This window comes from Myroides sp. LJL115 (genome assembly GCF_054871665.1).
The window spans coordinates 1-44,174 of record NZ_JBTXLS010000023.1; the positions used below are offsets into that span (position 1 = coordinate 1).

Annotated in this window: 35 protein-coding genes and 2 pseudogenes; 20 read left to right on the forward strand and 17 right to left on the reverse strand. The window is 32.5% G+C overall.

The annotated features are described in order from the left end of the window. The first annotated feature begins 427 nt into the window (after nucleotides 1-427). The 9 genes from ACYSNX_RS07195 (at nucleotide 428) to ACYSNX_RS07235 (ending at nucleotide 14,535) form a co-directional block, all read left to right on the forward strand. Nucleotides 428-1,126, forward strand: coding sequence for a hypothetical protein (locus tag ACYSNX_RS07195; protein WP_461754006.1), 699 nt, complete (start codon nucleotides 428-430; stop codon nucleotides 1,124-1,126). A gap of 253 nt (nucleotides 1,127-1,379) precedes the next feature. Further along, a complete protein-coding gene (gene mdlC / locus ACYSNX_RS07200) occupies nucleotides 1,380-2,990 on the forward strand; it encodes a benzoylformate decarboxylase (RefSeq protein WP_461754007.1) in 1,611 nt (536 codons plus the stop codon). A gap of 152 nt (nucleotides 2,991-3,142) precedes the next feature. Further along, complete coding sequence (locus tag ACYSNX_RS07205) at nucleotides 3,143-3,712, forward strand: hypothetical protein (protein ID WP_461754008.1); 570 nt, start codon at nucleotides 3,143-3,145, stop codon at nucleotides 3,710-3,712. A 1,375-nt stretch (nucleotides 3,713-5,087) separates the two neighbouring features. After that, complete coding sequence (locus ACYSNX_RS07210; protein WP_461754009.1) at nucleotides 5,088-8,312, forward strand: SusC/RagA family TonB-linked outer membrane protein; 3,225 nt, start codon at nucleotides 5,088-5,090, stop codon at nucleotides 8,310-8,312. 22 nt (nucleotides 8,313-8,334) lie between these two features. Next, nucleotides 8,335-9,864: a RagB/SusD family nutrient uptake outer membrane protein gene (locus ACYSNX_RS07215; RefSeq protein ID WP_461754010.1), complete on the forward strand. Its 1,530-nt coding sequence runs from the start codon at nucleotides 8,335-8,337 to the stop codon at nucleotides 9,862-9,864. 239 nt (nucleotides 9,865-10,103) lie between these two features. Continuing rightward, complete coding sequence (gene pafA / locus ACYSNX_RS07220) at nucleotides 10,104-11,750, forward strand: alkaline phosphatase PafA (protein ID WP_461754011.1); 1,647 nt, start codon at nucleotides 10,104-10,106, stop codon at nucleotides 11,748-11,750. A gap of 1,038 nt (nucleotides 11,751-12,788) precedes the next feature. Then, nucleotides 12,789-13,967 carry an ATP-dependent nuclease gene (locus ACYSNX_RS07225; protein ID WP_461754012.1) on the forward strand — a complete coding sequence of 393 codons (1,179 nt, stop codon included), beginning with the start codon at nucleotides 12,789-12,791 and terminating at the stop codon, nucleotides 13,965-13,967. A gap of 4 nt (nucleotides 13,968-13,971) precedes the next feature. Then, on the forward strand, nucleotides 13,972-14,109 hold the full coding sequence (locus ACYSNX_RS07230; RefSeq protein WP_461754013.1) for a hypothetical protein: 138 nt from the start codon (nucleotides 13,972-13,974) through the stop codon (nucleotides 14,107-14,109). Nucleotides 14,110-14,148: 39 nt separating this feature from the next. Next, the gene (locus tag ACYSNX_RS07235) at nucleotides 14,149-14,535 is read left to right on the forward strand and encodes a hypothetical protein (RefSeq protein ID WP_461754014.1); all 387 of its coding nucleotides are present in this window, start codon (nucleotides 14,149-14,151) and stop codon (nucleotides 14,533-14,535) included. Between the two features lie 284 nt (nucleotides 14,536-14,819). On the opposite strand, the gene ACYSNX_RS07240 is transcribed toward ACYSNX_RS07235, so the two are convergent. Further along, nucleotides 14,820-14,957 carry a sigma factor-like helix-turn-helix DNA-binding protein gene (locus ACYSNX_RS07240; protein ID WP_461754015.1) on the reverse strand — a complete coding sequence of 46 codons (138 nt, stop codon included), beginning with the start codon at nucleotides 14,955-14,957 and terminating at the stop codon, nucleotides 14,820-14,822. Nucleotides 14,958-15,147: 190 nt separating this feature from the next. Here ACYSNX_RS07240 and darG point away from each other — a divergent pair, with 190 nt between their 5' ends. The 9 genes from darG to ACYSNX_RS07285 all read left to right on the forward strand — a co-directional run bounded on the left by darG (nucleotide 15,148) and on the right by ACYSNX_RS07285 (nucleotide 27,419). Beyond that, the gene (gene darG / locus ACYSNX_RS07245) at nucleotides 15,148-16,170 is read left to right on the forward strand and encodes a type II toxin-antitoxin system antitoxin DNA ADP-ribosyl glycohydrolase DarG (protein WP_461754016.1); all 1,023 of its coding nucleotides are present in this window, start codon (nucleotides 15,148-15,150) and stop codon (nucleotides 16,168-16,170) included. 286 nt (nucleotides 16,171-16,456) lie between these two features. Further along, nucleotides 16,457-17,608 carry an IS4 family transposase gene (locus tag ACYSNX_RS07250; RefSeq protein ID WP_461754017.1) on the forward strand — a complete coding sequence of 384 codons (1,152 nt, stop codon included), beginning with the start codon at nucleotides 16,457-16,459 and terminating at the stop codon, nucleotides 17,606-17,608. A 231-nt stretch (nucleotides 17,609-17,839) separates the two neighbouring features. Next, nucleotides 17,840-18,844, forward strand: a complete 1,005-nt coding sequence (gene cobT, locus ACYSNX_RS07255) for a nicotinate-nucleotide--dimethylbenzimidazole phosphoribosyltransferase (RefSeq protein ID WP_461754018.1) — start codon at nucleotides 17,840-17,842, stop codon at nucleotides 18,842-18,844. Between the two features lie 3 nt (nucleotides 18,845-18,847). Beyond that, entirely contained in the window at nucleotides 18,848-19,624 is a 777-nt protein-coding gene (locus ACYSNX_RS07260; protein ID WP_461754019.1) for an adenosylcobinamide-GDP ribazoletransferase, read from the forward strand. After that, on the forward strand, nucleotides 19,609-20,190 hold the full coding sequence (gene cobC / locus ACYSNX_RS07265; protein ID WP_461754020.1) for an alpha-ribazole phosphatase: 582 nt from the start codon (nucleotides 19,609-19,611) through the stop codon (nucleotides 20,188-20,190). The genes ACYSNX_RS07260 and cobC overlap by 16 nt, the downstream gene beginning before the upstream one ends. Before the next feature lie 121 nt (nucleotides 20,191-20,311). Beyond that, complete coding sequence (locus ACYSNX_RS07270) at nucleotides 20,312-21,712, forward strand: serine hydrolase (protein WP_461754021.1); 1,401 nt, start codon at nucleotides 20,312-20,314, stop codon at nucleotides 21,710-21,712. A gap of 860 nt (nucleotides 21,713-22,572) precedes the next feature. Continuing rightward, the gene (locus tag ACYSNX_RS07275; RefSeq protein WP_461754022.1) at nucleotides 22,573-23,058 is read left to right on the forward strand and encodes a nucleotidyltransferase substrate binding protein; all 486 of its coding nucleotides are present in this window, start codon (nucleotides 22,573-22,575) and stop codon (nucleotides 23,056-23,058) included. Continuing rightward, the gene (locus ACYSNX_RS07280) at nucleotides 23,030-23,362 is read left to right on the forward strand and encodes a nucleotidyltransferase domain-containing protein (RefSeq protein ID WP_461754023.1); all 333 of its coding nucleotides are present in this window, start codon (nucleotides 23,030-23,032) and stop codon (nucleotides 23,360-23,362) included. Before ACYSNX_RS07275 ends, ACYSNX_RS07280 begins: the two co-directional genes overlap by 29 nt. A gap of 364 nt (nucleotides 23,363-23,726) precedes the next feature. Next, nucleotides 23,727-27,419: an AAA domain-containing protein gene (locus tag ACYSNX_RS07285; protein WP_461754024.1), complete on the forward strand. Its 3,693-nt coding sequence runs from the start codon at nucleotides 23,727-23,729 to the stop codon at nucleotides 27,417-27,419. 226 nt (nucleotides 27,420-27,645) lie between these two features. Here ACYSNX_RS07285 and ACYSNX_RS07290 read toward each other — a convergent pair whose 3' ends face one another. From ACYSNX_RS07290 to ACYSNX_RS07325, 8 genes are all read right to left on the reverse strand, one after another. Next, nucleotides 27,646-28,365 (reverse strand): hypothetical protein, encoded by a 720-nt coding sequence (locus ACYSNX_RS07290; protein ID WP_461754025.1) that lies wholly within the window; start codon nucleotides 28,363-28,365, stop codon nucleotides 27,646-27,648. Continuing rightward, nucleotides 28,358-29,473 carry an AAA family ATPase gene (locus ACYSNX_RS07295; RefSeq protein ID WP_461754026.1) on the reverse strand — a complete coding sequence of 372 codons (1,116 nt, stop codon included), beginning with the start codon at nucleotides 29,471-29,473 and terminating at the stop codon, nucleotides 28,358-28,360. The genes ACYSNX_RS07290 and ACYSNX_RS07295 overlap by 8 nt, the downstream gene beginning before the upstream one ends. 1,430 nt (nucleotides 29,474-30,903) lie before the next feature. Further along, complete coding sequence (locus ACYSNX_RS07300) at nucleotides 30,904-32,115, reverse strand: hypothetical protein (RefSeq protein ID WP_461754027.1); 1,212 nt, start codon at nucleotides 32,113-32,115, stop codon at nucleotides 30,904-30,906. A 167-nt stretch (nucleotides 32,116-32,282) separates the two neighbouring features. Then, nucleotides 32,283-32,678 carry a hypothetical protein gene (locus tag ACYSNX_RS07305; protein WP_461754028.1) on the reverse strand — a complete coding sequence of 132 codons (396 nt, stop codon included), beginning with the start codon at nucleotides 32,676-32,678 and terminating at the stop codon, nucleotides 32,283-32,285. Nucleotides 32,679-32,791: 113 nt separating this feature from the next. Further along, on the reverse strand, nucleotides 32,792-33,964 hold the full coding sequence (locus tag ACYSNX_RS07310) for a hypothetical protein (protein ID WP_461754029.1): 1,173 nt from the start codon (nucleotides 33,962-33,964) through the stop codon (nucleotides 32,792-32,794). A 47-nt stretch (nucleotides 33,965-34,011) separates the two neighbouring features. Further along, nucleotides 34,012-34,719, reverse strand: coding sequence for a hypothetical protein (locus tag ACYSNX_RS07315; protein ID WP_461754030.1), 708 nt, complete (start codon nucleotides 34,717-34,719; stop codon nucleotides 34,012-34,014). Nucleotides 34,720-34,789: 70 nt separating this feature from the next. After that, nucleotides 34,790-35,761, reverse strand: a complete 972-nt coding sequence (locus ACYSNX_RS07320; protein ID WP_461754031.1) for a WYL domain-containing protein — start codon at nucleotides 35,759-35,761, stop codon at nucleotides 34,790-34,792. Nucleotides 35,762-36,047: 286 nt separating this feature from the next. After that, nucleotides 36,048-37,661 carry a mechanosensitive ion channel family protein gene (locus ACYSNX_RS07325; protein WP_461754032.1) on the reverse strand — a complete coding sequence of 538 codons (1,614 nt, stop codon included), beginning with the start codon at nucleotides 37,659-37,661 and terminating at the stop codon, nucleotides 36,048-36,050. Between the two features lie 740 nt (nucleotides 37,662-38,401). Between ACYSNX_RS07325 and ACYSNX_RS07330 the strand changes: the two genes are divergently transcribed. Both ACYSNX_RS07330 and ACYSNX_RS07335 read left to right on the forward strand, forming a co-directional pair. Beyond that, complete coding sequence (locus ACYSNX_RS07330) at nucleotides 38,402-38,884, forward strand: type IV toxin-antitoxin system AbiEi family antitoxin domain-containing protein (protein WP_461754039.1); 483 nt, start codon at nucleotides 38,402-38,404, stop codon at nucleotides 38,882-38,884. Between the two features lie 103 nt (nucleotides 38,885-38,987). Then, nucleotides 38,988-39,179: pseudogene (locus ACYSNX_RS07335) on the forward strand (nucleotidyl transferase AbiEii/AbiGii toxin family protein); the annotation flags it as partial. 27 nt (nucleotides 39,180-39,206) lie between these two features. Here ACYSNX_RS07335 and ACYSNX_RS07340 read toward each other — a convergent pair. The 8 genes and pseudogenes from ACYSNX_RS07340 to ACYSNX_RS07375 form a co-directional block, all read right to left on the reverse strand. Beyond that, nucleotides 39,207-39,413: a DUF4276 family protein gene (locus tag ACYSNX_RS07340; protein ID WP_461754040.1), complete on the reverse strand. Its 207-nt coding sequence runs from the start codon at nucleotides 39,411-39,413 to the stop codon at nucleotides 39,207-39,209. Continuing rightward, nucleotides 39,394-39,873, reverse strand: a complete 480-nt coding sequence (locus ACYSNX_RS07345) for a DUF4276 family protein (protein ID WP_461754033.1) — start codon at nucleotides 39,871-39,873, stop codon at nucleotides 39,394-39,396. Before ACYSNX_RS07345 ends, ACYSNX_RS07340 begins: the two co-directional genes overlap by 20 nt. A 5-nt stretch (nucleotides 39,874-39,878) precedes the next feature. Beyond that, on the reverse strand, nucleotides 39,879-40,994 hold the full coding sequence (locus ACYSNX_RS07350; protein ID WP_461754034.1) for an AAA family ATPase: 1,116 nt from the start codon (nucleotides 40,992-40,994) through the stop codon (nucleotides 39,879-39,881). Between the two features lie 328 nt (nucleotides 40,995-41,322). Next, complete coding sequence (locus ACYSNX_RS07355; RefSeq protein ID WP_461754035.1) at nucleotides 41,323-41,532, reverse strand: hypervirulence associated TUDOR domain-containing protein; 210 nt, start codon at nucleotides 41,530-41,532, stop codon at nucleotides 41,323-41,325. Between the two features lie 20 nt (nucleotides 41,533-41,552). Then, nucleotides 41,553-42,089 carry a DUF488 domain-containing protein gene (locus tag ACYSNX_RS07360; RefSeq protein WP_461754036.1) on the reverse strand — a complete coding sequence of 179 codons (537 nt, stop codon included), beginning with the start codon at nucleotides 42,087-42,089 and terminating at the stop codon, nucleotides 41,553-41,555. A 29-nt stretch (nucleotides 42,090-42,118) separates the two neighbouring features. Further along, complete coding sequence (locus ACYSNX_RS07365; protein ID WP_461754037.1) at nucleotides 42,119-42,820, reverse strand: uracil-DNA glycosylase family protein; 702 nt, start codon at nucleotides 42,818-42,820, stop codon at nucleotides 42,119-42,121. 373 nt (nucleotides 42,821-43,193) lie between these two features. Beyond that, the gene (locus tag ACYSNX_RS07370; protein ID WP_461754038.1) at nucleotides 43,194-43,895 is read right to left on the reverse strand and encodes a phosphatase PAP2 family protein; all 702 of its coding nucleotides are present in this window, start codon (nucleotides 43,893-43,895) and stop codon (nucleotides 43,194-43,196) included. A gap of 112 nt (nucleotides 43,896-44,007) precedes the next feature. Further along, nucleotides 44,008-44,174 (reverse strand): annotated as a pseudogene (locus ACYSNX_RS07375) (IS256 family transposase); the annotation flags it as partial.

Consider the following 44,174-nt stretch of genomic DNA (forward strand, 5'->3'; position numbering starts at 1 on the left):
AACCCATATAAATGGCTAAAATATGTCCTTGAGAATATTAAATCCATCAACCACAAGAATATTGCAAACCTTTATCCACATAACTACAAGAATCTAAACTTAGATACCGTAGAATAATTATTTTATCCTACAAGATGTACTTGGTCGGGTGGATACTTAGCAACTGCATTTACTAATTATACATGTCACTTTAGAAATTATGCTCAATAGTTTTTAATGATATTAATTATGTTTGGTCCTAGATCTAAAGTATAGTATTCATAATCTAGATTTTTTTCATTAAATAGTTGTCGTCTAAAGTTATCTTTTTTTAAATCTAGAATAATTTATAGAGCCTCTAAAAATTTTAAAAGAAAAAATGTCTAAGGTTAAACAATTTAAATAATAATATATTATAATGGGAAATTTAATTTCATGGGACAATGTCATGGAAAGGGCATTAAGTATGCCTATGGTAAAAGTTGATAGAAATTCATATTTGAGGCGAGAATTTTCAAAGTATGGAAATTCAGATAGTTTAAGAACGAAAAGACCGATAGATTTATATAGCCTTAAAGATATTGACAAGGTTGCTCAAAGTGCGATAAAATCACATTTATTAAAAGTTACTGCCACATCTGCCGCCGCTGGAATTCCTGGTGGACTTGCAATGGTTGGTACAGTTCCTGCTGACTTGGCTCAGTATTACTGGCATGTATTAGTTTTGGCTCAAAAGCTAGGATATATTTATGGTTGGGGCGATTTATTAGATGAGGAAAACCAGATAGATGAGGAAACTAGAAATATATTAACAGTTTTTGTTGGTGTGATGTTAGGGGCAGAGGCTGCAAACGCAGCAATTCGTTCTATAGCAAAGAGTGCAGCTGTACAAGTTGGAAAGCGAGTTTCCCAACAAGCTTTGACAAAAACTATGTGGTATCCAATAGCCAAAAATATCGGCAAATGGATTGGAGTTAATTTAACCAAAAAAGTAGCGGCACAGACTGCCTCAAAAGTAGTCCCTATTTTCGGTGCCATTATTTCAGGAGGAATTACTTATGGTAGTTTTAGACCGATGGCTAGTAAATTACAAAATGTGCTTCGAAAAGAAATGGAATTACATAACAAAACTGCTATGAACTACTAATCATTTAATTTAATTATGCATTTGTAGCTTATTTTATATGAAGAAATAAGGGGACAGTATTCTTGTTATACGTAAGAAAGATGATTATTATAATTGTAATAGTTTCAATATTACGATATGAGATTTTGTTATGGTATTTCATTAAATTTAAAAGTCAGAAGTACTAAAATAGTAATTCTGACTTTTTTCTCTTTACCAAGATGAAAATTGTTTTTTTAATCTTAACTTAGTGATGCTAAAATCAATATAAATTATGAAAACAGTAAAGGATAAAACATTTGAATTGCTAAGAAATCTTGGTATCGATACAATTTTTGGAAATCCAGGCTCTACAGAGGAAACTTTTTTAGAGAACTTTCCAAGTGATTTTACTTATGTACAAGTGTTGCAAGAAGCCTCTGCAGTTGCTGCAGCTGATGCTTACGCTCAAGCCACAAAAACCGTAGGTTTTGTAAATGTACATACAGCCGCAGGACTTAGTAATGCCATGAGTGGTATATTATCGGCTAGTATGAATAAAACACCTTTGATTATTACAGCAGGAAATCAAACCCGCGAAATGCTGCTTCTAGAGCCTTGGCTTACTAATGTGTCGCCAGAAGAATTACCAAGACCTTTTGTTAAATGGAGTTATGAACCTAAAAGTGCAGAGGATGTGCCAGATACGTTAATGAGAGCCTATGCAATGGCTTTACAAGAACCAGCCGGTCCGGTGTTTGTATCAATTCCCTTAGATGATTGGGGTAAACCTTGTACAAAAGAAGTTCCAGTACGATCAGTCTCTAGTAAAGTAGGACCAGATCCAGAGCGTTTAGCTATTTTTGCAGATAAATTAAGTAAAGCGAAAAACCCTGTTTTAATCTTTGGAGCAGATATCGTTAAATTCGATGGATGGAAAAAAGCAGTGGCTTTTGCCGAGCTAATGCAAGTTCCAGTGTTTAGTACACCTGGTTCAGAAAAGATTGGATTTCCACAAGATCATGATCTTTACGCCGGGGGGCTTCCCTTTGCTATTGCTCCTTTAAGTGATATGTTAAAGGGCTATGATGTAGCTTTGGTTGTTGGAGCTCCGGTATTTAGATACTATCCCTATGTACCTGGAGATTATATACCACAGGGTTTAGAGCTGTTACATATTACTAATGATCCAAATGAAGCTGGTAGAGCTCCAGTGGGAGATAGTTTAATAAGTAATCCATGTATAGCCTTAGAATACTTAAGTAAGCTTGTCAAAGTAGAACCTAATAAGCCAAAATTAAAAGTAAATCAAAAGCCGTCTTTTACTGCATTAGACTTAGACAAACAAGAAAATATTACTGCCTTGGAGGTTTTTCGCTCTATTAGAGAAATAGCTCCTAAAGATGCAATCTTAGTACAAGAATCTCCATCTAGTGTAGCCGATCTTTTAAAGGCATGGCCAATTACCATAGAGGATGGTTTATATACCATGGCAAGTGGATCTCTTGGCTGGGGGCTTCCAGCTGCTGTTGGAGTGGGTTTAGCTCAGAAAAAATTAAATAGTTCACGCCCCGTGGTAGCTATGATAGGGGATGGTGCTTTCCAGTATTCTATACAAGGATTATGGACTGCTAAACAACATAATCTTCCCATTGTATATATAGTTCCAATAAATGGAGAATATGGTATATTAAAGGCTTTTGCTGATTGTCAGAATACTCCAAATGTTCCAGGATTAGATCTTCCAGGTTTGGATTTTTGCGCATTAGCAAAGGGATATGGTTTACAGGGTAAAAAAGCTAAGAACCTAAAGGAGCTACAAGAGTTCTATGAAGAAGCGCTAAAGGCGGGAACACCAACAGTTCTTTCTATTGAGATTACAAGGGAGGTACCACCGCTTTATTAATAGTATTTTTTTTATAATAGGAGTTTTAATGAGGTAATACATTTAGATATCATTACTTCAACTCAGAATATTTACTACTTTACAAATAATAATTATGACAATTTGCGTTTTGCGGATTTTCAGTTATATTTGCACAGTTTTAAAAATAAATTATGAAAAAGTTATTATTAGTAGCCGTAATGGCTGCTTTTTTTACAAGTTTTGATTCTTATTCACAAGAAATTAAGGAGCCTAATTTTATTGGGGAATGTGTATTAATTCAACCTGACAATTCTACAGTTGTGTTAGAGAAGCACTTAACTCAAAGTAGAACAGTTAATTCAACTGGATTAGTACTAACAGGAATTGGGAAAAGAAGAACACAGCTTCAGATTCCTGGATGTTGTTCTCCAATTAATGTAGACAATAATAGTGATATACAATTTATCATCAAAAGTGATGATAATAGAACAGATCCTTTTTCGATTGTTAAGATATTTAAATTTGAAAAAAAGAAGAATTTCCGTAGAACTGAAGTTAGTTCATTCAGTAGCTTAGGTTCAGCTAAATCTAATAACTTTGAAAATGTTCCTTTTACTGGAGAGCAGTACGGAGAAACTTCTTATTTAATTAAGATTAATGCTAATGATATTGAGCCAGGAGAATATGGAATTATCATTTCAAATCCAAATGCAATCGATGGTAGACAAGTAGTAGTTTCAGCTTTTTCAGTTAACAAATAGTTGAATATTACTTTTGCAGTAGTGCTATCTCATGTTAAGTTAGCTTTGATCTATATCAGTTAAGGCATATAAGCAAAAGATAGTTTTGTCCTGAAGTAGTTTTGTATCTTATTATTAAACTATTTCAGGACATATTTATTTTCTACCGCAACCACTTGTTACACAAGTGTCCTAGTCCATGGAGGACCCTTCTTACTTTTGATGGATAAACCTCCCAATGAACTCTTCTTTAAAATTCCAAATAAGCATTTGTCTTTTTTGCTATTGGAATTATTAACATCTACTTCTACGTGATATTTTTTCTAGTATTTTTGATCTATAGTAGTAGGATACTACTAAGGCTTTCATATGGTTGGTGAATGAGTATTATTGATTTTATCATTGTTTTTTTGAGTAAAAGGCTTTTATGGATATCTGCATATATTTGCTTTTTTTATTACTTATATTTACCTCCTATAAAAGTCTTTTTTGTTAGTTAGATATCCACGGGATAAACAGTTTTCTATCTAAAATATTATCCATAAGTTCCCCTGTGTTTTTAATAAAGCTTATTGCTATATCAAACTTGTAGCTATCTAAAAGAATTTTGGGCGGAAATAAACGTTATAGTTAGCCCGGAGTATAGTGAACAATTTGAGCCGCACAAATCAAGTCGAGATGGGCACGTTTTGAACCCAAATCACTGACGCAAGTTAAATCGCAATATCTACATAGCACACAGTAAAGACAATTGTTGTGATGCGAGTTTCTTAAATTCTGTTATAAGTATGTATTTCCTATGAGAGAGTTTTTATGTGTATTTCTGATCTTTTCCCATTCTTAATTTAAGAAAGGTGCTCGGGCGATTGCAATATTCTACTAAGATTTTCTTTTTGAATGTTTTTTTTTTGTTTAAAGGGATTATTGAGCCATTTAAGCAGCCCTAAATAGCTATCTAATTTCTACCTATTATGTCTTATTTATTCAAAGTATTGCCACCTTGAGAAAATGATTTTTTAACGACTTAATTATGGTGATTCTTGCTTTAAAAAGCTTGATTTTTCTGTATTGTTTTAATATTAAACGGCGCTCGCCTTGGTTGTTTTCTTTGAGTTGAAACCTTAGTATAGATGCAAATAGCACTATTTTAAAGATTCACTGAGTTTAATTTAACAATTTTTTTGTCATTTTTTGCCGATTGCAATTTTAGGCTATTCAATTCTGTTAAAATAGTTAATTTAATTTGTAAAATGTAAAAAAATGAAAGTGTAGATAGGGGTTTTGTGGGGTTTTTTCGCTGAAAAAGGCGTTTTGAGTGCGAATATTATTAACAAAAAATTTTCGTAAATTTTTTTTTATACTTTTGGGACCCTCAAAAAACCTTAAAACCATATTTATGAAATTAAAATTTTACTTGACAATTATTCTGTGCACTTTAACAGGTGTCCTCTTTGCTCAACAAAAGACCATTACTGGTACTATTGTTGACGAAGATGGTTTCCCTTTGATTGGTGCCAGTGTTTTATTACAAGGAACTAATTTTGGAACTAGTGCCGATGACAATGGAGTTTTTACAATTGATGCTGCCCCTGGAAATGTACTTGTGGTTAGCTATGTATTTTACACTACACAACATATAACAATAGATGAAAGATCTCACTATAACATTGTTTTAAGTAGTGAAGATGAACTATTGGATGATGTAGTTGTAGTGGCTTACGGTACTGCAACAAAAGAATCTATTACTGGAGCTGTTGCAAGTATTGGATCTAAACAAATTGAAAGCCGTCCTGTTTCTAACGCAGTTGGTGCATTAGAAGGTGCAGCTGCGGGAATCCAAATTAACAATACTTCAGGACAACCAGGTGCAGAACCAGAGGTTAGAATTCGTGGATTTACTACAGTAAATGGGAAAAACGACCCATTATATGTTGTGGATGGTTCTCCTTACCCTGGAAATATCTCCGATTTAAACCCTGCCGATATTGAGAGTATGACTGTATTAAAGGATGCTTCTGCTTCTACTTTATATGGAAATAGAGCTTCTAACGGGGTGATTATGATTACTACTAAGAACGCTTCTAAAGGAAGTGGTTTCTTAAACGTATCTGTTAAACAAGGGATATATAACAGAGGAACTAAAGAATACGACAGACTTGGAGCAGATGACTTTATGAAAGTAATGTACCAAGGATACCGAAATAATATGCTTACTACTAAAGGTTTAGATAACTGGACTTTAGATCAAGCAAACCAATACGCAAATGATAACTTAATTTCTAGTGTATTAGGAGTGAATATTTATAATGCGCCAGATAATCAATTATTTGATGCTTATGGAAACTTATTACCTGGAGTTACAATTAAAGAAGGGTATACAGATTTAGATTGGTATGATCCAATTCTTAGAACTGGATATCGTCAAGACTATGTGATCAATGGTAGAGTGGCTAATGAAAAAGGGGGAGCTTACTTTTCTACTGGATTCTTAGATGACCAAGGATATGTAAAAAGAACAGATTTTAGACGTTTTACTGGACGTGTAAACGCAGATTACCAAGCTAAAGATTATCTTAAAGTTGGTGGTAGTGTAGCTGGATCACACCAAGAGTCTAGTATGGTAAATGGAACATCAGAAAATAGTGGGAGTTATACTAACCCATTTATGTTCGCTAGAAACATTGCCCCTATTTATTCTATCTATCAGCATGATGCTAGTGGAGCCTACTTACTTGATGAGTTTGGTAATCGCCAATTTGACTCTGGACAAGGAGGACGTAAACAATACAATGACCGTCACCTTATTCAAGAGAATCAGTTAAATCAAAATAAGATTATTCGTACTACTTTAAACGGACATTTCTTTGCAGATGTAACTTTCTTAAAAGACTTCACTTTTACATTAAAAGGGGATTTAAACTTGAGTAACCAAGAGAATGCAAGATATGAAAGTGCTGTAATTGGAGATGGACGTGGAAACGGTGGGCGTTCGAGAAGAGAAAATTACCGTTATAAATCTTATACTGCTCAACAATTATTAAACTGGAACAAAACCTTTGGTGGAAGTAAGTTTGATGTGTTAGTAGGACATGAGAACTACTCGGAGGAGTATACGTACTTATACGGAATGAAAGGAAGACAAAATATGGAGGATATCATGGATTGGATTAACTTTAACGAGACGATCAACCTATATGATTACTCTAAGACATACCGTACAGAAGGATTCTTATCTAGAGTAAAATACGATTATAATAACACTTATTTTGCTGAGGCTTCTTTCCGTCGTGATGGAAGTAGTAAATTCCATAAAGATCACCGTTGGGGGAACTTCTGGTCAGTAGGTGGAGGATGGGTAATCTCTAGTGAAGAGTTTTTCAAATTTGATCCAATGGACTACTTAAAAGTTCGTGCTTCTTATGGAGAAGTTGGAAACGACTCTGGAGCAGACTGGTTTGCTTACCAAACGCTTTATGCAATGAGCAAAAACGGTGGGCAAGGAGCTTTTTATAAAGACCAAAACGGAAACGAAACCTTACAATGGGAAACTTCTTCTTCTTTTGACTTTGGTATAGAAGCAAGAGCATTTAAAAGAGTTAACCTTGTACTTGAGTATTTCCATAAAAGATCAAATAACTTATTATTTGACATGAACTTACCACTTTCAAATGGTGCTACATCAAATAAAGATGGAGTTTCTGTATTAACAATGAACTTAGGTAGTATTACTAACCAAGGTGTTGAGTTAACAGTTGATGTTGATTTAATTGATACTCATGATTGGAAATGGAGCGTTGGAGCAAATGCTACATGGATGAAAAACAGAGTAGATCGCCTTCCTGAAGAAAATAGAAAAAATGGTATTGAAAAAGATACTAAGTTAATTACAGAGGGTAAGAGTATCTATGAGTTCTACCTATACCAATACGTAGGAGTAGAAGGATCAACAGGACGCGCTTTATATAAATTCGATTCGGATAAATATTACGTAAAAGATAGTGAAGCTCAAGAGGGCAAAACTAAAGTAACAGATCAAAGTATCATCTCTGAAATCGATGGAGAGTATTATGCTCTAAACGGTACATATGGTAAGAAAGAGTTCTCAGGAACTGCTATTCCAAAAATGTACGGAAGTTTTTCTAGCGCATTAAGCTACAAGAACTTTACTTTAAATGCGCTATTTACTTATGCACTTGGAGGTAAAACATATGATAGCTCATATAGATCACTTATGACTGCTTCAAGTACTCCTGGAGCATTACACAAAGATATCTTAGGCTCTTACGATATGGATAACCCAATAGATCAAGCTATTATTTATGGTGGAATTCCATCTGTAAACTTCTACGATTCAGATTTTAATAACTTAAGTAATTCCACTCGTTGGTTAAAAGATGGAAGCTATTTTGTAGTGAAGAACATTGCACTGAATTATACTATGCCAAAAGAATTGACAAGTAGAATGGGAGTTAACTCTTTAGTATTTAACGTAGGAGTAGAAAACTTAGCAACGTTTACTAAATTAAAAGGAATGAACCCTCAGCAATCTTTTAATGGAACTAACTCTAATGCTTTTGCAGCACCAAGAACTATTACAATTGGTCTTTCATTAGGCTTATAATGATTAAAAACTACGATAAAAAATGAAATATATTAAATTTATAGCTTTAGCAGGAATATTATCTCTTGGTTCATGTAGTTCGGATTATTTAGACACTAGTCCAACCAATAAAGTAGATCCTGAGCTTGTATATGCCACTACTAAAAACGCAAAAATGGCCGTTAATGGTATTGCGCGTTTGATGACTAATCAATATGAGTCACAAGGATTCAATGGAGAAGGATCTATAAAGCTTTTCTACGGAGAGCTTTCGGGAACTGCTTTGACAACTGCTGTTGGTTCTTCGAATCAAACACAGATCTTAATGCGTAATAATGCAAATAATACAGCTAAACTAAATTATTATCCTTGGCATTATTACTATGGTTTAATTGCCAATGCTAACCTTTTAATAGCACATATTGATGCCGCTAAAGGACCAGAAAAGGAAAAACAAGCTTTAAAAGCACAGGCTTATACTTATCGCGCTTATTCTTATTATATGCTAGCCCAGATTTATGGGAACCGCTGGATAGATTCTTCTAATGGAAGTACTCCAGCAGTGGTATTAAAGACAAGTGCAGAGATTGAGAAATTACCTGTGTCTTCCTTAAAAGACGCATTTGACTTAATTTATAAAGATCTTAACGAGGCTATTTCATTATTTGAGCAGGCGGACTTTAAACGTACAGCAGAGGAGTTCTATATCTTAGATAAAAGTGTGGCTCATGCGGTTTTTGCCAAAGCTGCTTTAGTTAAACAAGATTATGAGACTGCTAATAAACACGCTGCTTTAGCTAGGGTTAAAGTAGGTGGAGGAGAATATGAACTGATGGATGAAGAAGCTTTCAAAAGCGGATTCAGTAACCCAACATCGGAGTGGATTTGGGGAAGCTACGGAGCTTTTGATGAGACACTTTATTTCTACTCTTACTTTGCATACATGGGGTACAACTCTAGTGCAGGAGCAGTGAAGAATTATCCTAAGATTATCAATAACAAACTTTATGCTAAATTCCCTTCAACAGATGTTAGAAAACAATTGTTCTTAGATCCTAAAGACGATGAGTTTAATATTGCTACAGGAGAGGCTAAAAAAGGTTCAGCTTTAGAGAAAAGAGCTAGAGCAACTATTGATGGCTTGGACAAGTCTGCTAAAATATTTGCATTAATGCAATATAAAATCAAAGCAAACGATATGCCTGGGGTTGGTAACTTAGTACATATTCGTTCTGCAGAGATGTACCTAGCAGAAGCAGAAGCTAAGTATTTCTTAGGGGATGAAAAAGGAGCTATTGCTCTTTTAGAAACTCTAAATCAAAAAAGAGATCCAAACTATGTTTGTAAAGTAACAGGGGATGCACTTTGGCAAGAAATCAAAGACTACCGCGCTTTAGAACTATGGGGAGAAGGGTCTAACTGGTTCGATTTAAAACGTTGGGGAGTTTCTGCTCTTCGCGAAGATTATACACAAGGAGGGAACTTCCCTGTGGACTTCTCTCAAGAAGTACTACCTGATGCCGCTAATCAGTGGACATACGTAGTACCAAACAAAGAAACAGCAAATCAATAATCTCATGTTTGCTAGGATTATGTTATTTTAAGTTAGATAGCCTGAATTCATTCAGGCTATTTTTTTCATTTTATTTTGCGTAGTCAAAAACAGGACAATAAAAAAAGCTATACTTTTTAAAAGTATAACTTATTTACTAAGTGTTAAATAGATGTGTTTTTAGGATTAGCCTAAATGTATATTTAATACAGATAATTATTAAAGCAAGAAACATACGAACAATTAATAATAGAAACAAAATGAAATTTAGTACAAGTTTTTTCACAGCAGTTTGCTGTTTGTTTTCTTTGGCTAGTTTAGCTAATTTTTCTACTAAAGAAAAGCCGAAGTTAGTAGTTGGTGTAGTAGTGGATCAAATGCGTTGGGATTACCTTTATCGCTATTATGATCGCTATACAGAAGATGGATTTAAGCGCTTATTAAAGGAAGGGTTTACAAGTGAAAACACCAATATTGATTATGTTCCTAGTGTAACAGCTATTGGACATAGTACATTATATACTGGAAGTGTGCCTGCTATTCATGGAATTGCAGGAAACAACTTTATTATTCAGGCCACTGGCCAAAGAATGTATTGTACAGAGGATACAAGTGTACAGGGAGTTGGAGCCTCAGGTAGTGTGGGACAGCAATCTCCTAAGAACCTTTTAGTTTCTACTGTGACGGATCAATTAAGATTGGCTACTAATTTCCAAAGTAAGGTTATTGGTATTTCTATCAAAGACAGAGGTGGTATTCTACCTGGAGGTCATTTTGCAAATGCAGCTTATTGGCTTGATGGGGATAGTGGACATTGGATAACTAGTACCTATTATATGGATAATTTACCAAAGTGGGTAGATGGTTTCAATAAACAGAAAAACATTGATAAGTACTATAAGAAGGGATGGAATACTCTATATGACTTAGATACTTATGTTTTAAGTAATCCTGACGATAGCCCATATGAAGGAAAGTTTAAAGGGGAAGACAAACCTGTGTTCCCAAGGGATTTAGTGAAGTTAAAAAAACAAGGCGGTTATGATTTAATCAAGGCAACTCCTTTTGGAAATAGTCTTACTTTAGATTTTGCTAGAGCGGCGATAGAGGCAGAAAACCTTGGACATAATCCATTAAATGTAACCGATTTTCTTGCAGTTAGTTTATCGTCTACCGATTATGTAGGACACCAATTTGGTATTGAGTCTGTAGAAATTGAAGATACTTATTTACGCTTAGACCAAGATTTAGCTGCATTTTTAAACTACTTAGATAACACTATAGGTAAGGGAGAATATACTTTATTTTTAAGTGCAGACCACGGAGCTGCTCATAACCCTGGATTCTATAGAGATCAAAAAGGAAATTCTGGGTATTTTAGTTCTTCTGCTACTCGTAATATGCTAAATGAGAAATTGCAAAATATTTATAAAGAGGAGAAAATTATCTTAAGCATCACTAATTACCAAGTGCACTTAGATAATAAACTAATACAAGAGAAAAATCTGCCAGAGGCAGAGATTCGCGAGTTTATTGTTGCAGAGCTTAAAAAAGTTGACGGAGTTGCTTTTGTAACAGATATGGATAAGACTTCCGTGTCTAGTATCCCTTCTAAGATTAAAGAAAAGATAATCAACGGATACAACTTAAAGAGAAGTGGTGTTGTTCAGTTTATTTTAGAACCGCAATGGTATAGTGCTAGAGAAAATGCTACAGGAACTACACATGGTACTTGGGGGTCTTATGATACGCATATACCTGCAGTGTTTATGGGGTGGGGAGTTAAGCCAGGTAAAACAGTTCGCCCAACTAATATGACGGATATTGCTCCGACAATTGCTGAGATTTTAAAAATTGAAATGCCTAATGGAAGTATTGGTTCGCCGATATATGAGGCAATAAAGTAAACTTAATTATTTACCGTTATAGTTAATTTTAAAGAGCTGTTTTCTTCTAGATAAGAAAGCGGCTCTTTTTTGTCTATATTCACCGGCTAGTTTTTAGGTTAATTGCTTTTGATCAAGTGCTTAGTCTCCCTTTAAGATGGCTCTTTATAAATAACAGTATGTATTACCTTGCATTAAAAGGATAGGATTTCTACCTATTGTGAAAAGCATTATTAATAAATAAACGTCAAGACAATCTTGCAATTTTGGTAGCTGTTTTATTGGGTTATGCTTTTTAAAAATTAAGTAAGGAAGTTTACCGCTACTTCACTTTATTGAGTGGTTAGGATTGTTGAAACTATCGTAGTGAAATCTTTTTAATACATATAAAGATGTGTGATGTACTTGAAAGGAGTATAGTTATTTATAGTTAATTTTGTTTTGACAACAATAGAAGGTTTAGTTATATTTGAGCAACTCAAAAAATATGATATTAGGTGTAATAACACCCTACACAATGTTGGGGATTCTAGTATTATTTGTTTTACAATTTCTTCTACCAAGTAGACAATAGCTGTTTTATAAAAAACTCCTGCTTTTTAGCTTATAAGATGCAGGAATTTTCTTTTTATTCTTACTTTTTAGTGTGGTATTATCCTATCTCTATATGATCTAGCAAGTTTTCTAATTTACTACGATGTTTAGGATTCCAACTAAAAATATAACCATTAATACATAATCGTATTTTCTATTTGTTTGCCGCTTTGTAAAAAGAAGGACATATAACTTCAGTATTGTGGCAGTAAATTAAAACTAGATATCACAAAAGTTTAAGCTTAATATACTAATGATACCATTTATTTTATCTATCTTGTAAAGCTACTAAATGCTTAAAAAAGGTAGAGTCGTAAATTCTTAGGAATATTATTATTTTTATTCTACTCTTTTTGGAGAATACTTTCTTAGATGAAAAAATACTCAGAGGGAATTAATTTTCTAAGTCATAAACTTTTTAAATTTTAATGTACATTTGGTGATAATATAGAAAAAACGGAAAGTATGAACAAAAAGATATTTTTAAAAAGAGCAAAGTTAAATGGTTTTAAAACTATTAAAAATGTGGATGTTCAGTTTAATGATGGCTTAAATATTATTATTGGGAAAAATGCTATTGGAAAAACAAATCTTTTACATTTTTTGCACGATCTTTTGCGTTTTAAGTATGATATTTCCCCAAGATTTACTGCAGTACTAGACTTTAGTGGTAGTGATTCTTTTAGGATTAGTACTGAGAGTTCACTAGCGTTAAAAACGTTTAAGAATGAAGATGTAAAACCGGGATTTTTTGTTAAGAAATTTCATGGTGAGTTGTTTCATAAGAAAGATAAAGTTTTATCTTTTGATCCAAACAATATAAATGAGTTAAAAGACTGTCTTTTTAAAAGAGAAATTCAGATTAAATCTGTCTATCTAAAGCATGGAATTCCTGAAAACTATTTTCTTGTGGATAAGCCACTGAATTTTTCTTTTGGTACGGAAGGTGGAAATTCTGTATCTACTGAGTTATTTAATATTTACGAAAATGAAAGTACGCCTCGATTTGTAAAATACTTAGTAACGAACCTTTTAATAAATACTCTTGATTTAAAATGGAGAAGTAATGAAGATGTAAATGATTCTTTTTATAAAGAAAAATTTACAAATCTCTTTAGTAGTTTAAGTGATTTTAGCGACGTTTTACTCGATTTTTCACCCATTAAGCAAGTAAGGCTTAATAACAATTTTAATATAAGTAAAATAAAGGATGAATATAGTGTAAGTAATGTTTATCTTGAGTTTTTAGTAGATGATAATTGGTTTACATTTGAGAATCTTTCGGATGGTACAAAAAGAGTATTCTACATAATGTCTGAGCTTTATGACTTAAGAAAAGAATCAACGAATTCTATTTTTTTACTTGAGGAGCCTGAACTGGGTATACATCCGCATCAATTTTTTAATTTATTGAATTATATAAAAGAATGTTCAAAAAGGGCACAAATAATTTTAACAACTCATTCTCCACAAGCATTAAATATATTATCCGAGTCTGAGCTTGATAGAATTATTCTAGGATCAAACCGCAGCAATACTTCTATATTCAATCATATGAATGATGTTCAAAAAGAAAAGGCTAAGGCATACATGTCCGAAGACTATTTAAGTGATTATTGGTTATATTCTGATTTAGATTCTTAAAAGTATGATTATAGGTTTAGTAGGAGAAGCTCCAACAGATACTCTTGCAATTGAGAATATTCTGAGTAAAGAATTTTCACAATTTAATTTTAAATATGTAACTTTAATAGGTCATATTAATGGTTCTCAGTTAGATAGTTAAAAAACTAAACGTTTTTTAAGACGTGAATATGAATCATCTATGCCTGATGTAGTTATATTTATAAGAGATTTGGACGGGATTATTTCAGATAAAGATCAGATAAGCACCAGGAAAAATTATTTCAGTGACAACAATTCTGTTGTTGATAAAAAAGGTATTTATCTATTAAATATTTATGAGTTGGAAGCTTTACTTCTTGCTGATATTAATACTTTAAATTCTTTTTTTAATACAAGCCTTGCTAAAGTACCTGATGTAATGGCTATTGATGAGCCTAAGGAGTATTTAAGGTCTAGATGTCCAAAATATACCATAACTCAGAATGCTGAATTATGTGCTCTATTAGATTTTAATACTCTTGAGGAAAATTGCCTGTATTTTAAACGATTTATTGTTAAATTTAAAAAGAAAACGGGGATAAAATAGCATGTTTTTATTTGTCATATATCATGAAATGTATATTCAACTAATAAATGCAACAGACTCGAAATTGTCTAGTTTCTCAGCTAATATTTCGTTTGGGGTTTTATAGCCAAATCTTTTTCTGGGATATAAAAAGGTAAATTCAGGGTGATTACTTGCCTTCTTAACCGTTTCGAAGTATAACATTAACTCCTTATGATGCTGTGAGTCAATAGTACTACAGCTAGAAAATATTTCAGATAGTTGAGCAACATCAAACGATAATAACTGCTCTAATGAATGCTCATTTACAATAAAAGATGCATATTAGTATTAACCGTATTTCGTGAAATATCAAGCGTGCTGGCTATTTTTCGATTTCTATAGCCATTTAAATGTAAAGTGATAATTTGCTTTAAGTCCATTAGGTCAAGTTTATTAGCCATGTCGTATCGTTTAAAAACAACAAGATACTTGTATTAAACTTTTTTAGGTGTCACATTTTGAACTGAAATGACAATTAATATTTACCTTAACTAGCCCAAGTTAAACCGAAATTGGTACCATTTGCACCGAAACAGAAATAGATTAATTCCAGATAAATATTTTTAGTAACTTGCGAGTATGATTAAATATGTGATAGGAAATATTTTTGATAGTGAAGCACAAGCACTAGTTAATACTGTTAATACCGATGGTGTAATGGGTAAAGGCATTGCTTTGCAATTTAAGAAAGCTTTTCCTAATAATTATAAATACTATAAGGCAGCTTGTAAAGAAGGAAATATTGCCATAGGAAAATTATTAATATTTGAAGAAGTTAATCTTTATTCGGGTAAAAAAGTAATTATTAATTTTCCTACAAAGAAAAGTTGGAGGAAACCATCAGAATATATCTATATTGAAGAAGGACTTGATGATTTAATTTGTCTTATAGAAAAAAACGCTATTAAAAGTATCGCTATTCCACCATTGGGTGCAGGTAATGGTGGATTGGAGTGGTCAATTGTCAAAGAAATTATTGAAAGGAAATTAGCAAATTTGAATATTGATATATATGTCTATGAACCAAGTGTTGTTATAAAGGAGCATTTGAAATGCGAGCGTGTTAAACTAACAGATGCCAGGGCGCTATTGCTTTATGTTTTATATGACTTGGTGCGAAATGGAGAATATATATCTGAGTTTTCCAGTGAAAAAGTTTGCTATTTCTTACAAAGGCTAGGAGGTGAACAATATTTTAAATTAAAATTCGAACCTAATTTTTATGGGCCTTACTCTGGTAAAGTAAGATATGTTTTAAATGTTCTTAATGGAAGTTATATATCTGGCTATAGTGATATGAATAAAAAACCTTTTGAACCTCTTTCTATTATCGCTGAAGGATATGAGGATGTTATAAAGCATATTGAAAATAATCAGGAGCTTAAAGATCTAGCTATAAAGACGACAAATTTTTTAACTGGGTTTTATTCAGACTTTTCTTTAGAATTATTATCGAGCTTAGACTATCTATCCATTAAGTTGAATTCACACGATATCGCTACCTTAAACCAAGGTCTTGAAAATTGGAGTGATAGAAAGAGAAGTTTGTTTTCAAATCCCAAATTTGTTAATATATCTGTACAGCATCTAAAAAAAATTCACTCTTTCAGCTAATATTGAAATATAGTGTGTTTCTTTATCACTAATGTTTTGATAAGAAGGTTCATAATTTTTATTTAGTAATGATATTTAGAAAATAGAGGATATTTTAATTAATTATAAGTTGACAATTTCAATTCATTTGAAATTTTCTTTTTTTATAAAAAATACACTACTGTCCGGTAAAAGTTTGACATATAAAAAAAGGGTTCAGCAAGCTGAACCCTAATGTTTTATCGTATTTTTGTATCACCACAATATAAAATCCGATGAGCAAAATAAGCATTTCTCTACAAAATCTGTGTTTTCACAGCTAATTTATTTAATAGACCCAAAGATTATCCGAGATTCTGTTATGGAATCTAAATCGGATCGCTATATCAAGAAGTTTACCTCTAAAGACCACTTAATAAGCATGTTATTTTGTTGCTTTGCTAAGTGTAACTCACTAAGAGAGGTATCTGGAGCTATGTTAGGGCTATCCGGAAAGACCCAGAACTTCTACTTAAACCATATTCCTAAAAGAAGTACTTTATCGGATGCCAACAAAAATAGGAGTGTTGAATTCTTTGCTCAGATTTACAATAAACTCTTAATGAGGTATGGTGATGAGTTATCGGACAGCCGAATTAAAGAAGTCCTAGGTAAACAGGTCAAATTAGTAGATAGTACCACAATTAGTCTGTTTAAAAATATATTATCCTGTGTGGGTAGAAAGCCTAAAGATGGTAAAAGTAAAGGTGGAATTAAAGTTCACTCTATTATTAATGCAGATGAAAGAGTTCCAAGCTTAGTTTGGTTTACAGAAGCTAAAACGCATGATCATAGGTTTTTAGATAAGCTAAAGCTAGGTGAACATTACATCTATGTCTTTGATAAAGGGTATAATGATTACAAAGCTTTTAAAAAGTTTACAGAGTCTCAAACTAGTTTTGTTACTCGAATAAAGGACAATGCCCGTTATGAAACAATAGCTAAAAGTAATCTAGAACCGACTATCCATAGTGGTGTTTTAGAAGATTCTATTATACAAATTGGAAAGGATAATTCCTTAATCTTAAGAAAGGTAAGGTTCTATGACAGAGAAAATAAAAGGGAATTTGAATTCATTACTAACTTGTTTGATCTACGAGCAGATTTTATAGCAGCCTTGTATAAAACTAGATGGCAAATTGAACTTGTTTTCAAGCAATTGAAACAAAACTTTCCTTTGAAGTATTTCCTGGGAGATAATGAGAATGCAATTAAAATACAGATATACTGCACTTTAATTGTAAATTTATTGTTTATGGTTATTAAAAAGAATTTAAAGAGAAACTGGGCTTTCTCCAATTTAGTGAGCTTCTGTAAAATCCATTTGTTCAATCACATTCATCTGATGAACTTCCTGGAGAACCCAGAAAAAGATTGGATTATTGACAAGCAAGTAGAACATCAACTATGCCTTTTTTGACGCTTAGTTTTGAAAAACAGTAAAACAAAATTACAACAAGCTAATAATTAACTTGTTGTAATTTCGTATACTTGTTTTTTAAGTTTTATCGGACAATAGTGTAAAAAATAAATAACACTTTTAAAATATATCTATTGATTTAGTTATTAAGTAGTTAACCTAAAGGGTAAAAGACTATTGGGTTTTAGCTTTTCAAGGTCGTATTTTGTTTTTATATTTAAGCAAAAAAACATGACCTTCGAACAACAATTACAAAACAAAATAGATTTAAAGACTAAACCATTAGGGTCTCTAGGGGTGTTAGAAACAATAGCTTTTCAGATTGCCAAAGTTCAAAACACACTTTGTCCAACATTGAATAATCCATCGATGTTTGTCTTTGCAGGGGATCACGGCTTGGCTTTAGAGGGAGTAAGCGCATTTCCACAAGAGGTAACCCACCAAATGGTATTAAACTTTTTAAACCAAGGTGCAGCTATTAATGTGTTTTGTAAGCAAAATAACATAGCATTAAAGGTTGTAGACGCTGGAGTTAATTTCGATTTTGAGCAGGCTCCTTTGCTAATTAAAGCAAAAGCTGGCTATGGTACCTTGAGCGCTTTACATCAAAAAGCCCTAACTAGACAACAATTGGAATATTGCCTTGTAATGGGGGCTAAAGTTATACAAGAGGCTCATGGGAGTGGGTGTAATATTGTAGGATTTGGAGAGATGGGAATAGGTAATACTTCTAGCGCTTCTTTAATTATGTCTTTACTTAGTAAAAAACCAATCTCTGCTTGTGTTGGTAGAGGAACTGGACTAGATGATGCTCAATTGGCTCATAAATTAGAGGTGTTGGAGAAAACGGCTGCTTTTCATAAAGACTGTAGTAATCCTTTAGATGTACTTCAAAGTGTAGGTGGATTTGAGATAGCTCAAATTTGTGGAGCCATGCTAGAGGCCCATAGTAAGTCTATGATCATTTTAGTAGATGGCTTTATTGCTACCTCAGCCTATGCTATAGCTCAAGCTTTACAGCCTAGCATAAAAGACAATGCTATATTTACCCATGTATCTAAGGAAAGCGCACATAAAGATTTTGTGGATTACTTAGGTCATCGCGCCTTAATGGATTTAGAGCTTCGCTTAGGAGAAGGTACAGGATGCGCTTTGGCTTATCCACTGGTACAAGCAAGCGTTAATTTCTTAAACCAAATGGCAAGTTTTGAATCTGCAGGAGTTTCTAATAAATAAGCAATGATCAAAAAACAACTTCTATATTTTTTAACGGCTCTGATGTTTTTTACTCGGATTCCCATATCTAAGAACTTACCCTATAGCCCAGAGATATTAAATCAAAGCCAAAAATACTATTCCCTTGTGGGAATAGTAGTGGGCTGTTTCAACGCTCTTGTATTTTTAGCCTTACAGCTAATTCTGCCTTTAGATGTAAGTTTACTTATTATGATGGGGTGTAGTGTTCTTTTGACAGGAGCATTTCACGAGGATGGTTTTACGGACGTTTGTGATAGCTTTGGGGGAGGTTATGGAAAAGAAAAAATTCTTTCTATAATGAAAGACAGTAGGATAGGGGCCTATGGAGTAATTGGAATAGTACTACTACTTGCTATTAAGTTTACCTCTATGGTTCATTTAGCTTCTATAGATGTTGTTTATTTTGCTCTAATTCTTATTGCTGCTCATAGCGCTAGTAGATTTTTCTCAGGCCTTATGATCTATACCCATACTTATGTAAGGGATATAGACCAAAGTAAATCAAAACCAATGGCTAGTAAGGCCTTACCCAAGGGTAATCTGCTAATTAGCTTAGCTATTGTTTTACTTCCTTTTGTGTTTTTCTTTAATCCCATTTTTTTATTAGCCTTACCCTTTGGGTATGGGGCCTATGCTTATTTGGGATGGTATTTTAATAAACATATAGGCGGGTATACGGGTGATTGCTTAGGTACAGTGCAACAGCTAAGTGAAGTAATGATTTATATAGGTTTTTTAGTGATATGGAAGTTTATGTAATTCGGCATACCCCAGTAGAAGTTGCTAAAGGGGTTTGTTATGGGCAAAGTGATCTTTCTCTTAGAAAGGACTTTAAACAAAAAGCTTTAGAATATAGAAAGCAATTACCAAAAGAATTTTGTCAGGTCTATTCTAGTGGACTATTAAGATGTGATACCCTAGCTAGAGAATTCTCAAGTTCTATTGTAGTAAAGGACTCTTTAAAAGAGATGAATTTTGGAAAGTGGGAAAACAAAGCTTGGACGCAGATAGATGCTAAGGAGATTGATCCCTGGTATAAGGATTTTGTTACTACTAAGGTACCCGAGGGAGAAAGCTTTTTGGAGCTCTACCAAAGGGTAAGTCTTTTTTTAGAAGACTTAAGAAAGCAGTCCCATAAGAGGGTTCTAATTGTGACCCATAGTGGGGTAATGCGCAGTATGTGGTGTTACCTTTTGGGTATTGCTTTAGAAAATGCCTTTAAAATCCCCATTGAATACGGAGATATTCTTCGATTTGATTTAGGATTATCTGCATCTATGGATAAACTATATCTAAAAGGAGCCAATAAGGAATCTATTTTATAAAATATTTTTAAAAAAAGATATAAATTATATTGTCTTTCCTTGTTAATAGTCTGTTTTTTTAGCAAATATACTTATATTGTAAAGGCTAACTAACACCTTATAAATAAGTAAACTACAGCTTATGAGAAAACAACTATTAGTATTTTTGATGCTCTTTAGCTATTGCATTGTGATGGGTCAAAATAAAGAAGACTTTGAAAGAGTAATGCAGAACTTTAAAGAGAATTACAATCAAGGTAATTCAGAGGGTATCTTCAAAGATTTGAATGTTACTATGCAAAATGCTCTACCCTTAGAGCAGGTAAAACAATTAGTAGGAGGCTTAAAACTCCAAGTAGGAGAAATATCCACCTATACGCTAGAGGAATTATCCCCTAAGGGATATGCAGATTTTAAAACAAATTTTACTAACACTCCTTTGATAGTAAGGATTGCTTTAGATAAAGAAAGTTTGATCAGTGGACTTTTTTTCCTTCCCTACACGCCAAAAGTAGAAAATGCAACCACAGTAAATGCTTTAAAGGATATGCCAGAGGATATAGCGACTCTATTGTTTGACAAGACTAAGAATATGGCCCAGGGTACTCAAGTATCTATTGCACTAGTAAAGGGAGAAAACATTGTATACTATGGCTTAGTCAAGCAAGGCGATTCTATTGTTTCTGTAGATAATAGGAATAGTGTCTTTGAAATAGGCTCTATTACAAAAGTTTTTACAAGTACCGTCTTTTCTAGCTTAATACAGCAAGGGAAAATAGATAAAAATGCAAACGCGAATGATTACTTCGCGTTTACTTTTTTAAGAGATACTCCCATTTCCTTACTTTCTTTAACCAACCACACCTCGGGTCTACCTAGACTGTCTTCTAATATGGATCTTAACAGTATAGAAAACCCTTATCAAAAATATACTAGAGAGGATTTAGATACTTATTTAAAAGAGTCATTAGTTTTTGAGAGTGAGCCCTTAACGGTAAGTTCTTATTCCAATTTAGGTGTAGCTCTTTTAGGCTACTCTTTGGAGAAAAGTCAAAACAAGGCTTTTTTAGATCTTTTAAAAGAAAATGTATTAGATAAATATGCTTTAGAGCATACTTATGTTAGCCCAAGTAAGGTAGATTCTACTTCTTTAGTTATGGGACAAGATAAGGACGGTAACAAGGTAATTAACTGGGATTTTGATGTGTATTTTCCTGCCGGTGGATTATTATCTACTTCTGTTGATTTAAGCCATTTTTTGCAATGTCAATTCAATGAGAAAGATAGTGTACTTCGCTTAACCCATCAGCCAACTTTTACCTCTTTAGGTGGCAGTTTTGGTATGGGTTGGTTTTTAATGGATGGACCAAATAAGCAAAAGTGGATATGGCATGGAGGCGCAACTAATGGATATACCTCATCTATGATAGTAGATACCAAAAGTAAGGTGGGTGTTGTTGTATTATCCAACGTTTCTGCCTTTAGTCCTTTTTCACAAAACATCAATACTCTCGGTATTGATTTAATGAAATATGTCTATTAAAGCTTTTATGTTTTACAAGCTTTAGATGTAGAAAAGAGCAGCTATTGAGTTGAAAGTTTAAATGGATCAAAATATAGGTAGGAGTACTTTACCAAAATCTAACCTAAGCTTTTACTACCTTTTTTGAGCTACTCTTAGTTAGAGACCGAAAAAATTGAAGCCAATCAGCAAATGTTAGCAGATTATCCTTTTGCAAGTCTACCTGCTTTTGTTTTTATTTCTCCTAAGGGGAAGATAATTTCTAGAGGCTCGCACGATACTTTTTTCAAAGCTAGGGAAATATTAGAATCTGAGTCAGCTAAGCTCTAAGACTATTGACAACCATATAATTAGTATATATGCTGCCTTCTTACTAATGGCCATTTACAAAGGATTTTGAAGGAAGTGTTTTTAAAAATCAATAATAATATTTAGCAATAACTCTGAATTTACTGGTAGCTCAAGAGGTTTAAAAAGTAGAGAAAATACTTGATTTTTGCATAGAATAATATGTGTATCTAATCTACTTTTTTTACCATGTATTTTAATAAAGAATCTTGGTTTAATGGGGAAAAAATTAGCAGAGTACTGAAAAGCTTCTCTTAGGAATGTTTTAGCTATAGAAGTGAGTATAAAAGCAAGGAAGTTGTTGTTTACCCTATCTAAAAGCCTTTAGATTTTTTTATAAAATAGCGATATTGTTGGAATTGAGCTATCTAAGTTGAGATTATAAAGTGCCAGTACTTTGATTTTTTATGTATATTTATCTTCAGTAGAGCCCCCCTATAGAATAAAGCTCTTTAAATTAAGTAATGCTGGGTAAGTAAGCTAAAAGACATTAGCTATACTTAGCTTAGTTTGAATAAAATAAGTGATTTAAAATGGAACAAGATATTAGATGGCACCAAAGATTAAGCAACTATCGCAAAGCACTAGATCGATTTAATAACAATATTTCCTATATTAAGGAATCCGTTAAGGATTTAGATATAGAAGACCAAAATACACTCCAGGAGATAGTGATAGAAATTGATGATATTTTAAAACAAGGCTTAATTCAAAGTTTTGAGTTTACACATGAATTAGCTTGGAAAACGATGAAGGATTATGCGGAGTACCAAGGAAATACCGAGATAAGTGGAAGTAGAGATGCAATACGTTATTTTGCAAGTGTACATTTAATAGAGCAAGCTGAAATATGGATGGATATGATTGTCAGTCGTAATAAAACATCGCATACATATAATGAAGATACAGCAAATGAAATTTTTATAAATATAATTTTATTTTATGCACCATTGTTTGAAATATTTTACTCAAAATTAATAACTATTAGAGATGGCCAAAGTGGAGAACTATTTGAATGATTTGGATACTGGTATTAAAACGCAGGATTGGGAATTAATTATAAAAATTTTTGATACTAGCCCATCAGTAGAGAAGGTTGTTTTATATGGTTCTCGTGCTAAAGGTAACTATAAAGAATACTCTGATATTGATTTAACTCTCATAGGAAAACTAAACTTAATGGAGCTTCAAAGTATAGAAAATCAACTATATGAATTAAATTTACCTTTTATATTTGACTTGTCTCAATATCATGTTATTAAAAATGTCGACTTATTGGATCATATTCATCGTGTAGGGGTTGTAATTTTCGATAGAAACTAATTGTATATTTAATTAGCACTTAATTTATCTCATACGATTACGGCTAACTTTGCTTGTTTCTAAGAAGACCATGAAGGGGAAAGTTTATTGTGTTTTTCCAAAAGTACTTCCTTTATTTTTTAATTCTACTTATCCTTTTACATAACAAACACAAGAGGTGGAAAATGGATAAGTTAGTGGTTGTGTTTTTTACAGCTTGTTTATTGTTTCTCCTTTTCTTGTAAAACTATGATTTTGACTGTGAACAATTATACGTAAATCGTATAGGTTCTATTGGCTTTGGTGTTTTTTATCGTAATTTTGTACAAAAGAGGTATGCTCTTTGCTATTTTAAAGGTTGTTATTTAAGGCAGTTATATACAAAATGAAGGATTATTTAAAGCTCACTAAGTATTGGAGAAATTCCTTAGTGGATCAAAAGTATGGACAAGGTAAATTTACGTTGCAAGAAGTCGCAGATAAACTTATCACCTATAGTGGGCAATGGTCTTATTTTGTGGATAGTAAAGCAGTATTAGCCCGCCTTATAGAACCCTTTAAAGAAGAGTTGCAAGACTACTGTCTTATGACAAAAGCCTTTGAAAAGGCAAATACTCACTTGCAGAAAACATCGGATTTATTTCCAGAGGTATTTTACGGTATCTCCCTTAAGGTAGGACTATCTAGCTTTGGGTTTATCTATCCTTTAAATAACCCTACCATTGCAAGAGATTTATTAGCTCCATTAGATAAAGAGGACTTTTGTATTGGGAAGGTAGAAGACTATGATTACTATGTAGTAGAACACAAAGCCCCTGAATTTACTTATAGCAAAGACAATCCTTGGGAGAAAGCCTATAAGGAGCATATTGAAAAGCCTTTTATTGATGGCCTTTTTAAGGAGCTTGTTCTAAAGGGAATAGTACCAAGTAAAAAGGCGGAACAAACCAAGGATAAAACCGCATTAATCTTACATTTATACAAATTTAAGAGCCAGGAGTTTTTACCTGTATATAGAGCTTATTGCCATATTTGGGATCAAAATATACCCTTAATAATACAAGATAACACGGAGTTTTTAGAGGCATTTGAAGAGTATGAGTCCAAATGGAGAGAATATGACTCTTACCTAGACGCTCTTTTTAGCTATGTGGTGAAGGATACAAGCATTTTACAGGCTTACCACAAAGTAGATGTAAACAGTTTCTATCCAACTGCTTTAGATGCTAGTGTGTATGTGGTTCCTGTATATGAGGATATCAGTAGTAAGAAGATCTTAAAATCCGATTTGTTACTTTATAAAAATTATGCTAGCCTTTTAAAAAAGCAGCAAAAGCCACTTATTGATACAAGGGAGTTTTTTGATAAAAGAGTTGGACATAATAATAATATCTTCCCTTTAGCTAAGGCCCAAGCCTTAGCTGTTAGTACTTTACATAGCATTTCTAAAGGGGAAGTATTACCAGTGAACGGACCTCCGGGAACGGGAAAGACCACCATGGTTTTATCGGTTGTTGCTTCCTTATGGGTGGAGCATGCCTTAAAGCAAATGGAGCCTCCTATTATAGTGGCTAGTTCTACAAATAATCAGGCGGTAACCAATATTTTAGATGCCTTTAGTAAGGATTTTAGTACTTTAGATACCGATTTACACCAAAGATGGCTAGTAGATGTGGATAGCTTTGGTAGTTATTTTCCTTCCAAGAAAAATAAAGATGCAGCCCAGCAAAAGGGATATATGGGGCCTTCTAGCTTTAAAGATATGGAAACCCCAACTTACTTTGAAAAAGCCAAAGAAGAGTTCTTAAATAAGGCAAGTGTATTTTTAAAAAAGGATGACCTTAGTTTACAGTCTGCTAAGGAAGAAATTTTTAAAAAGCTAAAAAATAAACACGACCAGCTTATTGCCTTACCTAAGAGTTATGAGAAGTTCTGTAAGACAAAGCAAAGATTAAGCGATGTACTAGGAGTTACTAGTGCAGATATACTAGATCAGAATAATTCAATTTTAGATGGCTTAGTAAATAAACTAGCTAAAATAAACCAGATAGATGATTTATGGCAAGAATATTTAGCCCAAGAAAGCGTGGTGGATATTACCCTTTCCTTTGTTGGGGCTATGACAAAGAAAAGAAACGCCAAAGCTAGAGTTTACGCCAAGAAGCATCAGTTTGATGATTTATTTGATATAAAGGATTTAGATGTGATGACAATGGATGAGTCCATTGAAGATTTGCGTAATCAAACTCTATTTGAAATCCAACAATTGGAGGCCTTTAAAGCCCTTTGCTTAAGCTTTGAGCAAGAGCTTAAAGAGGTAAGCGACCTTTTAGATGTAGATAGTAGTTTTGAGAAGATAGATCAACAGGCGGATTGCAGTATTCGCTTTGATATGTTTTGGATTGCTAGTCACTACTGGGAAGCAAGATGGCTATTAGAAATGGAGGAATTAATTAAGGAAGAGCAGTTAAAGAAAATCCATTTCACCTTTGAGCCTTTTCAAAGAAATCAGTGGACTAGAAGAATGAAAGTCACTCCAATTGCAGTGATGACTTGCTTTATGCTTCCAGATCATTTTTCTTTCACTAGAAACTTAAACCACAATAACCCTAAGGCAGATTACCTATATGACTTTATAGACTTATTAATTATTGATGAAGCCGGACAAGTAGCCTCTCAAGTAGCCGGGGCAAGTTTTGCTTTTGCAAAAAAAGCTTTAGTAATTGGGGATAGCCAGCAAATTGCTCCTATCACAACTTTAACCCAAAGTGTAGATATTGGAAATTTACACGATGTTCAGTTAATTGATAAAAGCCAATCTATTAGAGGTATTGATCAGTGTTATAGAGATTTACAGGATAAGGGAATTACTGCTTTAAAGGGCAGTGCAATGGGTGTTTGTCAAGAAAAGACGCCTTATATAGCGGAAGAAAATCTAGAGCCAGGCTTATATTTATATGAACATAGACGCTGCTATGATTCTATTATCTCTTTTAGTAATGAGCTGTGTTACCAAGGTATATTACAGCCCAAAAGAGGGGAGCCTGCCCAAAAGGGTTTGCTGCCTAGCATGGGATACTTACACATTGATGGTAAGTGTACCTTTATGGATCAAAGTAGGGTTAATTATGTAGAATCTAAAATAATAGCAGGGTGGATTATAAATAATTACTTCAGTTTACTTGAAGCTTATCCAGGCAAAAGAATTAAGGATATCATAGCGGTAGTTACTCCCTTTAAGCAACAGTCCTTGGCTATTTATAGGGATTTACAAAAGGCAAGTAACAAAGAAATACTTCAGGAGTTATCTACCATTACAGTGGGTACAGTTCACTCTTTACAAGGAGCAGAGAGAGATGTAATTATTTTCTCTCCTACTTATTCTGTGGATAATAATGGAAACTTTATCAATAGTAGCCCAAGTATGCTTAATGTTGCTGTATCAAGGGCTAAGGATAGCTTTTTAGTATTTGGGGATATGAATTTGTTTGATTCAAGTAAAACCACTCCAATGGGTATTTTAGCAAAGTATCTATTTAACGACAGTGACAATGAATTAAACTACAAACATCAGTATAATGCGATTTTCGCCAGAGAAGACCTATTACAAGCTTCTAGTGAGATATATACCCTAGCTGACTTTAAAGAGCATGATACATTTTTAAAGAAAATGCTTCAAGAGGCCAATAAGCGTATTGTTATTATTTCCCCTTGGCTTAAATATACCACTATTAAGAACAATGATTATACCTCCTTGTTATCCAATACCTCTTTAGATATAACCATTTATACAGATAGGAAATTTAATACCTATACGAATAACCAGCCTTGTATTCAAAAGCAAAAGGAGTTTGATTCTACCTTAGAGCAGTTAAAGCAAATGGGAGTACAGATTGTTGTGGTTAACAATATACATAGCAAGATTGTGATAAAGGATGACAACTGTCTTTGTATGGGGTCTTTTAATTGGTTTAGTGCCAATAGAAATCCAAAATTGGCCAATAAGGAACACTCTTTAGTATATTATGGTCAGGATATGAAAACGGAAATAGAACAGATTCTACAACAGCTTGTGTAGTAATGAAAGTTATACGAAACAGTGTCTAAAAGGTGGATTTTAGTTGTCCACGAAAAGATAATAAATTCCTTTTATAGTGGAAGAATAAGTATTTGGAATTTGGGTCAATACTTATAGTTGATCCAGGGTAAAGGTCTATGAAATTTATATACTTACACAGTTTATGAAACTATGAAATGGAAGCCCTGGTATAAACCTTAATTTCCACTTGGTAAATATTAATATATTAGCTTATAATTTTAAGGAATTTTGTAGCTCCAAAATAGTCAAACATAAATACTGGAAAAGCACTTAAAACAGAGACTTTAGAGTTTATATCAATATACTTTACTTTCTGATGATGGAATATTATATCCTGTGTAATAGATTTTTCAGGTAGGGTATAACTATCCGTTATTATATAGTTCATTTTGTTTAGATGGCTGGTCAATAATAATTTCCAAATATCAAATGTATATTTTGAAAATTGTTGATATATACTATCACATTGATCTGCCACTATCTTTTTATATTTTATATTTTGTTTTGCCTCAACTTGTAGAGTTTTAAAATCTAATGTTTCTGAAAAATGTTTTATACTCTCAACCATAGGATAACTTATATAAAGCCTTCCTAAGTCTGTTTCTTCATTGAAAATTTTTAACATTTCAAACAAAGCACTATCACAAGCTAGAGTTGAATGACCATCATAATCAAAAAAGAGATATATTTCAGCAAAATCATCACGATTAAACCCTTTTAATATCTCTTTATTTTGTGGTATTTTTTTTAACAATGAAAATGTATCTAAATCCTTATCACCTTTTAATTCTTTATGAAGTTGATATATTTCTGCACAATAAGCACAAGTAATTACGGATTTATCTCTGAAAACATGTTTAGTAAAGCTAGTTACAATTTGATCTTCTGTTTTCTCACCTTCAAATACAAATAATATATTAGACATCGAATGAATTAGCTTTATACATTTTTTCTAAATTATGAGCATGCCTTAACTCTTTTTCAGTACTTTTTGATAGCGATCTAATTTTATCTTTAGTCATAATGAAATAGCAATCAGGTCTTAATAAATCATTAGTCATAATAGTAGTGTTATGTGTTGTTAAAATAAATTGAATATCTAGTTTTTTCAATTCCTCAACTATTAATTGCGACAGTTCATGGTGATAGAATGCATCGAATTCATCTATAAACAAAAAAGTAACCTTTGAATCTTCCTTTAATCTTTGCATCCAAAAATAAAAAAGTGTCAAAGCTCTTGTCCCTTGAGATGCTATTTTAAAAAAAGAAATTGTTTTTCCATCAAAATCAAATGCAAGAATATTTTTCTCAGATTCTTTTACTACCTTCAGTTTGCATTCAATTCCTGCTTTATTTAGAAATGATTCAAAATCCATTACATTACCTCTTTCGATAATATCTTCTTGTATGTTTTTAGAGCCGGTTTCGATTCCCAAATATGAATTCCCATCTAATGAACGGAAAAAAAGCATACCATCAACAAATTTTAAAAAACAAAGGAAAATTTTGTTCAAATCGTCCGTATCGTCTAGTACAGAATTATTTTTGATATATTTTAATAAAGATAAATTTAGATTTTTAATATCTTTATTTAAGCTCTCTGTCCCTTTTAAATTTATAGTTGCTTTATTACTTACCTCTCTATCTATTTCTGCAATTAGGATATCATCGATTGTTAGTTTCTCATAAATCAATGTTCTATTTTCGTTTTTCTTGTATAAATAATTGATCTTATAGTTAGATATAATGAAGTCGTACTTGAATGTTGCGAATTTATCATTATTTAAAGCGTTTAAATAATGTGAGTATTCTGAATCACCATGCTCAGAATCAGTTAAATGTTCGATTATATCAAATACTGCTAACCCTAGATTTGATTTTCCTACTCCATTTCGGCCATAAACTATTGCATTTTCTACAATGCCATCCACTACACTATCTTTATTAAAGGTATAACCATTTGTATCACTTAAATCGAATACAAATTCCTTATTAAAACTTTTAAAATTTCTTACAGTAAAACTCGTTAACATTTTAAATGTATGTATTTGTTTATACAAATGTACAAAACTTAATTCATATTGCCGGAAAAAAAATACGGAAAAAAAAGAAATAATTAACATAATCATTTATAAGGGAAAAGCTTGCTTGATTATCTATGTTTTTACGTTAAACTTTAAATTATGAGCAAGATAGAACCTAGTTGTAAATATGCTTTTATTTCCGTTATTTTCTATTGTTTGAAATATAATAAGGGTTTTCAAGTAGAATTTCATACATTTAGATTACTTCAGAGAACTATGTTGTTTCCCTTTCATTCAAAAGGATTAAAATTTTATGAGACTATAAACTTTTTGTCTATTATTATCTATTTCTTTTTTAGACAGTACTTTAAAGGTATGACGTACTTACTCGTAAGTATTGTTTTGTGGAAGAGATTTTGGGTTGTTAGTGCCATTTAAAATTGATTTTCTTTTACTGTTAAGTGAGTTATTTGATGTAGTCATACTTGGTAACATGTTAAATTTAAGTCTAGCATTTTTGCTTTAATTATAAAAGTGGATAGTTTAAAAATACTTTAATTATCTAATAGTAAAAATTGATTACTATGGGGATTTCTACATGGGGTAATCCATTCTAGGTTCCTACTAAATCCAAATTTTCACCTTAAATTATTTTACAAAGAAAGGGTTTAATTGAAAAACACTAATTTTTCAAACTATTAATTAGTAGAAGGCGGTTTTGTCTTTGTGAAGTAATTTTAATACTAAGATTCTTTAACTATATTTGCCCCATAATAAAATCTAAAAAAGGTAAAGCTTTAAAGGAGTTTGTTGCCTATTTTGTGCTTTAAATTACTACCTTTACCCAGGTTGGTTTTTTAAAGACCCTAAGATAATAATTCGACCTATCTTTTTTAAAATAAAAAGTAGGCCTTACAATAATAGTTCGTATTTTCTTTGTTCTTACGCTTTATAGCAAAGATTATATCCTCTTTTGGGGGCAAACCCTCCCCCAAAAGATGAACTAGTTCCCAATACCACCTCAACTATTAATTGTAATCTATATACTCCCTTTTTATTACTATTAATCACTTCTAAAGACAATGGTGCATTATTAGCCTATTCTACTAAGAATCCATCATTATTGTATCTGTTATGATTTTATAAAAAGAGTAGAGCTAGCCAAGACTACATTAAGAAATACGGTGAAAATCAGATTATATACTAATAAAAAAACCTCAGAACGAATCCTGAGGTAATATCTAACATAGAAGTGAAGCTTCCTGTTTGTTAGTGACTCTATTAGCCTTATTATTTTCAATAGTAAAAAGTAAATTGATCTAAACCAAAAGCTTAAAGTGCCAAAGGGATATAGATATTGGCTAAAAGATCATCTTATTATAGAGTAGAAACCTTTCTTGAAAGATTTCTACCCTATAGGGTATTGGGCTAAAGCCTAATTATTCTACATTGCTATTAGAAATAATAGACAGAGCTTCATCTTCTAGTCCATTTTTGAATATCGACTTAGCAGTGCTTAGACGAGATTTTTGGGAGTTTAAAGAATAGTCTGAGTAGTCTGGAAAGTAGATAGCTACATCTTCAATAGTTGCATTGATATTGGCATTTAATGCTGGATATAAGCCATGTTTAAAAGCTTTCATTCCAATACTTCTTAAACTTTTTAATAACTTGTCTAGGGCCAGATCTTCATCTACATCCACATTTTGCATTATTTCTGTAACCTCATCCGGATTTTGTATTATTTCTGTAACGTCGTTTTCTTCTACCACCTGTGTTTTCTTTGGATTTTTCTTTTCCTTTACCTTTAGATCAACACCTAACCACGTTATATTATCAATTATTGGTCCTTCAGGGAAGTCATATTCCATAGCTACCTTTTCTAATTCAGCCATTTCGGTAGGGAATGTTTCTTTTAAATACTGGTGAACATAATTTATCAGTGCTGGTTCTTCTCCAAGTCTTTTACCACTATAGTTAACTAAGTTATTTTTTGGAATTAAAAAAGAGTTTAATGGGTGAACTAGGCGAATAAAATGAGCTATAGCTATTTTCTTCTCTTGCTCAGAAATTTCACATTCTAATTTTCTCATTTTTGTTAGCTCACACCACTCTTCTCGCTCGGGATTAGGGAAGAAAGTAGTTAGGGACTTTCCATCATATCCTGTGCCAACTGGCTTTATATGTGCTAAGGTCCAGCCAACAGGATTGATATTTTGTCGTTTCACTCCTTTAGGACTGAAATAACTCAATTCTCTTTCTTGTTCTGTTGTTCCGAAGGAGAATACAAGTTTTTCTTGATTAAATAAGGAGTTAATATCCTGGAAGCTATAGTATAACCCACCTACTTTGGCTGCAGTAAAATTTAATGCAAATGTGTTATCACAGAAAACAATTCTATTTCCATCTTTAAATTCGGTTAAAAAACCTCTTCTAAGTTGGGAATAATTTTTAGGAGAAAATGACCCATATAATCTAATAAAATAGGTAGCTGTAGGTTGTTTTATGTAGTCCATTAAAGCTTTATGTTGGGCTTTAATAGCTTTTTTATCAGAGAATTGAACTTCTACTAATTGTTTGAAAAAATCTGAAATATCTGTTGCGCTTCCTTGTGTTATAGGCTGCATCGGATGATAATGATTGATTAACATTTTGTAATTAATTTAATTGTTATTTATTGAAAATTATGTTTTTTCCTGTTTAAATATAAGGAATTACTCTTAAACGATTAGTCAAAGAAATATTTAATCTAGTGTACTACTCACTTTAGTTATTTAGGAAGTAACTAACTATAGAAAGATTATTTACTTTCTTTGTTTTATTGTTTTTCTAAAGCACTTTTTCTTTTTTGCTTTTGTTGAGATAATTCAAACCAGATACTAACTAGTCTTCTTGAGGAATCATTCCAGTGGTTAGTAACAAGGTATTTTCGATTGTCAAATACAAAAACATTTTTTGATTTGTATGTATAGTATCTTGGTTTACCTCCATATACGGTATAGGGAGTTACATCAAATCTATTAATAGCAGTAACATCTAATAGCAATGGATAAGGCAATCTAAAGAGCTCTTTGCACAATGCTTCATCAGTAAAGGTATCAATGAAATCTATTTTACTTTCTTTTATTTCTTGAAGTAGATTAAAAATAAAGTCTTGGTTTTTTACTCTAGGTAAACCGGTATTTAGCGCGTCTTGTTTTTTAGATGTTTCCATGGTATTTAAAATTTAGTTTGTTATGTTATTGGTTTTTGGTAAGTATTTGATTTGAAGTTTGTTGTAGGTAATAGTTCCCGATTCAATTTTAGAGATTTAAATGCGATGTTATTTTAAAAGGTTTGTAATTCCGTATAATAGCGGGAAAAAACCACTGTGATAAACCACTTTTGTAGGCCATTTCGATTGTTATCTTCCCATTTTTTGCGCACATAGAAGCTTTGTTTTTCAAATAAAACAAAGGCATCTGTGAAATAATCACTTTGCTTAAATCGGTTTGTATCTTTTTGGGCAAGAACCGGATTTTCTATACCAAATGTGTTTTTACAAAAGGTAGTACTGAATAAGTCTAAAAGCTCATCTATGCTTAAAAGATTGCGTTTGGTCAGTTTTTTAAAAATGGAAAAAGCCATTTTTTGAGTGGATAGCTTTTCAAAGCTCTGTAATTCCTGTATTAGTACATTGATGTGATTTTTTAAAATAGCATATTTATTACCTTCTTGGATTTCTCCTCTTATTTTAAGAAATAACCCGATTGGAAATTTTGTCCATTTATCCTTATCTTGCTGTTGGCGACTATGTAATTGCTGATAATAAAATAGCTCTATAGGGCTTAATTTTGGCTCTTTGCTTTGATCTACTTTCTCTGATAAATTAGGATAGCAAATTACGTAGGTACCTATTAAATTTGATTTACCTCCCTGGTGTTTTTGACTACCTATTATCTTATAAACCTTTCGATTTACAAGAGGTTGTTTTACTGTTTCAAATTCATAACCTAAAGAGCATCGCTTTGCTGTACTAGATGGGTTTATTCCTAGGAAATAGGCAACCTCCATAGAGTTTAGCACAATTACCTTAGGTTGAATGATTTGCTCGAGTATATCTCTTGTAATAGCAAGTTGATCATTTAAAAACTCCCTTCCAATGGGAGAGTTTATAAATGGATAATACTTAAGGTATCCTTTAAGTGAGCTGAAGTAAAATAGATCCATATAGGTTGTCTTTGGTAAGAGATTAAGATTCAAATAATCCCTTTTAAGTATGGATGCCATTGCATTTTGATAGGGGGTTGCCTTAGGCTGACCAATATTTTTTAAAATATTATATCGAATTGGCTTAGGGGGTTGTGCAAAGGAACCTTTAGGTTGTAATCCTAAGATTAAAAAGTCCTTTTTTACCATATCTGTATAGAAGGTATATTGGCCTTGTTTTATGCTAGAGGCTATCTCTTGATTGTTTTGATAGCTTTGCCAGAGCTTTTGGATTTGGTGCTGAAAATTCATTCTTATTTCGTTTTAAGTTTAGAAATCTACTAGTTTCCTTGGTTTTACTATAAGTGGGTATAGGCTTCAATTTCCCAGGCTTTTAAAAAGTCTTTATCGGACTGTGTATCTGAGCCATATATTTTTGAATAATAAATTACGTATACTCCATCTAAGTTTACCCTTTGGGATAAGGGAGAAAACACATCAGGCGCATGTCCATTTATTTTATAGACGATATGCCCACTTTTTGTAGTTTCTACTTTCTGGAAAAATAGTCCTAGCCAACAAAAATCAGCATCTTCTCCAAAAAAGCCCATAAACATTGCAGTAAACAGGTCAGTTAGAATAATTAATCTTGGCTTTATATTCTCAATTATTTTACCACTAAGTTCTAGTTGGTCCATTAGAAATAGTCGGCCATCTACTGTATCAGTTAGTTGGTTAATAGCCAAGGGGCTAGGGGTGTGTGTAAAGAAAAGGATATTTCTGTAAATGGCTTTCTCCCTCAAGTCAATTTGAAGTTGTGTATCCAAAAGTAACAAGCTCTTATTTTGACTAAGGACTTGTTTTATTTTCGTGTCTAAATGTAGCTCATTGTCCCCAACACTATCCTTGTTAGATTCTAAGGACTTAAATAAGGTAGATGTTCCTAAAATTAAAATAGGACTGCTAGGATTTTGCTTAAAGTTAGAAAAGCCATTTTCAATTAGGTCTGCTGGGATATTAGGATTGTTTTTGTAATTATCCCAGATTTTCTGGATGGATTGTTTCATTTGTTACTCTCTTTGTGTTGAATAGGACAAACATAAAGAGTGTCATGTACGAAAAGCGTACATGAGAAAATTATTTATAAATATTTTCCATTTTTGTAATTTCTTCACTTATCCACTTACGCAACGAATCTGGCTCAAGTACTTCTACTTTAGCTCCATAGGAGAGGATGACCCTCTTTATTTCATAATTAAGATTAACGTTTAAACTAATAGTAACATACTCCTTACAATCTTCTAATATTTTTTGGGAATGATGAAGGAAGTTAGTTTTTATATAGTTTTTTTGTTCTTCTGTGAATTTGAGCTGGATTATTTCTTGGTCATTTCTTAAATCTACTCCTATAGCATCTTTAAATATGTCATAGTTTGTATCTGCTTCTGGTTCAAATTTAGTTTTAGTTACTTCTATTTCCTGTACTCGGTCTAATCCAAATACTTTGGGGTCTTTACCTTTAGGAGGTTTTACAACGATGTACCAACGGTTTAGGTATTCTTTTAAAAATAAAGGAATAAGATTTTTATGCTCAGTAGTGGTACCCTCTTCAAATTTAGTATGAATAAGATTAATTTTTGAATTGGTAATTAAGGCGCTTAAACACGTATCTACCCAACGTAGCCCTCCATCATAGGCTTGGTGCTCCATAGAGTAATTTCGGAATTTATGGCTTTCCAATTGTATGTATTTATCCAAACTTGGATTTGTATTTAAACGCAGGTGAATTAGCTCTAGTCCTAGCTTCTTTTTTAAATTATGGGCAAGTATAGTTGTAAGTTCTTCTTCTTCTGCTTCTTTGAGTACATAGCCCGTTTTTCTATCATCTATTAACTCAATGCCCATCTCTGCTAAATAGTGAAGTACATTGTCTACTTTTCTTCTACTATATTCCAAGCCAGCGTCTTCTAAAGCCTGGGTAAAAGACTTTCTACCATACTTTTTAGCAGAAAATAAGAAGTTATCTAAAAGGAGTAATGCGGCTTGAGTTGTTTGCGCTATTTGTTTAGGATTTCTATGCGGATAAGTAGGTTCTTTTGTACTGGCCATAATTACAAGTGAAATTTAAGGGGATAATCCCACAACAATAAAATATATTCTCAAATCTAATCAAATTGTTTTAATTCCACTGCTACTTATTGGAGGGAGTATTTCAAATCGCCAAGTATAAGCATACTTATTTAAGCCAGTACATACACAAGTTAGATTATTACCATAGTCATAGAATACTGCAGTCTTACCTTAGACTTCAAAAAGCTAATTAAAATGTATAGGCAGGGATAGAATTGTTTTATTTTTCAAGATATTTTAGATTTTTTTATTCTTGAAATTGTTTCTATTTGGGTTCCATAATTGTGGTATCTGTTATAATTTTATTCACTACAAAACTAGTAGCTACAAGCTCTATATTATTTTCATGGAAAACATCCTGAGTATGTTGGCGAAGGTCAGAATAAATCTTAGCCGTTATCTTTGCATCTTTTACATAGACATTTAATTGGTAGTCGATATACGAATCTCGAAATTGATCTTGTAGGATAAAGGGTTTATGTCTTTTTAGAACATGCTCGGTGCGATTGGCTACCTCATGTAACATTTGATGTACTTTTTGCCAAGGTACATCATAACCTACTGCAACAACAATATATAAAATAAGCCCATGCTCTTTGGCACTCTGGGTGTAGTTAATAGTATGAGCTGACATGATATTGGAGTTGGGTATAGTGATTATCTCATTTTTAGGAGTCTTAATACGCGTTACAAGAGAGGTTTTCTCTAGTACATCTCCAGTGAATTCTCCAAGCTTTATGCGGTCGCCAATTCGAAATGGTCGCATATAGGTAATAACTAAGCCTGCCACTAAGTTCCCAACAACAGAGGTAGACCCCAAAGAAAGCATAATACCAGCAAAGACAGATACCCCTTGGAAAATTTGAGAGTCTGAATTAGGTAGATACGGAAAAATAAAGATAAACATAAAGATAAAAAGAATTACCCTTAATATATGGTAGGTAGGGAAGGCCCAATCGGGGTAGAACCCTTTTATGTTTATTTTATTACCGCTTATTTTCTCGGCTACCGATCGCATAAACTTACGTACATAATTAAATATAAGTACGATAACTAATATGGTGAAAAAGTTGGGTAAATAGCCTTGAACGCTCTTTCCTACTTTAATAAGTGGAGAAAGTACATAGTTTAAAAGCTCATCGGAAAGGTGTTTTGTATACGGAAATAACTTAAAGATAGAAAGTAGCCCTGCGTAGAGTATAATAAGTAGTAGTAAGAAGCGCACTGCTTTAACTAGTGCTATTGCCGTTAACATAGCTCTTTGATCATCTATGATTCCAAAGATTCCCTTTATCTTTTTACCCCTTGCATGCCAAATATTTACTCTAATTCTACGGTAGGTATAGTAAAGTAATTTAATTAAGAAGTACTCTAAGAAAATAATGGCTATAACTCCTGCTACTTGTAAGGAAATCTGCTCCCAGGAGGTATGGTATTTTCTTTGCTCAACAGCCTGGATTATTTTCTCTTTATAAAACTGAGCCGCTTCCAATCTAGTTTTATTCTCTTGAGCTGCCTGTAGGCTATCTACACTCATTAGAATTTCTTTGTCATACATCAAATTTAAGAAGTTTCCAGCTTGCTCAAAGTGAATAGAATCTTGTTCAAATGTATGGTTATCGGCTAGGTTGATAATCTTTTCCTCAATCGATTTAGCTCTTTGCTTAGAGGTGAAAGAACCGATATTACCGTATACATTAAATAATGTATCGGTAAAGTTGATTACTGGAGTTTTCTCCATCACTACCACTACGGTTTTAATGACCTCTATTTTAGTAGGGGCTTTCACTGGAGTTGCTTTTTTGTTTTTACTTTGAGAATAAGCGATACTACATAATAAAATACAACTTAAAACAATAAAAAAGCGATTGACTTGCATACTTTTAGGAACTAAAATTTATCTTAAAACAAATATAAATTTATACAATAAATGGATATGAAATTCATTAATTATGGTGTTGTGTTAAAATATTTTATTATAGTCTTTTTTAGTGCTAAATAGTAAGTGTTATGGTGTTTTTTAAAGGTTTTGATTACCATAGAAGTGGTAGAGGTTAACTGAAATATACTTCGTTATATATGACTTTTAAACTTATTAAATGAGCATGTATAAAATTCCTAACTGAAGTATGTGTAAAATAGGGAAGGTCCTTCTAAAGTTATTATCTACCTAGTTACTAATACTTGGGTTTGTTTATTGAAATGTATAATGACGGCGATAGCCGCCGTCATATTTAATTTTGATAAATAAAATAGTTTACGTATATTTATTATAATGACGATTATCGCCGTTATACTTAACTTTGATAAATATGATCATTACTCCCAATAGAAGAAAGTTACTCGAAGAATTTGTGCCAGAAGGTTTGATAATCTCCAGAAAATGGTTGAAGGAAGAAACAGACCTAGGTAGCCATGCTATTGATAATTTAGTAAAAAGCCAGCAACTACGGTTATTATGGAAAGGGTTATATACTCGTGGTATAACTCCACCCAGGTTGGCAGGCTACTGTCTATAGTTTACAACATATTTTAAAAACTGATTTTATTATAGGAGGACTATTTGCCCTTGAATTAAAAGGGTATTCACATTATTTACCAAATTCCAATAAGACTACAATAGATTTATATGGGAATGACAAATTGCCTGTTTGGGTAAATGAGATTGTAAATGATGTTGTTTTTATAAAACATTCCCGCTCAAGTTTATTTGGAGAGATGGATGAAACTTTATCTTTAAAATACACTACATCTATAGGATGGAGAGACGATTATAAGGAACTAAGGATATCCACACCAGAGAGAGCTTGTTTGGAAATGCTGGATTTTATTCCTAATAATATATCTTTTGAACATGCAGATCAACTTATTCAGGGTATGACTTCATTATCACCAAGAGCATTACAAGCATTGTTAGAAATGTGTTCAAGTATAAAGGTTAAAAGATTATTCTTATGGTTTGCAAAACGTCATAACTATATATGGTTTACAAAGCTTGATTTAAAGAAAATAGAGTTGGGATCTGGTAATAGAGTAATTGAAAAAGGGGGAGAATTGGACAAGAATTTTTTGATAACTGTCCCTAAAAATTTTGATAACTAAGAACATGAAGAGAAATAGTATTTATTATAGACAGGTGCAGCTTTTAGTTAGGGTATTACCCCTTTTGGATAGTGAACAATGTTTCGCTTAAAAAGGAGGAACAGCTATAAAATTGTTTTTTAGGGAATTACCCCGTTTATCGGTAGATATTGATTTACTTTATCTTCCTAGCCAAGGACGTGAAGAATCTTTGATTAATATTCGCAAGGCATTAACACGCTTGAGTATATTAATAAAAAAGACAATCTCAAAAATACGAATTCAAAATACCCATGAACAAAGTGCTTGCGGTTAAATAGTAATATCCACTATTAAATATGACTTATTGATTTTCATTATACAGTTGGATAATTTTATCTAGCCAACTACTGAATCTAGTGCATTTATCAATTATAGTGTCAATATTTATTTCATCTGCTATTAAGGGGTCATGAAATGTCTTTTGATAACCTGGTATTAAACTTATTAGTCGTTTGGAAGGAGCACTAAGCGTCCCATCATTTATTAATTCAGGATTGGCATTGTCTATTTATTAAGTCCTTTAGGGTTCTTAAGTTTGCTTGAGGAATATCCGTTAGATAATTAAATCCATCCATGGAAGAAAATAATAATCCTTCAAACTCATGTAGTTGAATATAAGGAATAAAGCGAATATTTTGAATATCTTTACTAATAGCTTCTTCCAAATTATCTAATCTTAAGAATTTATCTTGTATTTGAGTTGCAGTATTGTAATTAGGGAAGGCAGGATCCAATTTATAATTATCTATAAGTGAGGTGACTATTATGTCTGTTTCTTGCTTTAAGAGTAGTTCAATGTTACGTTTATAACGGCTGTAGGTAACATCGCCACCTTTAAAACCTGGACTAGTTTCCATTAAAATAGCTCTCACGTCATAGATATTGAATCTATAAAAATAAGGACGTAAAATTTCATTTATAAATTCCTCCTCTGTTTGGCCTTCTGTTATAATATATACTGCTCTCATTATTACTATTTTTTAGGTCTTCCGCCTAATAAGTTTTTCTCCCACAGTTCACCTAAAGAATATTCTTTTAGCCATTCTTTAAAAGAATCAGCGCTTAGTCTTTTAAATACTGTTTGTGCATTTTCTCTATTTACAATAATTAAGTCTTCTACTTCAAATTGGTCTATTAAACCAACCGATTGAGTTGAAATAATTATTTGTGATTTTGATGAAGCTGATTTAATTAGAGCAGATAATTTTTGTATTGCAAAAGGGTGTAATCCAAGTTCCGGTTCGTCAATTATTATTGTTTTAGGTAATTTAGGTTGTAACAATAATGTAGCAAGTGCAATAAATCTCAATGTTCCATCAGAGAAGTTATGTACAGAAAATAATTCATCAGAGTTATTTTCTAACCAATTTAACTCAATTAATTCTTGATTTAATACATTTGGTTCTAAAACCAATCTGTCAAAAAATGGAGCAACAGACTTTATTGTTTTTTCAATAATTTTAAAGTGTCTTGGATTAGTTTTATGTATAGCATATAGAAAAGCTGCTAGATTACTACCATTTTCTTTTAAATGTCTATTGTCATTCACTTTCGATGGTTGTTTTAATGGAGAATTATTTCCAGTATCATGGAAATGAAATACTTTAAACTCTTGAAAGTAATCTTTCAAATAATCCGCTCGTTTTAAAGGACTATGTGGTAATTCGCTTTCTTGTTTAAATGCCCCCCCAAATTCGATGAAATCCCATTTTTCATTATATCCTATAGAATAATTATTGAATCCCTCTTCATCTTTCTCTAAATAGAAATCCGATCCAGATTTTTGTGCAACCATTTTAAAATCGTATCTATTATTTACGTTTTTATTTTCTGGATTAAACACAATGCTACCTTCAATAAAATCAGACACTTTTCTTCCAAAATAAAGCAATTTATCAGAATATCCATTTTCTGCTACAAATGCTCTTAACCTTTGATTATAAATACTATTTAATAACTTAAAAAAATTTATAAAGTTAGATTTTCCAACGCCATTTGGTCCAATCAAGATATTTATTGATTTAATTTCAATATCTCCAGAATCCCTGATTGATTTAAAGTTTTTTATATTTATTCTGTTAATTGGCATTTTTTATCTTCTATAAATTCTTTGTAAATATATAAAAAAACACAATTATAATGATGAAGGTTTTCGTGGAGAAAGGACGAATTTCTTGAATTTAATTCAGTTATAGTAGGGTTTTTTTATTTTTTAGGACAAAATAGATGAGTTTTATAGAAAATTTTTACTCTTATTAAAAACGTGGTCTTTTAAATAGTTAGCATTTCTATTGAGGGTATCAACTATAATGCTAAGCTTAAGGGAGAAATAAATTGTAATTTCTATTATTTAAGTCGTGCCTAAATTGTCTCTATTTCATAAAATGATTTTTTACTGTAATTAGTAGATATAATTTTTAAATCTTAGTTAGTACGCTTGCTTTATGAGCAGCTATGTGAGTGGTTTTATCACTTTGGATTTCATATTGTGGTTCCTGCTCGCTTGCATGATGGGTATAGCCTTTATAATCAAAATTGCTTGTATGGATTTTGATGATAGTTCCACTGGAGATTCCAGCCTCGGAATTCCATTTTACTTTATCTCCAATTTTAAAGGTAGGTTCCATAATAAGAAGTTTTTAAAATATTAATGTTCAGGGGTGTAAATGACTTTGTCTCCAACTATAATTGCTGGGGAAGTATAAGGATGTTCTTGGGCTTTTGTCTTAGACATTATATGCAGAACCTTCCAACCTTTAGCCTTGAGGTAATCGGCAATCATAGAGCGATGGCATCTATACCAAAGGGCCTCTGCACACATAATTGCAGTAGTGGATTTAAGGGCAATTTGCTCCAATTGTTCCACGGCTTGCTGGAAGCTTTCACTTTGCATATAATCTGCATATGCCCGAAAAGAAGCATTATGCCATAGAGTATTTTTAGAGTCTTTATGGACCTTTCTTCTTCCACCTAAGTCTTTTAAGTAGACATACTGTATACCATTATGCTCTAAAGATTCTTTTAAAGAATCTTGATCAAACTGAGGGAATTTTCTAGACCCAGGAAGAGCTCTTACATCTACTAGGGTTTGTACATGAAAATTTTTAAGCATAGTTAGAAACTCCTCTATGCTATGGGTAGAATGACCAATGGTGTAAATAAGAGCTGGATCATTACTTAACATACAATCAAAATAATAAAGTAGAGGATAAACTAACTTTTATGCCCACTTAGGGTTAATATATACTTGTCAATATAGAGTTTTTCTTGAGCCGACTTATACTGCTGTATGTAGCGCGGGTGCTCTAATGCCGTCATGGTTTTAAAGAGGCTATTCTCTTTATTTATTTTCTCTAATACCTCGTAGTTTTCTTTTCCCAATACAAACACTTCACTAGTATTGATACCAAGAGCAATTTGCTCTTTTAGCCATTTTACAATATAGGGCTGTAAAGCCGTTAGTAAATTCTCTTGGCTATAATAGGAGGCATTCACCCAATTACCACTAGGGGAGGGCTCTACAATAGCTAAAGGAAAGGCTGCATTGACATAAAACTTAGAGTAGAACTTATCTACCCCTCCAAAGCCCTGTATCATTTCATAGAAAAATACAGAGGATAGTTCATTTGAGTGAGCAGATTTCATATCTATAGCGCAAAACTCAGCTAGGTGTTTAGTATCTGTAAGTGGGATACCAGTTACACCCCCTCCGTTTCGACTTGGGTTGATATCAATAATAAAGCTGCGTTTATTATTGTCGTTATAGTATTTGTGATAGAACTCTTTTGTTATCTCTACCACTTCTTTATTGTCTTTAAAAGGCTGTAGTAGTTTAAAGTTTCCAGGTAAATCATCCGGGTAATCCATTTGTTGATTGGTTTGGATTACGCGATCTGCAAAAGTGAGTAGTGACATAATAATAGGTATAAAGCGTTAGTGTTTATCTACACTTTTCTTTAAAGCTAGTTTATTGACTAAGCTTTGTAATGGTTTGTAAGATTATGTAACCATTTTGATTTAAAGTAAGTTAGACTCCTAAAGTTACGATATTTTATAAAGAAAAAGGTACCTTTTAAGAAAAATAAAATATGCTTTATTTGGTTATTATTATGTGGATATTTGTTGCTAAGTAGGTTAGAATATAACTGCTTAATTGTCTATTTCTAAGAGTTTGGCCGGGGAGAATAGCTTTTTTTAAATGCTCTAGGAGTTGTTTATGTTTTGCCTAAATTTTCAGGATCTTAGTTACACGGGATATACTAAGGGTAACAATGTAGCTTACTTACTTTTAAAGCAAAATATTAAAAATCAAAACTACCAAAGTGGCCACAAAGCCATAAAGTATTTGCTTTTTTTCTTTGGCTAAATAAGGGTTTTGTTTATTTGGTAGGAAGTAGAATATCCCCAGACAAATAACAAGGGCTGTAAATACATCTATGCTATGGTGTTGAAAAACAAATAAGGTCGATACACAAATAAGAATAAGCCATCCTTGTAATAGAATCTTTATAGCTCTAGAAAATACCTTAGTGCTTGCCACCACGCTCATTATTAGAACTGAATACCCAACATGTAGGGAAGGAGCCTGGTTATATGGGGTGTCCCATGCTTGTATAAAATCAAATAAAGGATTAAATAAAGCAAAGGTGTGCGCCGGTTTATCTAAGCTGTATTTGATAGGGAAAGCTAAAAAACATAAGAAAGCTATTAGACTTAATAATAGCATTCTCTTTGTGAAAAGCCTAAGGGCATAGGTATTATTCACCCAATAGAAACTACATAAGAAAAAGAACCCACTAGTGCTATATGGAATAATCATCCATTGCCAAAAGGGAATATATTTATCTATTGGCATTGTAAAAGAGAAGTCAGAGCCAATATATACGCTATAGTATTGGGCTAGCATATAAAAGAAAATGAAAACAAAATAACATAAAAGCATAGCTTTGCTTCTTTGTTTAAAAGTAGGAACGCTTATGGGGTGTTTCATAGATGTAATAACCTTTCTATGGTTTTTTAGGAGGGAGTGTAACATGAACTGTGTCATCTCCTGTTTCCAAGCCTTGGGGCTTAAGCCCCAAGGCTTGGAAACAGGATTTTTTTTACGGCTGTAATCTATCCCCAAATTTAATATAAAGCTGTGACATTGTCAAGCCCCAATTGCGAATAGGCATAGTCCATTTTTTAGATACATCTTTGATGGCTAGATAGACTAGTTTTAATAGGGATTCTTCTGTTGTAAAAGCCCCTTTTGTTTTGGTTACTTTTC

Excerpts from the sequence above, each read along its gene's own strand:
- ACYSNX_RS07195 (WP_461754006.1), top strand. The coding sequence starts at position 428 with ATGGAAAGGGCATTAAGTATGCCTATGGTAAAAGTTGATAGAAATTCA.
- mdlC (WP_461754007.1), top strand. The coding sequence starts at position 1,380 with ATGAAAACAGTAAAGGATAAAACATTTGAATTGCTAAGAAATCTTGGT.
- ACYSNX_RS07205 (WP_461754008.1), top strand. The coding sequence starts at position 3,143 with ATGAAAAAGTTATTATTAGTAGCCGTAATGGCTGCTTTTTTTACAAGT.
- ACYSNX_RS07210 (WP_461754009.1), top strand. The coding sequence starts at position 5,088 with ATGAAATTAAAATTTTACTTGACAATTATTCTGTGCACTTTAACAGGT.
- ACYSNX_RS07215 (WP_461754010.1), top strand. The coding sequence starts at position 8,335 with ATGAAATATATTAAATTTATAGCTTTAGCAGGAATATTATCTCTTGGT.
- pafA (WP_461754011.1), top strand. The coding sequence starts at position 10,104 with ATGAAATTTAGTACAAGTTTTTTCACAGCAGTTTGCTGTTTGTTTTCT.
- ACYSNX_RS07225 (WP_461754012.1), top strand. The coding sequence starts at position 12,789 with ATGAACAAAAAGATATTTTTAAAAAGAGCAAAGTTAAATGGTTTTAAA.
- ACYSNX_RS07230 (WP_461754013.1), top strand. The coding sequence starts at position 13,972 with ATGATTATAGGTTTAGTAGGAGAAGCTCCAACAGATACTCTTGCAATT.
- ACYSNX_RS07235 (WP_461754014.1), top strand. The coding sequence starts at position 14,149 with ATGCCTGATGTAGTTATATTTATAAGAGATTTGGACGGGATTATTTCA.
- ACYSNX_RS07240 (WP_461754015.1), bottom strand. The coding sequence starts at position 14,957 with ATGGCTAATAAACTTGACCTAATGGACTTAAAGCAAATTATCACTTTA.
- cobT (WP_461754018.1), top strand. The coding sequence starts at position 17,840 with ATGACCTTCGAACAACAATTACAAAACAAAATAGATTTAAAGACTAAA.
- ACYSNX_RS07260 (WP_461754019.1), top strand. The coding sequence starts at position 18,848 with ATGATCAAAAAACAACTTCTATATTTTTTAACGGCTCTGATGTTTTTT.
- cobC (WP_461754020.1), top strand. The coding sequence starts at position 19,609 with ATGGAAGTTTATGTAATTCGGCATACCCCAGTAGAAGTTGCTAAAGGG.
- ACYSNX_RS07270 (WP_461754021.1), top strand. The coding sequence starts at position 20,312 with ATGAGAAAACAACTATTAGTATTTTTGATGCTCTTTAGCTATTGCATT.
- ACYSNX_RS07275 (WP_461754022.1), top strand. The coding sequence starts at position 22,573 with ATGGAACAAGATATTAGATGGCACCAAAGATTAAGCAACTATCGCAAA.
- ACYSNX_RS07280 (WP_461754023.1), top strand. The coding sequence starts at position 23,030 with ATGGCCAAAGTGGAGAACTATTTGAATGATTTGGATACTGGTATTAAA.
- ACYSNX_RS07285 (WP_461754024.1), top strand. The coding sequence starts at position 23,727 with ATGAAGGATTATTTAAAGCTCACTAAGTATTGGAGAAATTCCTTAGTG.
- ACYSNX_RS07290 (WP_461754025.1), bottom strand. The coding sequence starts at position 28,365 with ATGTCTAATATATTATTTGTATTTGAAGGTGAGAAAACAGAAGATCAA.
- ACYSNX_RS07295 (WP_461754026.1), bottom strand. The coding sequence starts at position 29,473 with ATGTTAACGAGTTTTACTGTAAGAAATTTTAAAAGTTTTAATAAGGAA.
- ACYSNX_RS07300 (WP_461754027.1), bottom strand. The coding sequence starts at position 32,115 with ATGTTAATCAATCATTATCATCCGATGCAGCCTATAACACAAGGAAGC.
- ACYSNX_RS07305 (WP_461754028.1), bottom strand. The coding sequence starts at position 32,678 with ATGGAAACATCTAAAAAACAAGACGCGCTAAATACCGGTTTACCTAGA.
- ACYSNX_RS07310 (WP_461754029.1), bottom strand. The coding sequence starts at position 33,964 with ATGAATTTTCAGCACCAAATCCAAAAGCTCTGGCAAAGCTATCAAAAC.
- ACYSNX_RS07315 (WP_461754030.1), bottom strand. The coding sequence starts at position 34,719 with ATGAAACAATCCATCCAGAAAATCTGGGATAATTACAAAAACAATCCT.
- ACYSNX_RS07320 (WP_461754031.1), bottom strand. The coding sequence starts at position 35,761 with ATGGCCAGTACAAAAGAACCTACTTATCCGCATAGAAATCCTAAACAA.
- ACYSNX_RS07325 (WP_461754032.1), bottom strand. The coding sequence starts at position 37,661 with ATGCAAGTCAATCGCTTTTTTATTGTTTTAAGTTGTATTTTATTATGT.
- ACYSNX_RS07345 (WP_461754033.1), bottom strand. The coding sequence starts at position 39,873 with ATGAGAGCAGTATATATTATAACAGAAGGCCAAACAGAGGAGGAATTT.
- ACYSNX_RS07350 (WP_461754034.1), bottom strand. The coding sequence starts at position 40,994 with ATGCCAATTAACAGAATAAATATAAAAAACTTTAAATCAATCAGGGAT.
- ACYSNX_RS07355 (WP_461754035.1), bottom strand. The coding sequence starts at position 41,532 with ATGGAACCTACCTTTAAAATTGGAGATAAAGTAAAATGGAATTCCGAG.
- ACYSNX_RS07360 (WP_461754036.1), bottom strand. The coding sequence starts at position 42,089 with ATGTTAAGTAATGATCCAGCTCTTATTTACACCATTGGTCATTCTACC.
- ACYSNX_RS07365 (WP_461754037.1), bottom strand. The coding sequence starts at position 42,820 with ATGTCACTACTCACTTTTGCAGATCGCGTAATCCAAACCAATCAACAA.
- ACYSNX_RS07370 (WP_461754038.1), bottom strand. The coding sequence starts at position 43,895 with ATGAAACACCCCATAAGCGTTCCTACTTTTAAACAAAGAAGCAAAGCT.